The sequence below is a fragment of the Cupriavidus sp. C3SS-1 genome, from assembly GCF_057073755.1.
The window spans coordinates 3,216,928-3,273,233 of record NZ_CP172699.1 but is presented as its reverse complement, the minus strand read 5'-3'; the positions used below and the strand labels follow the sequence as shown (position 1 = coordinate 3,273,233).

The 56,306-nt window shown below is 66.9% G+C and carries 53 protein-coding genes, 1 tRNA gene and 2 riboswitches (2 of these 56 only partly in view); of the genes, 22 read left to right on the top strand and 32 right to left on the bottom strand.

Features of this window, described 5'->3' with window-relative positions; translation table 11 throughout:
• The 7 genes from ACIGJC_RS15335 to ACIGJC_RS15305 all read right to left on the bottom strand — a co-directional run.
• Positions 1–307, bottom strand: partial view of an MBL fold metallo-hydrolase gene (locus tag ACIGJC_RS15335; protein WP_483709816.1) — the 5' end (the start) only. 431 nt of this gene lie to the left of the window's left edge; 307 of the gene's 738 nt are visible here — the first part of the coding sequence; its start codon is at positions 305–307; the stop codon falls past the left edge of the window.
• A gap of 85 nt (positions 308–392) precedes the next feature.
• Positions 393–1,769, bottom strand: coding sequence for an L-serine ammonia-lyase (locus ACIGJC_RS15330; protein WP_483709815.1), 1,377 nt, complete (start codon positions 1,767–1,769; stop codon positions 393–395).
• Positions 1,770–1,850: 81 nt separating this feature from the next.
• Positions 1,851–2,387, bottom strand: a complete 537-nt coding sequence (locus ACIGJC_RS15325) for a DUF421 domain-containing protein (protein ID WP_483709814.1) — start codon at positions 2,385–2,387, stop codon at positions 1,851–1,853.
• A gap of 115 nt (positions 2,388–2,502) precedes the next feature.
• Positions 2,503–5,433: an aminomethyl-transferring glycine dehydrogenase gene (gene gcvP, locus ACIGJC_RS15320; RefSeq protein ID WP_483709813.1), complete on the bottom strand. Its 2,931-nt coding sequence runs from the start codon at positions 5,431–5,433 to the stop codon at positions 2,503–2,505.
• 95 nt (positions 5,434–5,528) lie between these two features.
• Positions 5,529–5,909 carry a glycine cleavage system protein GcvH gene (gcvH, locus tag ACIGJC_RS15315; protein WP_483709811.1) on the bottom strand — a complete coding sequence of 127 codons (381 nt, stop codon included), beginning with the start codon at positions 5,907–5,909 and terminating at the stop codon, positions 5,529–5,531.
• 104 nt (positions 5,910–6,013) lie between these two features.
• A complete protein-coding gene (gene gcvT, locus ACIGJC_RS15310; RefSeq protein ID WP_483709810.1) occupies positions 6,014–7,141 on the bottom strand; it encodes a glycine cleavage system aminomethyltransferase GcvT in 1,128 nt (375 codons plus the stop codon).
• A gap of 96 nt (positions 7,142–7,237) precedes the next feature.
• A riboswitch (glycine riboswitch) is annotated at positions 7,238–7,366 on the bottom strand.
• Between the two features lie 21 nt (positions 7,367–7,387).
• A riboswitch (glycine riboswitch) is annotated at positions 7,388–7,475 on the bottom strand.
• A gap of 80 nt (positions 7,476–7,555) precedes the next feature.
• Entirely contained in the window at positions 7,556–7,792 is a 237-nt protein-coding gene (locus tag ACIGJC_RS15305; RefSeq protein ID WP_276098907.1) for a glycine zipper 2TM domain-containing protein, read from the bottom strand.
• Positions 7,793–8,069: 277 nt separating this feature from the next.
• On the opposite strand from ACIGJC_RS15305, the gene ACIGJC_RS15300 reads away from it, so the two are divergent.
• Entirely contained in the window at positions 8,070–10,166 is a 2,097-nt protein-coding gene (locus ACIGJC_RS15300) for a UvrD-helicase domain-containing protein (protein WP_483709809.1), read from the top strand.
• 68 nt (positions 10,167–10,234) lie between these two features.
• Here ACIGJC_RS15300 and ACIGJC_RS15295 read toward each other — a convergent pair whose 3' ends face one another.
• Positions 10,235–11,377: an ABC transporter substrate-binding protein gene (locus ACIGJC_RS15295; protein ID WP_483709808.1), complete on the bottom strand. Its 1,143-nt coding sequence runs from the start codon at positions 11,375–11,377 to the stop codon at positions 10,235–10,237.
• Positions 11,378–11,586: 209 nt separating this feature from the next.
• Here ACIGJC_RS15295 and hemN point away from each other — a divergent pair, with 209 nt between their 5' ends.
• On the top strand, positions 11,587–13,056 hold the full coding sequence (gene hemN, locus ACIGJC_RS15290) for an oxygen-independent coproporphyrinogen III oxidase (RefSeq protein WP_483709807.1): 1,470 nt from the start codon (positions 11,587–11,589) through the stop codon (positions 13,054–13,056).
• Positions 13,057–13,144: 88 nt separating this feature from the next.
• Here the strand turns inward: hemN and ACIGJC_RS15285 are convergent, their stop codons facing one another.
• The gene (locus ACIGJC_RS15285; protein ID WP_483709805.1) at positions 13,145–14,035 is read right to left on the bottom strand and encodes a c-type cytochrome; all 891 of its coding nucleotides are present in this window, start codon (positions 14,033–14,035) and stop codon (positions 13,145–13,147) included.
• A 348-nt stretch (positions 14,036–14,383) separates the two neighbouring features.
• Between ACIGJC_RS15285 and ACIGJC_RS15280 the strand changes: the two genes are divergently transcribed.
• A tRNA-Arg gene (locus tag ACIGJC_RS15280) sits at positions 14,384–14,459 on the top strand.
• Positions 14,460–14,889: 430 nt separating this feature from the next.
• Positions 14,890–15,123: a hypothetical protein gene (locus tag ACIGJC_RS15275; RefSeq protein ID WP_483709804.1), complete on the top strand. Its 234-nt coding sequence runs from the start codon at positions 14,890–14,892 to the stop codon at positions 15,121–15,123.
• Between the two features lie 94 nt (positions 15,124–15,217).
• On the opposite strand, the gene ACIGJC_RS15270 is transcribed toward ACIGJC_RS15275, so the two are convergent.
• A complete protein-coding gene (locus ACIGJC_RS15270; protein WP_483709803.1) occupies positions 15,218–15,451 on the bottom strand; it encodes a YMGG-like glycine zipper-containing protein in 234 nt (77 codons plus the stop codon).
• Positions 15,452–15,460: 9 nt separating this feature from the next.
• Entirely contained in the window at positions 15,461–15,844 is a 384-nt protein-coding gene (locus ACIGJC_RS15265) for a hypothetical protein (RefSeq protein ID WP_483709802.1), read from the bottom strand.
• Positions 15,845–16,086: 242 nt separating this feature from the next.
• On the opposite strand from ACIGJC_RS15265, the gene ACIGJC_RS15260 reads away from it, so the two are divergent.
• The 3 genes from ACIGJC_RS15260 to arfB all read left to right on the top strand — a co-directional run bounded on the left by ACIGJC_RS15260 (position 16,087) and on the right by arfB (position 19,062).
• The gene (locus ACIGJC_RS15260) at positions 16,087–16,932 is read left to right on the top strand and encodes a MipA/OmpV family protein (RefSeq protein ID WP_483709801.1); all 846 of its coding nucleotides are present in this window, start codon (positions 16,087–16,089) and stop codon (positions 16,930–16,932) included.
• 298 nt (positions 16,933–17,230) lie between these two features.
• Entirely contained in the window at positions 17,231–18,619 is a 1,389-nt protein-coding gene (locus ACIGJC_RS15255) for an FAD-binding oxidoreductase (protein ID WP_483709799.1), read from the top strand.
• A gap of 38 nt (positions 18,620–18,657) precedes the next feature.
• Positions 18,658–19,062, top strand: coding sequence for an alternative ribosome rescue aminoacyl-tRNA hydrolase ArfB (gene arfB / locus ACIGJC_RS15250; protein ID WP_483709798.1), 405 nt, complete (start codon positions 18,658–18,660; stop codon positions 19,060–19,062).
• On the opposite strand, the gene ACIGJC_RS15245 is transcribed toward arfB, so the two are convergent.
• The 5 genes from ACIGJC_RS15245 to ACIGJC_RS15225 all read right to left on the bottom strand — a co-directional run bounded on the left by ACIGJC_RS15245 (position 19,052) and on the right by ACIGJC_RS15225 (position 24,833).
• Entirely contained in the window at positions 19,052–20,107 is a 1,056-nt protein-coding gene (locus ACIGJC_RS15245; RefSeq protein WP_483709796.1) for a GNAT family N-acetyltransferase, read from the bottom strand. The two genes, arfB and ACIGJC_RS15245, sit on opposite strands and share 11 nt — an antisense overlap.
• Before the next feature lie 101 nt (positions 20,108–20,208).
• Positions 20,209–21,087, bottom strand: a complete 879-nt coding sequence (gene htpX / locus ACIGJC_RS15240) for a protease HtpX (RefSeq protein WP_483709795.1) — start codon at positions 21,085–21,087, stop codon at positions 20,209–20,211.
• A gap of 112 nt (positions 21,088–21,199) precedes the next feature.
• A complete protein-coding gene (locus ACIGJC_RS15235) occupies positions 21,200–21,574 on the bottom strand; it encodes a hypothetical protein (RefSeq protein WP_483709794.1) in 375 nt (124 codons plus the stop codon).
• Positions 21,575–21,632: 58 nt separating this feature from the next.
• A complete protein-coding gene (locus ACIGJC_RS15230; RefSeq protein ID WP_483709793.1) occupies positions 21,633–23,300 on the bottom strand; it encodes an FAD-dependent oxidoreductase in 1,668 nt (555 codons plus the stop codon).
• Between the two features lie 21 nt (positions 23,301–23,321).
• On the bottom strand, positions 23,322–24,833 hold the full coding sequence (locus tag ACIGJC_RS15225) for a polyamine aminopropyltransferase (RefSeq protein WP_483709792.1): 1,512 nt from the start codon (positions 24,831–24,833) through the stop codon (positions 23,322–23,324).
• A gap of 177 nt (positions 24,834–25,010) precedes the next feature.
• Between ACIGJC_RS15225 and ACIGJC_RS15220 the strand changes: the two genes are divergently transcribed.
• The 8 genes from ACIGJC_RS15220 to ACIGJC_RS15185 all read left to right on the top strand — a co-directional run bounded on the left by ACIGJC_RS15220 (position 25,011) and on the right by ACIGJC_RS15185 (position 30,650).
• Entirely contained in the window at positions 25,011–25,397 is a 387-nt protein-coding gene (locus ACIGJC_RS15220; protein WP_483709791.1) for a DUF350 domain-containing protein, read from the top strand.
• A gap of 40 nt (positions 25,398–25,437) precedes the next feature.
• Complete coding sequence (locus ACIGJC_RS15215) at positions 25,438–26,469, top strand: SPFH domain-containing protein (RefSeq protein ID WP_483709789.1); 1,032 nt, start codon at positions 25,438–25,440, stop codon at positions 26,467–26,469.
• A gap of 9 nt (positions 26,470–26,478) precedes the next feature.
• Entirely contained in the window at positions 26,479–27,993 is a 1,515-nt protein-coding gene (locus tag ACIGJC_RS15210; protein WP_483709787.1) for a DUF4178 domain-containing protein, read from the top strand.
• Between the two features lie 4 nt (positions 27,994–27,997).
• Positions 27,998–28,165 carry a hypothetical protein gene (locus ACIGJC_RS15205; RefSeq protein ID WP_483709786.1) on the top strand — a complete coding sequence of 56 codons (168 nt, stop codon included), beginning with the start codon at positions 27,998–28,000 and terminating at the stop codon, positions 28,163–28,165.
• Between the two features lie 10 nt (positions 28,166–28,175).
• Positions 28,176–28,589: an adenosylmethionine decarboxylase gene (speD, locus tag ACIGJC_RS15200; RefSeq protein ID WP_483709785.1), complete on the top strand. Its 414-nt coding sequence runs from the start codon at positions 28,176–28,178 to the stop codon at positions 28,587–28,589.
• Between the two features lie 41 nt (positions 28,590–28,630).
• Positions 28,631–29,077: a Cd(II)/Pb(II)-responsive transcriptional regulator gene (locus ACIGJC_RS15195; RefSeq protein ID WP_483709784.1), complete on the top strand. Its 447-nt coding sequence runs from the start codon at positions 28,631–28,633 to the stop codon at positions 29,075–29,077.
• 543 nt (positions 29,078–29,620) lie between these two features.
• Positions 29,621–30,040, top strand: a complete 420-nt coding sequence (gene rnk, locus ACIGJC_RS15190) for a nucleoside diphosphate kinase regulator (RefSeq protein ID WP_483709783.1) — start codon at positions 29,621–29,623, stop codon at positions 30,038–30,040.
• 253 nt (positions 30,041–30,293) lie between these two features.
• A complete protein-coding gene (locus ACIGJC_RS15185; RefSeq protein WP_483709782.1) occupies positions 30,294–30,650 on the top strand; it encodes a hypothetical protein in 357 nt (118 codons plus the stop codon).
• Between the two features lie 254 nt (positions 30,651–30,904).
• Here the strand turns inward: ACIGJC_RS15185 and ypfJ are convergent, their stop codons facing one another.
• From ypfJ to gcl, 6 genes are all read right to left on the bottom strand, one after another.
• Positions 30,905–31,783 carry a KPN_02809 family neutral zinc metallopeptidase gene (ypfJ, locus tag ACIGJC_RS15180; protein ID WP_483709781.1) on the bottom strand — a complete coding sequence of 293 codons (879 nt, stop codon included), beginning with the start codon at positions 31,781–31,783 and terminating at the stop codon, positions 30,905–30,907.
• 235 nt (positions 31,784–32,018) lie between these two features.
• On the bottom strand, positions 32,019–33,482 hold the full coding sequence (gene pyk, locus ACIGJC_RS15175) for a pyruvate kinase (RefSeq protein ID WP_483709780.1): 1,464 nt from the start codon (positions 33,480–33,482) through the stop codon (positions 32,019–32,021).
• A 76-nt stretch (positions 33,483–33,558) separates the two neighbouring features.
• Positions 33,559–34,866: a glycerate kinase type-2 family protein gene (locus ACIGJC_RS15170; protein ID WP_483709779.1), complete on the bottom strand. Its 1,308-nt coding sequence runs from the start codon at positions 34,864–34,866 to the stop codon at positions 33,559–33,561.
• A gap of 99 nt (positions 34,867–34,965) precedes the next feature.
• Positions 34,966–35,886: a 2-hydroxy-3-oxopropionate reductase gene (glxR, locus tag ACIGJC_RS15165; RefSeq protein WP_483709778.1), complete on the bottom strand. Its 921-nt coding sequence runs from the start codon at positions 35,884–35,886 to the stop codon at positions 34,966–34,968.
• Between the two features lie 70 nt (positions 35,887–35,956).
• On the bottom strand, positions 35,957–36,739 hold the full coding sequence (hyi, locus tag ACIGJC_RS15160) for a hydroxypyruvate isomerase (RefSeq protein ID WP_483709776.1): 783 nt from the start codon (positions 36,737–36,739) through the stop codon (positions 35,957–35,959).
• Positions 36,740–36,866: 127 nt separating this feature from the next.
• A complete protein-coding gene (gene gcl / locus ACIGJC_RS15155; protein ID WP_483709774.1) occupies positions 36,867–38,651 on the bottom strand; it encodes a glyoxylate carboligase in 1,785 nt (594 codons plus the stop codon).
• A 230-nt stretch (positions 38,652–38,881) separates the two neighbouring features.
• Between gcl and ACIGJC_RS15150 the strand changes: the two genes are divergently transcribed.
• Positions 38,882–39,685: a hypothetical protein gene (locus tag ACIGJC_RS15150; RefSeq protein ID WP_483709772.1), complete on the top strand. Its 804-nt coding sequence runs from the start codon at positions 38,882–38,884 to the stop codon at positions 39,683–39,685.
• 69 nt (positions 39,686–39,754) lie between these two features.
• On the opposite strand, the gene ACIGJC_RS15145 is transcribed toward ACIGJC_RS15150, so the two are convergent.
• Positions 39,755–40,966 carry a M20 aminoacylase family protein gene (locus ACIGJC_RS15145; protein WP_483709771.1) on the bottom strand — a complete coding sequence of 404 codons (1,212 nt, stop codon included), beginning with the start codon at positions 40,964–40,966 and terminating at the stop codon, positions 39,755–39,757.
• 29 nt (positions 40,967–40,995) lie between these two features.
• Positions 40,996–42,291 (bottom strand): MFS transporter, encoded by a 1,296-nt coding sequence (locus ACIGJC_RS15140; protein ID WP_483709769.1) that lies wholly within the window; start codon positions 42,289–42,291, stop codon positions 40,996–40,998.
• 344 nt (positions 42,292–42,635) lie between these two features.
• Here ACIGJC_RS15140 and ACIGJC_RS15135 point away from each other — a divergent pair, with 344 nt between their 5' ends.
• The 3 genes from ACIGJC_RS15135 to ACIGJC_RS15125 all read left to right on the top strand — a co-directional run bounded on the left by ACIGJC_RS15135 (position 42,636) and on the right by ACIGJC_RS15125 (position 44,945).
• On the top strand, positions 42,636–43,586 hold the full coding sequence (locus ACIGJC_RS15135; protein WP_483709768.1) for a LysR family transcriptional regulator: 951 nt from the start codon (positions 42,636–42,638) through the stop codon (positions 43,584–43,586).
• Between the two features lie 64 nt (positions 43,587–43,650).
• Positions 43,651–44,565: a LysR family transcriptional regulator gene (locus ACIGJC_RS15130; RefSeq protein ID WP_483709766.1), complete on the top strand. Its 915-nt coding sequence runs from the start codon at positions 43,651–43,653 to the stop codon at positions 44,563–44,565.
• 20 nt (positions 44,566–44,585) lie between these two features.
• Positions 44,586–44,945, top strand: coding sequence for a DUF2784 domain-containing protein (locus tag ACIGJC_RS15125; protein ID WP_483709765.1), 360 nt, complete (start codon positions 44,586–44,588; stop codon positions 44,943–44,945).
• Here ACIGJC_RS15125 and ACIGJC_RS15120 read toward each other — a convergent pair.
• From ACIGJC_RS15120 to ACIGJC_RS15095, 6 genes are all read right to left on the bottom strand, one after another.
• Positions 44,942–45,775 carry a crotonase/enoyl-CoA hydratase family protein gene (locus ACIGJC_RS15120; protein ID WP_483709763.1) on the bottom strand — a complete coding sequence of 278 codons (834 nt, stop codon included), beginning with the start codon at positions 45,773–45,775 and terminating at the stop codon, positions 44,942–44,944. The genes ACIGJC_RS15125 and ACIGJC_RS15120 overlap by 4 nt on opposite strands.
• Positions 45,776–45,845: 70 nt before the next feature.
• Positions 45,846–47,507 (bottom strand): long-chain-fatty-acid--CoA ligase, encoded by a 1,662-nt coding sequence (locus tag ACIGJC_RS15115; RefSeq protein WP_483709762.1) that lies wholly within the window; start codon positions 47,505–47,507, stop codon positions 45,846–45,848.
• A gap of 79 nt (positions 47,508–47,586) precedes the next feature.
• On the bottom strand, positions 47,587–48,372 hold the full coding sequence (locus ACIGJC_RS15110; RefSeq protein WP_483709761.1) for an enoyl-CoA hydratase-related protein: 786 nt from the start codon (positions 48,370–48,372) through the stop codon (positions 47,587–47,589).
• 32 nt (positions 48,373–48,404) lie between these two features.
• Positions 48,405–49,205, bottom strand: a complete 801-nt coding sequence (locus ACIGJC_RS15105; RefSeq protein WP_483709760.1) for an SDR family oxidoreductase — start codon at positions 49,203–49,205, stop codon at positions 48,405–48,407.
• A gap of 506 nt (positions 49,206–49,711) precedes the next feature.
• The gene (locus ACIGJC_RS15100; protein WP_483711566.1) at positions 49,712–50,404 is read right to left on the bottom strand and encodes a GntR family transcriptional regulator; all 693 of its coding nucleotides are present in this window, start codon (positions 50,402–50,404) and stop codon (positions 49,712–49,714) included.
• A gap of 47 nt (positions 50,405–50,451) precedes the next feature.
• Positions 50,452–51,843: a C4-dicarboxylate transporter DctA gene (locus ACIGJC_RS15095; protein WP_483709759.1), complete on the bottom strand. Its 1,392-nt coding sequence runs from the start codon at positions 51,841–51,843 to the stop codon at positions 50,452–50,454.
• A gap of 398 nt (positions 51,844–52,241) precedes the next feature.
• On the opposite strand from ACIGJC_RS15095, the gene ACIGJC_RS15090 reads away from it, so the two are divergent.
• Together ACIGJC_RS15090 and ACIGJC_RS15085 are read left to right on the top strand one after the other, a co-directional pair.
• Positions 52,242–53,495, top strand: a complete 1,254-nt coding sequence (locus ACIGJC_RS15090; RefSeq protein ID WP_483709757.1) for an allantoate amidohydrolase — start codon at positions 52,242–52,244, stop codon at positions 53,493–53,495.
• Between the two features lie 49 nt (positions 53,496–53,544).
• Positions 53,545–54,813: a M20/M25/M40 family metallo-hydrolase gene (locus tag ACIGJC_RS15085; protein ID WP_483709756.1), complete on the top strand. Its 1,269-nt coding sequence runs from the start codon at positions 53,545–53,547 to the stop codon at positions 54,811–54,813.
• A 178-nt stretch (positions 54,814–54,991) separates the two neighbouring features.
• Here the strand turns inward: ACIGJC_RS15085 and ACIGJC_RS15080 are convergent, their stop codons facing one another.
• Positions 54,992–55,561 carry an N-acetyltransferase family protein gene (locus ACIGJC_RS15080; RefSeq protein WP_483709755.1) on the bottom strand — a complete coding sequence of 190 codons (570 nt, stop codon included), beginning with the start codon at positions 55,559–55,561 and terminating at the stop codon, positions 54,992–54,994.
• Between the two features lie 157 nt (positions 55,562–55,718).
• Here ACIGJC_RS15080 and arsC point away from each other — a divergent pair, with 157 nt between their 5' ends.
• Positions 55,719–56,078: an arsenate reductase (glutaredoxin) gene (arsC, locus tag ACIGJC_RS15075; RefSeq protein WP_483709754.1), complete on the top strand. Its 360-nt coding sequence runs from the start codon at positions 55,719–55,721 to the stop codon at positions 56,076–56,078.
• 95 nt (positions 56,079–56,173) lie between these two features.
• Here arsC and ACIGJC_RS15070 read toward each other — a convergent pair whose 3' ends face one another.
• Positions 56,174–56,306: the 3' portion of a hypothetical protein gene (locus ACIGJC_RS15070; protein WP_483709753.1), read on the bottom strand. The gene runs 95 nt beyond the window's last position; 133 of the gene's 228 nt are visible here — the last part of the coding sequence; its start codon lies off the right edge, out of view; it ends in the stop codon at positions 56,174–56,176.

Sequence of the window (56,306 nt, the reverse complement as noted above, 5' to 3'; positions counted from 1 at the left end):
TGCCGAAGGCGAGGGTATCGCCGTCGATCAGCTGCTTCTGCGCGGAACGGATGTCGCATCCGGATGGCGCGGCGGTATGCGCACCGGTCTGCATGGCGACGTGGCCGGCCGAGGTGATGTGGTCGGCATGGGCATGCGTTTCAACCACCCATGCCAGGCTGGCGCCGGCCTCGCGCAGCACTGCCATGTCGCGGTCGAGCTGGTGGTCGACCGGATCGATCAGCACGGCGTCGCGCGTGGCGGCGTCGATCAGCAGGTAGGTGAAGGTCGACGAGGTTTCGTCGAACAACTGGAAGAAGGTTTGCATGGCCGCCTCGCTTTTTGCTCTGGTTCTGGCAGGCGCCTGCGGTGGCGCCATGGGGAGACTGGCGCCATGATACGCCGCGGCGGCCTCAGCATTCCACGATATTCACCGCTAGTCCGCCGCGCGCCGTTTCCTTGTATTTGGTCTTCATGTCGGCGCCGGTTTCGCGCATGGTCTTGATCACCGAGTCGAGCGATACGTAGTGCGTGCCGTCCCCCCGCAAGGCCATGCGCGCGGCGTTCACCGCCTTGACGGAGGCCATGGCATTGCGCTCGATGCACGGGATCTGCACCAGCCCGCCGACCGGATCGCATGTGAGGCCCAGGTTGTGCTCCATGCCGATCTCGGCGGCGTTCTCGACCTGCTCGGGCGTGCCGCCCAGCACCGCCGCGAGCGCGCCGGCCGCCATCGAGCAGGCCACGCCGACTTCGCCCTGGCAGCCGACTTCGGCGCCCGAGATCGACGCGTTGAGCTTGTAGAGCAGGCCGATCGCGCCGGCGGTGAGCAGGAAATCCACCACGCCCTGCGCGTTGGCGCCGGGAACGAAGCGGTCGTAGTAATGCAGCACGGCCGGGATGATGCCGGCCGCGCCGTTGGTCGGCGCCGTCACCACGCGGCCGCCAGCGGCGTTTTCCTCGTTGACGGCCATGGCGTAGAGGTTGACCCAGTCCATCACGGAGAGCGGGTCGGACAGCGTGCGTTCGGCGCGCTCGGTCAGGCTGCGGAACAGCTCCGGCGCACGGCGGCGGACCTTGAACGGGCCGGGCAGCTCGCCGTCGGTGCGGCAGCCGCGTGCGACGCAGGCCTGCATCACGTCCCAGATATGAAGCAGCCCGGCGGTGACGTCTTCCTCGCTGCGCCAGGTAAGTTCGTTCTCCATCATCAGGCGCGCGATGCTCTTGCCGCTATTGCTCGCCATTTCGAGCATGTCCTTGCCGCTGCGGAACGGATGCGGCAGCTGCTGCGCAGCGTTGAGCACCTGTGTATTGGGCGCGCCTGCGGTAACGACGAAGCCGCCGCCCACCGACAGGTAACGTGCCTCGCGCAGCGACTCGCCCTGCGCGTCCAGGGCGTGGAATTTCATGCCGTTCGGGTGCTCGGCCATGGCCTCGCGGCGGTAGAACGCGATGTGTTCCTTCTCGACGAACGGGATTGGGTGGCGGCCCAGCAGCGACAGCGTGCGGCTCGCGCGCAGCGCTTTGAGCCGGCTGTCGATGGTGTCGGGATCGATGGTATCGGGCGCCTCGCCCATCAGGCCCAGCATCACGCCCTTGTCGGTGCCGTGGCCCTTGCCGGTCGCGCCGAGCGAGCCATACAGCTCCACGCGCACGCTGGCGACCTGCGGCAGCACGCCGTCACGCTCCAGGCCCTGCGCGAACATCAGGGCGGCGCGCATCGGGCCCACGGTGTGCGAACTCGACGGGCCGATACCCACCTTGAACAGATCGAAGACGCTGACTGCCACAGAGCACTCCTGAAGTCACTTGCCGCCTGCGCATGGCAAGCGGCCGTTATGGGATCAAACGACGGGGATCAAACGACGGGTTCAAACGTCGTCGTCCTTGCCGACCTGGCTCCAGACCGACGCCGCCGTCCTGGGCGGCGCGCCGTCGGCCGGCTGCTGGCGCAGCTTGACCGAAACCGTGCCGTCCGTTTCCAGGATGGCGAAATGCACGTCGGCCATGCTGGTGCTGCCGGCGTGGCGCAACACCTTGTTGAGGTCGTCCACGCTGATGCGCTGGTTGCGCATCACGTCTTGCAGCAGTTTGCCGTCATGGATCAGGAACTGCGGCCGGCCTTCCACGAGGTTCTCAAGCTTGCGGCTGCGCCAGGTCAGATAGGCGAGCCCGGCATTGGCGCCCACAAGCGTGACGGCCAGGATCAGCCCGGCGGTCACCGAGTTGTCCCCGGCGTTCATGGCGTTCTGCACGGCGTTGGACAGCACCAGCAGCAACACCAGGTCGAATGGCGTGAGCTGGCCGATCTGGCGCTTGCCGGACATCCGCAGCAAAGCCAGCACCGAGCCATACACGATCAACCCGCGCAGTACGAACTCCCACCAGGGCGCACTGAGATTCCACATGAAGCCTCCGCTGTGCTGATGGCGCCCCGACGCGCGGCGCCTCCAAGTTCAGCATAGCGCGCCTGCCGGCCGACCGGAACCGGGCGCCAGGCGCTGGACGGCCTCAATCCACGGCTCAGTCCTCGGCGTACTCGCTCATCGGCACGCAGCTGCAGAACAAGTTGCGGTCGCCGTAGACGTTGTCGGCGCGGCCGACGGGCGGCCAGTACTTCTGCGTGCGCAGCGATGCCACCGGATAGGCCGCCTCTTCGCGCGTGTACTGGTGCGTCCACTCGTTGGCCGTGACCACCGCCGCGGTGTGCGGGGCGTGCTTGAGCGGGTTGTCGTCGCGGTCGAAGGTGCCGTCGGCGACGCGGCCGATTTCCTGGCGGATGGCGATCATCGCGTCGATAAAGCGGTCCAGCTCGTGCAGGGCCTCGCTCTCGGTCGGCTCGATCATCAGCGTGCCCGGCACCGGGAAGCTCATGGTCGGGGCGTGGAAGCCGTAGTCCATCAGGCGCTTGGCCACGTCTTCGTTGCTGATGCCGGTGTCCTTCTGCAGCGGGCGCAGGTCCAGGATGCATTCGTGCGCCACCAGGTCGTGCTGGCCCGTGTACAGCACCGGGTAGTACGGCGACAGCCGCTTGGCGACGTAGTTGGCGGTCAGGATGGCGTTCTCGGTGGCGGCGGTGAGGCCGGCCGAGCCCATCATGGCGATGTACATCCACGAGATCGGCAGGATGCTGGCCGAGCCGAACGGCGCGGCCGATACGCCGCCGATGCCGTTGTCGTCGCGGCGATAGCCCACGCTGTCCTGGTTCGGCAGGAAGTCGGCCAGGTGCGCGCCGACCGCCACGGGGCCCACGCCGGGGCCGCCGCCGCCGTGCGGGATGCAGAAGGTCTTGTGCAGGTTCAGGTGCGAAACGTCGCCGCCGAACTGGCCCGGCGCGGCGGTGCCGACCATCGCGTTCATGTTGGCGCCGTCGACATAGACCTGGCCGCCGTGCTGGTGCACGATCTCGCAGATCTGCTGCACGCCCTGCTCGAACACGCCGTGCGTGGACGGGTAGGTGATCATGATGGCCGCCAGGTTCTTGCTGTGCTGCTCGGCCTTCTTCGCCAGGTCCTCCAGGTCGACGTTGCCGTTCTCGTCACAGGCCACTACCACCACCTTCATGCCGGCCATCTGCGCCGACGCCGGGTTGGTGCCATGCGCCGACGACGGGATCAGGCAGATGTCGCGATGGCTTTCGCCGCGGCTGGCGTGGTAGGCGTGGATGATCAGCAGGCCCGCGTATTCGCCTTGCGAGCCGGCGTTCGGCTGCAGGCTCACGGCGGCGTAGCCGGTGGCCGCGCACAGCATGGCCTCGAGCTGGTCGATCATCTCGCGGTAGCCGACCGTCTGGTCCAGCGGCGCGAACGGGTGGATCTGGCTGAATTCGGGCCAGGTCACCGGAATCATCTCGCTGGTGGCGTTCAGCTTCATCGTGCACGAGCCCAGCGGGATCATGGTGCGGTCCAGCGCCAGGTCCTTGTCGGCCAGCATGCGCAGGTAGCGCAGCATCTCATGCTCGGCGTGGTGCGTGTTGAACACCGGGTGTGTCAGGTATTCGCTGGTGCGCGCAAGGCCGGCCGGGAAAGCGTCGTCGGCCGCGGCTTCGATCGCGTCGAACGTCAGCGATGCCGGCAGCGGCTTGCCGAACGAGAAGATCTCCCACAGCGCCACGACGTCGTCGCGCGTGGCGGTCTCGTCGAGCGACACGCCGATGCGCGTCGCGCCGGCATGGCGCAGGTTGATGCCGCGCGCGGTCGCGGCGGCGTGGATCGCCTCAGTGTTGAAGCCGGTTTCGAACGTCAGCGTGTCGAAGAACGTCGCGTTGGTGCGCGTGAAGCCGAGCGTCTGCAGGCCGGCGGCCAGCGTGGCCGTCAGGCGATGCACGCGCTGCGCGATGCGCTTGAGGCCTTGCGGGCCGTGGTACACGGCGTACATCGACGCCATCACGGCCAGCAGCACCTGCGCGGTGCAGATATTGGAGGTCGCCTTCTCGCGGCGGATATGCTGCTCGCGCGTCTGCAGGGCCAGGCGGTAGGCCTTGTTGCCCTGCGCGTCGATGGTCACGCCGACCAGGCGGCCCGGCATCGAGCGCTTGAACGCGTCCTTCACCGCCATGTAGCCGGCGTGCGGGCCGCCGAAGCCGAGCGGCACGCCAAAGCGCTGCGAGTTGCCCACGGCCACGTCGGCGCCCCATTCGCCAGGCGCGGCAATCAGCGTCAGCGCCAGCAGGTCGGCGGCAGCCACCACCAGGCCGCCCGCGGCGTGCACGGCGTCAGCAATGGCGCGGTAGTCGGTCACGTCACCGTTGACGCCCGGGTACTGCAGCAGCACGCCGAACGCGTGGGCCGAAGCCGCGTCGGCAGCCGGGCCGACCTTTACTTCGATGCCCAGCGGCTTGGCGCGCGTGCGTACCACTTCCAGCGTCTGCGGCAGGACGTCGTCGGCCACGTAGAAGGTGTTCGACGCGTGCTTGTTCACGCGCTGCAGCAGCGTCATGGCTTCGGCCGCGGCGGTGCCTTCGTCCAGCATCGACGCGTTGGCGATGTCCAGGCCGGTCAGGTCCGTGACCATCTGCTGGAAGTTCAGCATGGCTTCCAGGCGGCCTTGCGAGATCTCGGGCTGGTAGGGCGTATACGCGGTGTACCAGGCCGGGTTCTCGAAGATATTGCGCAGGACCACGGCCGGGGTCAGCGTGTTGTAGTAGCCCTGGCCGATAAAGCTCTTCAGGACCTTGTTCTTGCCTGCCAGCTTGCGCAGCTTCGCCAGCGCGGCTTCCTCGGCCAGCGGCTCGGTGAATTCGCCCATCGGCATGCCGTCGCGGCGGCGGATGGCTTCGGGAATCACGGCGTCGATCAGCGCGGCGCGGCTGTCGTAGCCGAGCACCTTGAGCATGTGCTGCTGTTCGGGCGTATCGGGGCCGATATGGCGGGAGGCGAAGGCGTCGCGCGCCTCCAGTGCGGCCAGCGTGGGCCGGTTACCTTGGGCGGCGGTCATGGGAAGCGGGGCGTTCATGGCAAGAACCTCGTTGGGGGCGCGGTGGCAGGTGGTCAGCCATGCCGCCGCGCATCAATACAGTGGCCGGCCCGCGCGGGGCCGGCTGGCTGGCGTCAGGCGCCGACGCTGGCCTTGTAGGCGTCGGCCGACATCAGGCCGTTGACGTCGTCGCTGTTGGCCGGCTTGATCTTGAACAGCCACGCGTCGAAGGCGTTGGCGTTCACGCTTTCCGGCGCGGCCGTGGCGGCCTCGTTGACGGCGATGATTTCGCCGGCCACCGGGGCGTAGATGTCGGAAGCGGCCTTCACCGATTCCACCACGGCGAGCGCGTCGCCGGCGCCGACCGACTTGCCCACTTCGGGCAGTTCCAGGAAGACGATATCGCCCAGCGCGTCCTGCGCGTGGTCGGTGATGCCGATGGTCAGGGTACCGTCGGCTTCGACGCGCACCCACTCGTGCGACTCGGTGTATTTCAGGTCAGCGGGGAAATTCATGAGGGTTCTCCGGATTCAGATTTGTTCTTGGTTCAGGCGCCTGCCATCGGTCGATGGGCCAGGCGCGATGGGCGACCGTTGAGGTGGGCCGGGGCGTTACCGCCTCAGCTCACGAGTGCCTTGCCATTACGCACAAACGGCAGTTTAACCACAGTCGCCGCGAGTTTGCGGTCGCGGATCTCCACCTGCACGGTGTCGCCCACCGCCACGCCCATCGGCAGGCGCGCGAAAGCGATCGACTGCGACAGGGACGGGCTGAAGGTGCCGCTGGTGATTTCGCCATCACCGGCAGCGGTGAGGACCTTCTGGTGCGCGCGCAGCACGCCGCCTTTGTCGCGCAGGATCAGGCCGGCGAACTGCTGGCGCTGGCCGGCGGCGGCGAGCGCCGCCTTGCCGGTGAAATCGCGCTCGCTCAGCAGGTCCACGGTCCAGGCCAGGCCCGCGTCCAGCGGCGAGGTATTGATATCCATGTCCTGGCCGTACAGGTTCATGCCGGCTTCCAGGCGCAGCGTGTCGCGTGCGCCGAGACCGGCGGGGCGCACGCCTGCGGCGTCGAGCTTCTCCCACACCGCGGCAACGTTCTCGGCCGGCACCACGAGTTCGAAGCCGTCCTCACCGGTGTAGCCGGTGCGCGCGACCATGATCTCGCCGATGGCAGGATCCTGGACCACGATGGCGTTGAAGGGCTTGAGGGCGTCGGATGGCTGGGTGGACGGGAAGGCGCTCCATACCTTGGTGCGGGCGTTCGGGCCCTGCACGGCGACGATGGCGAGCGGCAGCGTGCCGGCTGGCGCTACGTCGTCACGGCGCGGGGTGATCGTCACGCCGCTGCCGGTGGCGTCATTGCGCGCGCGGATCCATTCGATATCGCCCAGCGCGGTACTGGCGTTGACCACCAGGCGGAAGCGGTCCTCGGCGAAGAAATAGACGATCAGGTCATCGATCACGCCACCTTTCTCGTCGAGCATGCAGGAGTACAGCGCCTTGCCGGGCGTCTGCAGCTTGTCGACGTTGTTGGCCAGCAGGCCGCGCAGGAAGGTGCGGGTGTTCGGACCGGCGAGGTCGACGACGCACATATGCGACACGTCGAACATGCCCGCGTCGGTGCGCACGGCGTGGTGTTCCTCGATCTGGGAGCCATAGTTGACCGGCATGTCCCAGCCGCCGAAATCGACCATGCGGGCGCCGAGGGCGCGGTGGATAGCGTTGAGGGGCGTGGCCTGGAGCGTCATGGGAATCCTCGGGGGCAATCTCGGTTTCGAAAACGAAAAAGGGTCATCCGCCGCAGCGCTTGCTTCGCTCGAATAGCGTCGCAATCCGCTGCCGCGGATGACCCCTCTGTCCTCGATACCTGAGAGATTACGAGGTCGCCCCGCCTAGCAGGTCCGATCCTCGCGCGCCCCTTCGGTGGGCACGCTCGCCATGGCTGGCGGGTGCCGCTCTCCAGAGTGCGGCATGCATCGTGTGCATGTTGCATGCCGATCCGAACGGTCCATGGTGCCTGAGAGTTTTCGGGTGATACCCCTTCGGCGGCGCAACGGGTGCGCGCTCTCCCGGTCGGATGCGCGCAATGTACGGGAGGGTCCTGCCTTTGTCAACGCGGCAGGCCCGCCCGTTATTGCCGTAAGCGATTGCCTCAGCGCCGATCAGCGGTGGTGGTGATTATCGTCCGTCACGACGTTACCGACCACGCCGCCAAGCGCGGCGCCGCCGAGCGTACCGACCGCACTACCGTTGGTGAGCACGGCACCGCCGACGCCACCGGCCGCGGCGCCGATTGCGGTATTGCGTTGCTTGGGCGTCATATCGGAACAGCCGCCCGCCAGGGCAGCGACCGCAACGCCTACCAGTGTCGCCTTGCCAAGGGCTCGTAGAGTTCTCATGATTGGCTCCGGAAGTGACTTCAATGGGCCCGGGGCAGATCGGAATCCACCCCGCCATACCGATTAGAAGCCGCGATATGCCGCAGGTTTTGGCTCTTACCAAGTGTTACTTCAGTAATATCCGCAGCAAGAAAATAGCGATTTCCGCTGACAGAACGGCCCTGCCGGGCGTGTTAACATGGCCGGCTTCGCGCCGGCCGCCGGCATGCTGCGGCATGTTGCGTACCAGGCGCCTCCGCCGCCCTCCGACGCACCTTCCACGCCAGACATCCCACGCATGACCCACGGCCTGAACGCTGCCCAATCCGAAGCCGTCCGCTACCTGGACGGGCCCTGCCTCGTCCTTGCCGGCGCGGGTTCGGGCAAGACCCGCGTGATCACGCAGAAGATCGCGCACCTGATCGAAGACAAGGGCTTCGAGCCGCGCCATATCGCCGCCGTCACGTTTACGAACAAGGCGGCCAAGGAGATGCAGGAGCGCATCGGCAAGCTGATGGAGGGCAAGACCTCGCGCGAGGGCAAGCGCCTGCCGCTCAAGCAGCTCACGGTGTGCACGTTCCACTCGCTAGGCGTGCAGATCCTGCGCCTGGAAGCCGAGCATGTGGGCCTGAAGCCGCAGTTCTCGATCATGGATTCGGACGATTGCTTCGGCCTGATCCAGGAGCAGCTCGGCACCACCGACAAGAAGCTGATCCGCAGCGTGCAGGGCACCATCTCGCTGTGGAAGAACGGCATGGTCGACCCGGAAGCCGCCATCGCGCAGGCCGCCAACGCCGACGAACACCAGGCGGCGCTGGTCTATCGCAACTACGTGGCCACCCTGCATGCTTACCAGGCCGTGGATTTCGACGACCTGATCCGCCTGCCCGCCGAACTCTTCGCGCGCAATGAAACGGTGCAGCTCAAGTGGCAGAACCGCCTGCGCTATTTCCTGGTCGACGAATACCAGGACACCAACGCGTGCCAGTACCAGCTGCTCAAGCTGCTCGCGGGTGGCTCGCACCTGCGCGCGCCGGCGTTCACGGCGGTGGGCGACGACGACCAGGCCATCTACGGGTGGCGCGGCGCCACGCTGGACAACCTGCGCCTGTTGCAGACCGATTTCCCTGACCTCAAGGTCGTCAAGCTGGAGCAGAACTACCGCTCCACGGTGCGCATCCTGGAGGCGGCCAACGCGGTCATCGCCAACAACCCGAAGCTGTTCGACAAGAAGCTGTGGAGCGAGCACGGCATGGGCGACCCGATCGCCATCCATCCGATGAACGACGAGGAGCACGAGGCCGAGTCCGTCGTGTTCCGCCTGTCCGCCCACAAGTTCGAGCGCCGCGCGCAGTTCCGCGACTACGCCATCCTGTACCGCGGCAACCACCAGGCGCGGCTCTTCGAGCAGATCCTGCGGCGCGAGCGCATTCCGTATGTGCTGTCCGGCGGCCAGAGCTTCTTCGACAAGGCCGAGATCAAGGACATCTGCGCGTACCTGCGGCTGATCGCCAACCCCGACGATGATCCCGCCTTCATCCGCGCCATCACCACGCCGCGCCGCGGCATCGGCAACACCACGCTGGAAGTGCTGGGCACGTTCGCGGGGCAGGCCAAGGTGTCGCTGTTCGAGGCCGCCATGATGGGGGGCATCGAAGCCAGGCTGCAGCCGCGCCAGCTCGAGCCGCTGCGCGTGTTCTGCGAATCGATGGTGCGCCTGGCCGATCGCGCGACCAAGGATCCGGCCAGCGTGGTGCTGGACGACATGATGGAAGGCATCCACTACGAGGCCTACCTGTATGACTCGTTCGATGAGCGGCAGGCCCAGTCGCGCTGGACCAATACGCTCGAGTTCCTCGAATGGCTCAAGCGCAAGGGCACGCGGCCCGAGCCGGAGGGCGAGGGCGAAGCCACCGGCTTCGACAATGCGGATGGCTTCGGCAGTGAAGGCAAGAACCTGCTTGAACTGACGCAGACCGTGGCGCTGATGAGCATGCTGGAGGGGCGCGAGGAAGACCCCGACGCAGTGCGGCTTTCGACGCTGCATGCCTCGAAAGGCCTGGAGTATCCGCACGTATTCCTGGTCGGCGTGGAAGAGGGCATCCTGCCCCACTGCCGCGAAGACGAGGACATGGCCGACGAGAAAATCGAAGAGGAGCGCCGCCTGATGTACGTGGGCATCACGCGCGCCCAGCGCAGCCTGCATATCAGCTGGTGCAAGAAGCGCAAGCGCGCGCGGGAGACCTATTCCTGCGAACCGTCGCGCTTTATCGGCGAGATGAAGCTGGAAGAAGCGCCCCCGCCGAAGGACGAGATGCCGGCGATGAGTCCCAAGGACCGGCTTGGCGCGCTGAAGGCCTTGCTTGGCAATGGCGGCAAGACGGCGCCCGGTTGAGTGCTGCGTGAGGCCGTGGACGATGCACGCCGCGGCGTGAAACCGGCGGCCTGCGCGCGCGCCTGGACCTACCGCGTGCCTGAAGCAGCAAGCTGCACGTAGCGTGAGCCGCGCTGCCCCTGCGTGAAATCGAGCGTGAAGTCGCCCACATCGACGCGAGCTTGCAGCGCGCGCCGCAATTCCCCAGCGCCATTGCCGCGCCACGCACCCAGTGCGCGCACCAGCCAGGCGGCGCCGATATAGCCGGCAATGGTCGCGGGCGAGGGCGGCTCGTCAAGGTATTGCTTCATGCGGGCCACGTGCTCCTTGACCACGCGCAGCGTGGCGGCCTGCGGTCCGGGCGCAACCTGCGTCAGCACCATGCCGCCCGGATAGCCCGCGCCGAGCACTTCGCGCGCCACAGTTGGGCTGACCGCGGACAAGCCGACCAGGAATCCGTACCAGCCTTGAGCGGCCAGGGCCCGGCCCAGGCTCGCATAGGCCAGCGTGTCACCCGCCACGATCACGGCACCGGGCCGTTGCGCCGCGATGGTGCGCGCGGCGGCGTCCGCGTTGCCGCCCAGCGGCACCGCGCGGGTGCCCATCGTGGATTCGAGCGCCCCCAGCCACGCGGCGCCGTTGCCGGTAGCGGAGGCGGCGAACTCCGCCGAGACCGCCAGCGCCACCCGTGTCAGCCCGTAGTCGCGCAGTTGCTTCACGGCGGTGTCGAGTTCGGCCTGGTAGTCGGCGCGCGTGAACCAGACGTTGTCCGCGTTCAGGGCCAGGCCCGAGAGCGGCGCCACGATCTGCACGCCGCGCCGGTGCAGTTCGGGCGAGGCCGCAAGGGCCGGCAACAGCCGGTCGCCGGGGCCGAACAGCAGTTCGGCATGCTCGCCATCGGCAAGCGATAGTGCCTGCGTGAGCGCCGCGCGCGGATCGGCATCGGCGTCGCGCACGACATGCGCAATCCGCACCGGACCACCGGCGGCGTTGGCCGCGTTGAACATGACCTTGGCGCCGGCCAGGTAGTCACGCGCCAGGTCGGCCTGGGCGCCGCTTCGGTCGAGCAGATGGCCGACCACGACGGTGCGCCGCGTCGGCGCCTGGGCCAGGGCCAGCGGCGCGGCGGCCAGTCCGCCAAGTGCGGTCATCAGCTGGCGGCGGCGCGGGGAGGGGGGCGGCGTTTCGCCGCGCAGCGATGGGTACGACAAACAAGGCAGGATCGAGGGCATGGAAAGGGGATGGCTGGCTGTCCGGGCGGTGGCTGCCGGAGATGCGGGGCGCAGCGTATCCGGCACGTGTGACAGAACTGTGACGAAATACCCCCGCCGACGAGGGGGGCGGGCCGTGCCATGCGACCGTCGAGCTTGACGCGCGTCAATTCCTTACCGGCGTCGGGGAACTAGCATGGGTCGTCAAACTCGCCGGTCAGTCCGCCCCCATGCACACGCTCACCACGCCATCCGCGGCCATCGATCGCCGCGCCCTCTCCGATTTCCGCGCGCTGGCCGGCCGCATCGACGGCAACGGCCCGCGCTACACGTCCTACCCGACGGCCGACCGCTTCCATGGCGGCCTCGATGAATCGGCCTACCACGCCGCGCTGGCGGACTGCCGCGCCGCCGCGCCGGCGCCATTGTCGCTGTATCTGCACATCCCGTTCTGCGAGAACATCTGCTACTACTGCGGCTGCAACAAGGTCATCACGCGCGATCACGGGCGAAGCGCCAAGTACGTGAGCTACCTTGGCCGGGAAATGGCGCTGACGGCTGCGCACCTGGGCGGCCGCAGGCAGGTGCTCCAATCGCACTGGGGTGGCGGCACGCCGACCTTCCTGAACCCGGCCGAGATGCGACGCGTGATGGCATCGCTGCACGAGCATTTCGACCTGCCGGCCGACGGCGAGCACTCGATCGAGATCGATCCGCGCCGTGTCGACTACGAACGCATGGCGTTGCTCGCCGAACTCGGCTTCAACCGCGTCAGCCTGGGGGTGCAGGATTTCGACCCGGAAGTCCAGCAGGCCATCCACCGCATCCAGCCGTTCGAGGAAACCCGCGCGGTGGTCGACGCCTCCCGCAAACTGGGGTTCCGGTCGGTCAGCCTGGACCTGATCTACGGGCTGCCGCACCAGACCACGGCGCGCTTCAACGCTACCGTGGAGCGGGTGTTGACACTGCGGCCAGACCGGCTCTCCGTCTATAGCTACGCGCACCTGCCGCATGTCTTCAAGCCACAGCGGCGCATCGACGAAAACGCATTGCCGAGCGCGGGCGAGAAGCTCGATATCCTGGTCTCCACGATCGAACGCCTGACTGCCGCCGGCTATGTCTACATCGGCATGGACCACTTCGCGCTGCCCGACGACGACCTCGCCGTGGCCCAGCGCGAGGGCCGGCTGCAGCGCAATTTCCAGGGCTATTCGACACATGCCGGCTATGACCAGCTCGGCTTCGGCATTTCCGCGATCGGTGCCGTGGCGGGGCGCTACGTGCAGAGCGCGCGCACGCTCGACGATTACTACGCCGCAATCGACGCCGGCCGGCTGCCGGTCATGCGGGGCTTCACGATGGAAGACGACGATCACCTGCGCCGCGAGATCATCGGGGCGCTGATGTGCAATGGCGTGCTCGACATCGCGCAGATCGAGGCACGCCATGGCATCGATTTCGCAGGCAGGTTTGCCGCCGAACTTGCCGATCTCGACCGGCTCGGCGCCGACGGCCTGGTTCGTCGCGAGCCGGGCCGCATCGAGGTCACCATGCTGGGCCGCCTGCTCGTGCGCCGCGTTGCCATGGTGTTCGACCGTTACCTGCGCGAAGACGCTGCCAGGCCGCCCGTTGCCCCGCCGGCAGCCAATGACGGCGCCCAGCCGGTGCGGTTCGTGCCGCGATATTCCCGCGTGGTCTGATCCGGAGGCGCCGGTCCCGGCGCGCAACCAACAGGCGAAAAAAAGCCCGCGATCCAGTCGCGGGCTTTTTATGTCTGTGCGGCCGGTGTTACTTGGCGGCGCTGGCCATGTAGTCGGCGGCGGCGAGCACATCGGCGTCGGGGCCGGCATAGCCGCCCTTCGGCGGCATCACGCCCTTGCCCTTCAGCGCGTAGTTGTGGACGGCGTCCATGCCTTCCTTCAGGCGCGGCGCCCAGGCGGCCTTGTCGCCAAACTTGGGAGCCCCGGCAACGCCGGCGGCGTGGCAAGCGGCGCAAACCTGATCATAGACCTTCTTGCCCACTTCGGCGGAAGCCGCGGCAGGTGCTGCGGCCGGAGCCGGCGCAGCGGCAGCGGGCGCGGGCGCCGCTGCAGGAGCCGGAGCGGCGGCGGCAGCCGGTGCGGCACCGGCATCCGATGCCGCGGCGGTGGCCGGAGCAGCGGCGGCAGGGGCCGGAGGCTCGGGGAACTTGGCGCCACCGGCGTCAGCCATGTAGACCACGGCGCGGCCCAGTTCGTAGTCGGAGTAGTCGTCCGGCGTGGTGCCGGCGCGCGGCTGCATGGCACCCTTGCCGTGCAGCACCGAGCTCAGCAGGCCATCGAAGCCCTGGCCGATGCGGCTGGCCCAGTCGCCCGCGTTGCTGTACTTCGGCGCGCCCGCGGCGCCCGTGGCGTGGCACGCTGCGCAGACTTCCTTGTAGACCTGCTCGCCGGTCTTGAAGACGCGCGGTGCGTTGGCGTCCTTGATCTCGAGCGAAGCGACCGGCTTGATGCGGTCATTGATGGCTTCCGCCGTGGTGACCGAACCGGCACCTTCCTTGGAGCCGTGGCCGACAAAATTGACCAGCAGGATGATCACGATGATCGGGACCAGGAACGCAGCGATCACCACTGCGATCAGCTGCTTCGGCGTCTTGATGGGAGACTCGTGTTCGTCGTGTTGGTGTTGGACGTCGCTCATACAGAACTCTCAGTTTTGCAGGAAACCTTCAGCCGCTCACGCTCGGCTTGATTTATCGGGCCCTTGAACGTCTGGGTCCTTCTGATTGCGTGGTTCAGTACTGTCCCCCGTTTGCCAACGCGGTGCCGCTGCGTCTTGACGGAAATAGCTCGCGATTATAGCCCCAAAGGCCTCATGGCTGGGCCGAAAGAGACGGTTCCGAGACGTTGGGCGATGTCCCCGGATTCGCGCGCATGGACGCCTCAGCGCAAACGCGGTATCCTATGCGACTTCCCAGCGGCGGCATTCGCCCGCCGCACCGGTTGCACCCGTGGCAGACCCTGCCGCCAGTGCCAGACCACTTTCCGCGCGCCCGTAGCTCAATGGATAGAGTACTGCCCTCCGAAGGCAGGGGTTGCTGGTTCGATCCCAGCCGGGCGCGCCAAATTTCCCGAAATGACTCGCTGCGTTCCGGCTGGCATTCCGCCTCCAGGCCGACAGCGCCTTGGCAAGCACCGAATCGAAGCGCTCCCGTTTATGACACTTTCCGCAAGGTGCTTAATTCCGTCCTAAGGATGTTTCAATTGTCTTCACAAGGGGGCGGACTTAGAGTGCCACTGAGGCCTCTCCCTGCAGAACGCTCCCCGTTTCTGACAGGACATTTGGAAAGCGCGGCATGTCCGCGCTTCTTTTTTGTCTCTTGCCTCTGCGGAGGGGTGTCGCCGCCGCTCCCTGTGCAGGAATATGCCGGTTGGCGTGCGGCGCGGCGATTCTCGTGGCTGGCTCGATGCGGGCTTGCGTGTAGGACGGCGCCGGATACCCAGGCGGCCGTCAATGCGCCAAGACTTCTAGTTGTCCCAGGGGCGGAGACCACCATGGCGAGCAAGATTTCCCCCGTCGTTGCCGCGCACGAGCGGATGCCGGCCGGTTCGGAAGCCGGTGACGATCAAGGGCTGGCCGAGCCGCAAGGCAGGACGGCGTGGATCGAGAACGACGATCTGCTGGAGCGGATGCAGTGGATGTGCGCCTCCAACCGCCGCGTGGTCGAGCGCAGCGAGCAGTTGGTGACCGAGAGCATCCGGCTGCTGGCACGGATCGGTTACCGCTGAGCAGCGACAAGGGGCCCGACGCGCCGCGCGCGGACAGGAAGAATCGCCGCAGCGACCGACTGTGCCGTGGCCGGACGGTGGCCCGCCCCGGCGGTCAGTACCGCTGCTGCTCGTTGCGCCCCTTGATATTGCCTGCCACACCGCCCGCCACCGCGCCGATGGCCGCGCCGGTCCAGCCGCTGCCGCCTGCGATGGCCGCAATGCCCGCGCCGGCGGCGGCACCGATGGCAGCCCCCGAAACCGTACCTTGCTGCTGCGGCGTCATGCCGGTGCATGCGGTCACGCTGGCCACCGCCAGCGCCGCGCCGATCCATTGAAGTCGTTTCATGGCCTCGCCTTATTTCTTGACCTGCAGTCCAGGCACCACCATCTCGAACCAGATGGTTTCGAGCACCGGCCGCTGCAGGCGGTCGGGGTGGGCGGCATACCAGCGGTCCAGGCCGTCACGGACCGAGTCCAGCGTTTGGCCTTTCAGGCCCCGCGCCAGGCGCGGCAAGATGGTCTGCGAGTCCGGCGGGACATTGCCGGCGTGGTAGGCGACATCGACCTGCACCACATTGGCGATGCCGACCAGATAGGCCTTCTTCATCTGCTCCGTCGACTCTGTCCACTGCTTGCCCGTTACGAGCGGAACCTCGTCCGCGCTGGCCACGCCGGATGCCATGGCCAGCGCCATGCACGCGGCGGCGGTCCATGCGTGCAGCTTCTGCCTGGTTGTCATTGCACACTCCCGTGCGGACCAGGTGCGCGGCGGTCCGCCTTACCGTCGCGCCTGGTTCCGGGCAGCGGGTGCCGGTTGGCGCGCTTTCATATTAGTCGCTATTCCAGTGACCGGTACGCCGCCGTGCAACGGTGCCCGGCAGCGCCGGCGGCCGAAAACTTTCATATCACCGACTGCGTCCACGTCGCCTATGTGCTGATAGATTCGCCTGATTCGGCGTATTCGATCGGGGAGGGCGAGACATGGCACGCACTGCGCGGACAGCACTGCCGGCACGGATCCGGCGTATCGCAGGCCCGGGCCTGGCGGCCCTCGCTTTGGCGCTGTCCGCAAGCGGCAGCGCCGCATCGCCGCTGGACCTGCCCGGCTCGCTGCCCAATATGGTTGGCATCGGCGTGGGCTCGACCACCGAGTTCGCCGGTGGCAAGGACCGCACCATCGGGGTCGTGCCCGGCGTGCGCTACGTGACCCCGGGCGGCCGGCTGCTCGAATGGTACGGCCCTTACGCGCAATTCAACTTCGGCGGGCTGACCGGCTGGCAGTGGGGGCCCGCGGTGTCGCTGCGCCTGGGGCGCAGCGGTGTCGACGACCCGGTGGTGTCGCGCATCCACGAGATCGACACGACCGTCGAGGCCGGCGGCTGGTTCGGCTACGAGTACCTGCACGAAGGCGCGATCCCGTTCCGGCTGCGCGGCGGCATCAACGTGATGACGAATGCGGGCATCGTTTACGGCGGCGCGCGCGTCAGCGCCAACGCCTCGGCGTGGGTGCCGATGCATCGACGCGTCTATGCCGGCGTCGGCCTCGGTGCGAGCTGGGTCAGCGACAGCTTCAACCGTACCTATTTCGGCGTGACCGACGGCGATGCGGCCGCCAGCGGGCTGCCGGCCTACAACCCCGGGGGCGGGCTGGAGCAGTACACCGGCTGGCTCGCGCTGCTCTACCAGATCGACAGGAACTGGTATGCCGGGGCCATGGTTTATGCGCAGCGGCTGGCCGGCGACGCGGCCGACAGTCCCATCGTTGCCCAGCGCGGCACGCGCAACCAGATCACCTATGGCGTGGGCCTGGGCTACACGTGGCGCTAGCGCCGGACACGTGTCGCGCCTGCAACAGGTTGTCCATCCTTGCCGAGACGAGGGGGCGTCACACCCGGCATCGTTTTGGCGCGCTGGCGCGGCTGCCGGAACCCGCGCCGTGCATCACCGTTGAAACACTTCTGCCTGATTGTGGGAAGGCCTTTGCGCGCACGCATCGCAATACGTCTCCAGTCGGTGCGTCGGCGCACATGGCGCGCAATTTGCGTCGCTGAACCCCTGGACGGGCCGCCATCGCCCGCTTTCCCCTGCGCATGGCGGCCCCGTGATGTCGATGCGGAGGTTCGCCATGCCTGCACTGTCGAAAGACCTGCTTGCGTCACTGCGCACGGCCGTGCGCGGCAAGGTACTGCTGTCCGGCGAGCCCGGCTACGACGAATCGCGCACGATCTGGAATGCCATGGTGGACAAGCGCCCCGCCGTGGTGGTGCAGTGCGCCGGGGTTGCCGACATCGCGGCAGCCGTGGCCTTTGCGCGTGACAACGGCCTGCTGCTCGCGGTGCGCGGCGGTGGCCACAATATTGCCGGCAAGGCGCTCTGCGATGACGGCGTCGTCATCGATCTGTCCGCCATGCGCGCCGTTCATATCGACACCGGCACACGGCGCGCCTGGGTGGAGCCTGGCGCGCTGCTGGCCGACTTCGACCACGAGGCCCAGGCTTGTGGGCTGGCGACGCCGCTGGGCATCAACTCGACCACGGGCGTGGCCGGGCTGACGCTTGGCGGCGGCTTCGGCTGGCTCACGCGCAAGTACGGCATGACTGTGGATAACCTGCTGTCGGCGCAAGTCGTGACCGCCGATGGCCAGCGCCTCCACGCGAGCGAGCAGGCCCACTCCGACCTGTTCTGGGCCCTGCGCGGCGGCGGCGGCAACTTCGGCGTGGTGACGCTGTTCGAATTCCGGCTGCACGCTGTCGGACCGCAGATCCTGGCCGGCCTGCTGGTGTTTCCCGCCGCGCAGGGGCGCGCTGTGCTCAGCCAGTACCGGGTGTTCACCGAAGCCATGCCGGAGGACCTCAATATCTGGGTCGTGCTGCGCAAGGCGCCGCCGCTGCCGTTCCTGCCGACCGCCGTCCACGGCACCGACGTGGTGGTGCTGGCGGTGTTCTACGCGGGCGATCCGGCGCAGGGCGAGCCACTGCTGGCGCCGTTGCGCAGCTTTGGCACCGTGCTCGGCGAGCACACGGGCGCCATGTCTTACGTGGCCTGGCAGCAGGCATTCGACCCGCTGCTGGCGCCGGGCGCGCGCAACTACTGGAAATCGCACAACTTCACGCAGCTGCCGGACGAAGCCATCGATGCCATGATCGATTACTCCGGCCGCCTGCCTTCGCCGCACTCCGAGATCTTCATCGGGCAGGTCGGCGGGCGGGCCAACAGCGTTGCCGCGGATGCCACGGCCTACCACCACCGGGATGCGCGCTATGTCATGAACGTCCATACGCGATGGGAAAGTCCCGCCGAGGACGCAGCCTGCGTGGCCTGGGCGCGCGACTTCTTCCGCGCCACCGAGCCCTATGCGACCGGCGGCGTGTACGTGAACTTCCTGACCGAGGATGAAGCCGGCCGCATCAGCGCGGCCTATGGGCCCAATTTCGAGCGCCTGGCGCGCATCAAGCAGAAGTACGACCCGGACAACCTGTTCCGCGTGAACCAGAACATCGCGCCGGCTGCATAGCCGCATTGCCCGGACATGCGCCTTGTTATGATGCGCGCATGTCCGGCGAATTCCTCATCCCCCACCACGAGTACGACATCACCGCGATCCGCGCGCAAGGCGCGGGGGGGCAGAACATCAACAAGGTGTCCAACGCGGTGCACCTGCGCTACGACGTGAACGCGTCCTCGCTCGCGCCGGACCACAAGGCGCGCCTGCTGCAGCTGCATGACCACCGCATCACGCGTGATGGCGTGGTGGTCATCAAGGCGCAGCAGCATCGCAGCCTTGAACTGAACCGCGACGATGCCATCCGGCGGCTGCACGAACTGGTGGCCAGCGTGGCGACACCGCCACGCACGCGCCGCCCGACCCGCCCGACGCTCGCTTCGCGCAAACGTCGCCTGGAAGGCAAGAGCCAGCGCAGCCAGGTGAAAGCGCTGCGCGGACGCGTCACGGAGTAAGCTCGGGCAGTTCGCTGCACGCGTGCGCCATGGCAGCGACGGGCCGCCGATAGGCCGGGAAATAGCCATGGAGATCGCCGGTCGAAGCGATGCGCCCCGCCGAGAGCGACTGGTAGGCCTGCCGGTTGACGACCACGCGCTGCGTGCGGAACACATGCGTGTCGGGCGAAAATCCGCGCTTGAATTCGTGCAGCGAGTCCGCCGCGGAGCCAAGGCCACCGCCAAGGTGCAGCCGCGAGAAGCCATGCATGCGGCCCCATTCGCGGGCGGTGTGGATGATGATCTTGGTCGGCTGGCGGTGGCGGTAGTCCCAGTCGGACCCGGACAGGTGGTATTGCATGATGCCCGAGCGCCGCGACAGCGTGAACAGGGCGCCGCCGATGACTTCGTCCGCTTCCTCCGCCACCATCAGCAGCAGGTCGTCGCCGAGCTCTTCCACCAGGGAACGGTAGTACTGCACGTCGAAAAAGTAGTACTCCGCCGCACCGCGGCGCGTCATGGTCTCGTTGTAGAGGTCGATGAAGCGTGACAGCGCGTCAAAGTCGCGGTCCAGCCGCACCGTCACGCCTGCGCGCCGGGCGCGGTTGATGCCGAGCTTGTGGCGTGACTGCGTTTCCTGCCAGTGCTTTTCGGGCGCCTTGGTCAGGTCGATCGACACGGTCTGGCCCTGCTCGAGCACAAGCCCCAGCGAACTTTTCCATTGCGCATTGAGCAGCGGGTGCAGCCGCAGGAACCAGGACACGCAGCCGGCTTCGCGCAGCATCGCTACCGCGGCGCAGAATGCCGCATCCGCGAAATTCGCCGGCGCCCCGGTGCTCACGAGCGGGCCACCATAGCCGTAGGCCGAGGTGGCGTCCCACAGATCCCCGATGATGGGGCGACGGATGTACGGAACCAGCAATTCATGGTCGCCATCCGTCGCATGCAGGGCGAACGCCTGGCCGCGCTCGCTGTTCTGCGCCGTCTTCATCCACGCCGGCGTGTGATAGCAGTCATGGCTACAGCGCTCCAGGGCGGCGCGCCACGCGGTACTGTTCGTGTCCAACAGCTTCGCTTGCATCTCTTGCCCCCTGACAGGATGCCTGCGATGTCCGCCCCGGGTGCCGTCGTGGCGCTCCCGGACGGATCGCAGCGATGGATCGGATTTCAGCGTGCCGACTGCAGCGCGGCGATGCGCTGCTCGATCGGCGGATGGCTGGAGAACAGCGCCATCCATGATTTCCCTCCGGCAATGCCCATGGCCTGCATGTTCTGCGGCAGGCCGTCCGGCTCCAGGCCGCCGAGGCGGCGCAGCGCGGCGACCATCGGCGCCGGCGAGCCCATCAGGCCCGCCGCGCCTGCGTCGGCGCGGAACTCGCGGCGACGCGAAAAGGTAGCGACGATGATGCTGGCCAGGATGCCGAAGACGATCTCGCAGACGATCACGGTGACCATGTAGCCGATGCCGGGCCCGCTCGACTCCTCATCGTTCTTGCGCAGCATCGAGTCGACGAAGTAGCCGACCACGCGCGCAAGGAAGATCACGAACGTGTTCACCACGCCCTGGATCAGCGTGAGCGTCACCATGTCGCCATTGGCCACGTGCGCCACTTCATGCGCGAGCACGGCTTCCACCTCGTCATGCGACATCGACTGCAGCAGGCCGGTGGAAACGGCCACCAGCGAGCTGTTCTTCGTCGCGCCGGTCGCGAACGCGTTGGGCTCGCCCTCGTAGATCGCCACTTCGGGCATGGGCAGGCCCGCCTTCTGCGACAGCTTCTGCACGGTCTGCACGAGCCACAGTTCGGTGCTTGTGCTCGGATGCGTGATGACCTGCGCGCCAGTGGACCACTTGGCGATGGTCTTGGACATCAGCAGCGAGATGAACGAGCCGCCGAAGCCCATCAGCGCGGCAAAGGCGAGCAGCATGCCGAAGTTGAGACCGTTGGCGGCCAGGAAGCGGTTCACGCCAAGGACGCTGGCGGTGATGCTGAGGACAAGCATGACGGCGAGGTTGGTCGCCAGGAAAAGCAGGACGCGTTTCATGAGAGTGGAACTGGACTACGGATAGGCGCGGACGAGCCGCAGGGGCGCGCGGCGCCTGGATGGCACGGCGCGCAAGAACAATCATGCGCGGCGAATGCCGCGCAGTTGGGTGTCAGCCGCGCGGAGGACGCGGCAGGAGCGGAAGGTCGGGGTCGGGGAGGGCAGTCCCCGCATAGCGCGGCGGCCGGGATTGGGCGGGGCCGGCGGCAAAACGGAGCTCTGGCGCGGGCAGAAGCTGCTCCGCAAGGTCGATGCCGGCCGGCGACGTGTCGGGCGCGTCGGCCGGATCCGCCGGAGCCGTGCTGCAAGGCGCGGCATTTTGCGCCGCCTTGCACAGTCCGGCCGGGTGGCTGTCCGTTTGCAGGGCGGGGTGGGCCACCTCCGTGACGGGCGCGACTGTACCGGCCCATGCCTGGAACGGCAGGAAGGCCAGCATCAGAACCAGCAGTAAGAGCCGGATATTGCGCACGCGACAGCGGAAAATCAAATGGAGGTGTCCGGAATTCTACAGGATGGTCATGGCGTGCGCGGTGACGTAATGAGCGCTAGCCCACGATGCGCGCGGCCGCGCGAGTGCCCCACCAGGCTGCCTCTTCGAACACCGACAGGCCCGACAGATCCGCGTGCGCGAACTGGACCGGACCCTCCACGTCACGCAGTGCGCTCGTGCCGGCGTTGGCCAGGAAGCCACGCAGCGGCGACGCCATGGCATGGCCGCGTGCCGTGATCTCCACCCGGTCGGCGTGGCGCCAGAAGCCACGCCCGTACACTTCGCGCAGGTCGGTCACGGCATGGTCCATCAGTTCGGCTGCGCTTGCGTCGGCCAGCCAGCGCCGCATCTCGGCCGGCTGCGTCGGGCGGCCCAGCGCGGCGGCATCGAGCGGGCAATAGGCGGTGAAGACCGTGCGCGCCGGCGGCGCCTGCCGGATCAGCTGGTGCGTCGCGACCACATAGCCCAGCGCACGCGAGCCGTGCACGACGTTGTCCCAGGCCAGCGGCACGCCCGGTGCCTCGCCGGGAAAGCCGCGCAGGTAAAAGCTCGATACCAGCCACGCCGCGTGCGGCGGCAGATGGCGCGCCGGATCGAAGCCGAAGCGCGCGAGCGGCGTCAGGTGCGCGGCGACGTGCAGCGGCATCGCGCAGATCACGCGGCGCGCGCGCAGGCGCACGGTGCGCGGGGTGCCGTCGCGATCCGTCATGCCGGTGCAGAGCACGTCCACGCCCTCGCGCGATTCGTCGAGCCTGAGTGCCATGCCTGCACGATGCCAGTCCGCGCGCCCCGTCAATGCGTCGATGCGTGCAGTCAGCTTCGACACCAATCCGTGCAAGCCGTCCGGCCAGGTCAGCACGGCGCCATCCGCAGCGTTCCGCGCATGGCCGCCGCGGCTGGCGAAGTAGTGCAGCCCCGCCCAGGCCGACACGGCACCATGGCCCGCGCCGTAGTCGTCGCGGCAGCAGTAGTCGGCATACGTGTGCAACGTGGGCGATGTGAAGCCTTCGTCCAGCAGCCACTGGCGGAAGGTGCGTGCATCGAGCGCCGTCCACTTCGGGTCGCGCGAAGCGAGTGCGAGCGGGATCGCAAAGACCTTGCGGCCGTCATCGCCGTGCGCGTCGCGAAGTTCGCCGATACGCGCGAAGAAGCGTGCATGCTGCTCGCTCTCGCCGGCACCGAGGGCATCGGTCGGCAGCAGGCCGTCATGCCACTGGCCATTGCGGAAGTGGCGCTCCTCGGGCGCATGCACGATCACGCGTTCATCGAAGCGCGGGCGCATGCTGAACGGATCGTGCTCGATCACGCCGACGTCGGCGAGCATCTCGCGCATATGGGTCGATTCGGCCGACGGCAGCGGCAGGTAGTGCGCGCCGCGTGGGAAGCCTAGGTCGCCAAACTGCCCGGCCGCCGTATTACCGCCGAACTCGGGTCCATCGATGACGATGAAATCGCGCAGGCCCGCGCGCGCGAGCTGCCACGCAGAGGAAAGGCCCGCGGCACCGCTGCCGAGAACCGCGACATCCGTGCGTAGCTCGCCATCAGGCTTGGGCCACTGCGCGGCGTCGCGCAAGGCGTGCCCTTGTGCCATGCCGGGCCGCAGCACGACCGGCGTGGGCTCGTACATGCCGACACCGGACAGGAAGCGGCGCGACGCATCGCCCAGCTTGTCGCAGCCGGCCAGCGCGGCCGACGCGCCGATCAGGAACGTGCGGCGATCCATCACCGTGCGCGCACCGACGTATCAGCGGATGACATTGCCCCAGTCCCGCTCGAAGTCATGCACCAGCGACTGCTCGTTAAGCCGGTTAGGGTGGCCGGCGCGCGGCGCCATGTCCGGCGGAAAGCGGAACATCAGCGCGGTGCTGTCCGCATCCAGGAAGCGCATCGGCATGTCGTAGTGCGTGGGCGGCGTGTAGTCGCCGCGCTTGCCGGCGAGGATGAAACCCCATTCGCCGAATGACGGCACATAGGCGTGGTAAGGCCAGGTATGCAGGCCGGCTTCGTGCAGCGTCGCGTCGATGCCCCAGAACGAGCGCGGCGCGTAGTACGGCGAGGTGGACTGCACCACGGCATAGCCTTTCTCGGCGAGGTGCCGCGACAGCAGCCGGTACATCGGCACCGAGTACAGCTTGCCGAGCCCGAAGTTGGACGGATCGGGCAGGTCGACGATGATCGCGTCGAACACGTCCGCGTTCTGCTCCATCCATTGCGCGGCATCGGCGTTGATGACCTTCACGCGCGCATCGCGCAATGAATCGCGGTTGAGCGCGCGCAGCGGTGCGCTTTGCGAGAACAACGTAGTCATGGCCGGGTCCAGGTCGACCAGCGTCACGTGTTCGATATGGCGATGACGCAGGATCTCGCGCAGTGCCAGGCCGTCGCCGCCCCCGATCACCAGCACCGTGCGCGCCCACGGCAGCGCCTGCAGCACGGGATGCACCAGCGCCTCGTGGTAGCGGTGCTCGTCGCGCGAGGAAAACTGCAGGTTGCCGTTGATGTAGAGACGCAGGTCGTCTTTCCAGCGCGTAATCACCAGGCGCTGGTACGGCGTCGATTCGCTGTGGATGATCTCGTCGCCGAACAGCCCGCGCTCGGCCCAGTGCGTCAGCCGGTCCGAGCCGGCAAAGCCCGCGCCGAGCAGCGCGATCACGACCAGCGCGCGCATCGTGCGCAGCGGCACCTGCGGCAGCTCGTCGCGGAACAGGCGCGTGGTGTAGAGCGCCACCGCCGCGTTGAGCATGCCGAACAGGAAGCCCGTGCGCGACAGGCCCAGCCGCGGCGCCAGCACCAGCGGGAACACCAGCGACACCGCCAGCGCGCCCAGGTAGTCGAACGTCAGCACGCGGCTTACCAGCTCGCTGAATTCGGCGCGGCGCGCGTTCAGGATGCGCATGACCAGCGGGATCTCCATGCCCACCAGCACGCCGGTCAGGAACACCAGCGCATACAGCGCCGTGCGGAACGGCGCCGACAGCCACGCGAACACCACGAACAGCAGCGCCGCCGAGATGCCGCCGAGCAGGCCGACCAGCACCTCGATGTCGATGAAGCGCGCGAGCACGTCCTCGTCCTTTACATAGCGCGACAGCCACGAGCCCACGCCCATGGCGAACAGGTAGCAGCCGATGATCGACGAGAACTGGAGGATGGAGTCGCCCAGCAGGTAGCTGGACAAGGCGCCGGCGATCAGTTCGTAGCCAAGCCCGCAAGAAGCTACGATCAACACCGAAATGACAAGGGTACGGTCGCGCATCAGGCGGCGGTCTGGGGAATTTGCGAGGATCGGGAGATCGAGCGGATGAGACTGCGGATATACTTGCGGCGCATTCGCGCACTGCCGGCGCAATCGTAGTCAAATGTCCATGACATGCCCGGCAAGGGTTCCATGTCACCGGACACCGGCGCTGTCGACAACCGCCACGGGAACAGCATGCAACCGATCTACGCCTACGCCCTGCACCTGCTGGCAAGCCTGGTACTGCTTGCCGTGTTCGTCGGAGTCTACACCAGGATCACGCCGTTCCACGAGTTCGCGCTGATCCGCCAGGGCAACATCGCGGCGGCGCTGTCGCTCGGTGGCGCGATCCTGGGTTTCTGCTTCACGCTGTCGTCGTCGATCCAGCATAACGACACCTTTCCGGCATTCCTGATGTGGGCGGTCGGCGCCATGGTGGTCCAGGCGCTGGTCTACGCGGGCCTGACGCGCGCGCTGCCCGACATGGACGCCGCCATCGAATCCGACAATATCGGCATGGGCGCCCTGATGGGCACCATCTCGGTCACCGTGGGCGCGATCAACGCGGCCTGCCTGTCCTGAAACGCGCTTCGCTCGCATCCCCGCCGCAAGGAGACCTGACATGAGCATCGGTTCTTTCATCAAGAAGCAGTTCATCGACATCCTCCAGTGGACGGAGGACACCGACGGCGTGCTGGCCTGGCGCTATCCGATGGAGGACATGGAGATCCAGTACGGCGGCAGCCTGACCGTGCGCGAGTCGCAGATGGCGGTGTTCGTCAACGAAGGCAAGATCGCCGACGTGTTCGGACCCGGCATGTACAAGCTCACCACGCAGACGCTGCCGGTGCTGACCTACCTGAAGAACTGGGACAAGCTGTTCGAGTCGCCCTTCAAGTCCGACGTCTACTTCTTCAGTACGCGCCTGCAGATCGGCCGCAAGTGGGGCACGCCGCAAGCCATCACCATCCGCGACGCGGACTTCGGCATGGTGCGGCTGCGCGCGTTCGGCCTGTATTCGTACAAGGTCGCGGACCCGGCGAAGTTCTACAGCGAGATCAGCGGCACACGCGCCGAATACACGCGCGATGAAGTGGAAGAGCAGCTGCGCAACCTGCTGATCGCCACCATGACCAACGCGCTCGGCGCGTCGTCGCTGCCGTTCCTCGATATGGCCGCCAACCAGGCGCTGATGTCGCAGACCATCCGCGAGCGGCTGGCGCCGGAGTTCGAGCGCTACGGCGTGGCGCTGGACAATTTCGCGGTCACCAACGTCTCGCTGCCGGAAGAACTGCAGAAAGCCATCGACACCCGCATCTCGATGGGCATGATGGGGGACATGGCGAAGTATACGCAGTACCAGGTCGCCAGTTCGATCCCGCTGGCTGCGCAAAATGAAGGCGGCGTCGCCGGCCTGGGCGCGAGCCTGGCCGCGGGGGCGGTGATGGGGCAAGCGATGGCCGGCGGATTGGCTGGGACAGCGGGCGCACCGGGCGTACCCGCCCCTGCGGTGCCGCCTGCCACGGCGGCTGCCCCTGCGGAAGATCCGGCCGCGCGCCTGCAGAAGCTCAAGGAACTGCTCGACAAGGCGCTGATCACCCAGGCCGAGTTCGACAGCGCCAAGGCGGAGATCCTGAAGAAGCTGGTCGGCTGACGGGGCTGCATGCAACAGGTCAACTGTCCCGGTTGCGGCGCGGAGGTCGCGTTCCGTTCCTCCGCCGCCGTCATGGCGGTCTGCGAGTACTGCCACAGCACGCTGGTCAAGGACGCCGAGTCCGTCAAGGACATCGGCAAGATGTCGGCCGTGCTCGAAGACTACACGCCGCTGCAGCTCCACGCGTCGGGCCAGTGGCAGGGGCAGGGCTTCACGCTGGTCGGGCGCATCCAGCTGCGTTACGAAGCCGGCTTGTGGAACGAGTGGTACCTGCTGTTCGACGATGGCAGCGACGGCTGGCTGGCCGATGCATCGGGCCAATACATGCTCACGCGCCGCGTATCGCCGGAACTGGCCGCGGCCGAACAATTCGACAAGCCACCGAAGTTCGAGTCGCTGCGCCCCGGCGACAGCCTGTTTTACGACAAGCGCCGCTGGCTCGCGGGCGATGTGCGCACTGCGCGCTGCACGGGCGGCGAAGGCGAGTTGCCATTCGTCGTCGGCACGGGCTGGACCGCGCAGGTGGCAGACTTCCGCGACGAAGGCCGCTTCCTGACGCTCGACTATGCCGACGGCTATCCGCCGGCCGTCTACACGGGCCAGCTGGTCACGCTGGACCAGCTCAAGGCCCAGCTTCTGCGTGGCGCCGATGAGGTCGGCCGCACGGCGGACCGCTATCGCGGCAAGGCGGTATCGCTGGCGTGCCCGAACTGCGGCAGCCCGATTGCCTATCGCGCCGGCATGGCGAGCTTCGTCGTCTGCGGCAGCTGCCACAGCGAGGTCGATTGCACCACCTCCACCGCTATCGTGCTCGAAAAGCACGAGGAACTGGAGGCGCTGAAAACCAGCCTGGCGCCGGGCGATATCGGCCAGATCGGCGGCAAGCCCTATGCCGTCCTCGGCCTGATGCAATGCACGGACAACGACGAGGACGAAGCGTCGACATGGGTCGAATACCTGCTCTTCAACGAGGAGCGCGGCCTGTTCTGGCTGGTCGAGCAGGACAGCGGCTGGGACAAGGTCGAAGTGCTCGACACCTGGCCGCGCATGGCCTCGGCGGAGGTGGCCACGTTGCAGGGCAAGAACTTCCGCAAGGGCTTCGACTACCGCAGCGAAGTCCTTTATGCCGCGGGCACGTTCAACTGGCGCGTGCGCGTGGGCGACAGCACGCAGCTCACGGAATTCGGCGAACAGGCACTGCGGCTCACGCGTGAAACGTCCGCGACAGAGATCGTCTGGACGCGCTCCGCCCCGGTCGCGCGTATGCAGGTGGCGCAGTGGTTCCCGCGGAACAAGGCGCTGATCGCGGCCGCGGCGCAGCCGGGCGCGGCCCTGCGCAAGAAGCCCGACAACGCCGACCTGGCCTTCTGCCGCAAGGCGGCGAAGTGGTACGCGATTGCGCTGGCCATTCTCAATGTACCGGTGGCGCTGGTGAAGGACAGTGGCTGGGTCACGCTGGTGTTCGGGCTGCTGCTGCTGTGGGTACCGCTATGGCTGGTGGGCCGCTGGTCAGCCAAGGACTGATGACGTGCGACTTCTCTATCTGATCTACGGCCTGATCGTGCTGTTCGGTGCGACGTTCTACAACCTCGGTTCGGGCAGCGACTACAAAGCCGGCGGCTCGGGCGGTTCCGGCCGCGTATGGGGCGGCAGCAGCGGCGGCGGCAGCTGGTCGTCGGGTGGCGGGCACAAGTGAGACGCGCATCGTGAACGCACCGCAACTGCCTTGCCCGGCCGTGCTCGGCCGCCACCTGCTGCTCGACCTGCAGGGCGTCGCGCCGGCATTGCTGACCGACGCGGCGCTGGTCGAGCGCGTGCTGTACGCGTCGGCACAGGCGGCCGGCGCAACGCCCGTGGATGCGCGCTTCCAGCATTTCGGGCCGGGGCTTGGCGTGACGGGCGTGCTGCTGCTCAAGGAGTCGCACATCAGCATCCATACATGGCCCGAATACGGCTTCGCGGCTGTGGATATCTTCATGTGCGGTACGGCCAGGCCCGAACTCGCCGCCGAACATATCCGCGCCGCGCTGGCGCCGCGCGCCACGACGCTGCGCGACGAGGCGCGGGGCATTGCCGGTGCTGCTGAGGACGCTTCGGCAAGCTCGCCGGGTCTGCGCTAGACTACGCAAAACCCCGTAGTCACTACAGAGATTCCGGCTCCATGCGAATCGGCGAACTTTCCCGGCATAGCGGTTGCGATATTGAAACCATCCGCTACTACGAGCGCGAAGGCGTGCTCGACGCCCCGCAGCGCGAGGCCAACGGCTATCGGCGCTACGGCGACACCCACCTGATGCAGCTCAATTTCGTGCGGCACTGCCGGTCGCTGGGCATGAGCCTGTCGGACGTGCGCCGCCTACGCGATTTCGAACGCAATCCGTCGCAGGACTGTGACGATGTCAACGCCTTGCTGGACCGCCAGATCGAACAGATCCACGCCCAGCGCGTGGCGCTGGAAGCGCTGGAAAGCCAGCTGCGCGCCTTGCGCGAGACCTGTCATCACCAGCACCAGGCCGCCAGCGAATGCGGCATCCTGCAGAATCTGCAGCAGGCTGCGGCCGGCGCGCCGTGCGAATGCCACGCGCCCGCCACTGGCCACGCCCACTGAACCGGGCGCGCCGCGCCGGCCATCTGCCTGTGCTACGATGGCCGTTCCTGCACCAGGCCGGTGCGCAGGCAAACGAAGCCCTGTCAGCCCTGTTGCCGGATGTTCGGATCTGCCGTTGCCGCGATCCACTCCGGGTTTCCTATCCTGATTCCTGTTATCCGCGTGACCGCCATGCCAGCCCGCCGTTCGCTGCCCACCGTACCTGCCCGCCCCGCGCGACAGGTGTGCGCGCGCGCCGGCGCTCCCGCACTGGCCACGCGCACGACGCCCCGCCGCCGGGTCAGCGCTCCGCCTGATCCCGCCCGGTTCCCAGCCTGACAGTCCCACCACCAGGGGCCCGGGCCGAACCGGGCCCGAGCCTCACGCCTGCCGCGTGACACCGATGCGCCTTGCCGGCGCCGCGTGACGCTGCAACGCCGGCACTGATTCACCGCTTCACCGTTCACTGTTCCCAGATGTTCCCGCATGGTCCGTCGGCAATGCCGTCCGGTCGCCGTGCCGGACTTCACCTGACCGCCACCGATACCTGACGGAGGATTAGCCATGACGGCCACCAACCCGACCGCAACGACCCTCTACCTGACCGAGCTCGACGTCACGCGCCTGGAGCGCATGGCCAGCCGCCCCGGCGCGGCCCACATGGCCGATATGCTCGATGAACTGCTCGCGCGCGCGGCCATCGTGACGCCGCAGGAGATCCCGACCGACGTGGTCACCATGAACTCGCGCCTGGTCTGCGCGCTGCAAGGCGATGCCGCGCCGCGCCAGTGGACGCTGGTCTACCCCGACGAAGCCGACTTCGATGCCGGCCGCCTCTCGGTGCTGTCGCCGGTCGGCCATGCCTTGCTGGGCGCACGCGCCGGGCAGACCGTCAGCTACCGCATGCCCGATGGCCGCGAACAGCAAGTGACGGTCACCGAGATCACGTTCCAGCCGGAGGCCAGCGGCCAGTACACGCTTTGATCCTGTGGAACGGGGGCCGCACGGCCCCCGGTTCCAATGGGCGCGCACCGTGCGGATAGCGGTCCACACACGCCGTTCGTCACCAAGTCCGTCGTTTCACGACTATCAACTCACCATTCGTCGCAGCGTCATTTCCGATGACGTAGCCAGTGACTAAGCTTCAGTCCGTGCTCGCACCGCAACAAAGATTGCGTGGCGGCAAGACGTTAGCTGGTCACACAAAGCAAGACGAAATCAGTTGAAGGAGTCCGAAATGATCGCCAAACGCATTCTTGGCGGCGCGTTCCTGGTGGCGGCGCTGGTCGCATCGGCCGCGTCGATCGCTGCCCCCGCCGCGACCAGCAAGGCCGGCAAATTCGATGTGTACGCCGATGCACTGCGCAGTGTCACCGGCAAGTTTGACCCGTATGTGGACGGAGCCAAGCAAGGCAAGTACGACGTCTACACCGACGGAGCGCGCAAGGACCGCTACGACCCGTACACCGACGGGGCGCGCACGGACCGCTTCAATCCTTATACGGACGGAGCGGTATTTAGCGGCGAGATCTCCGCGAGCTCGACCGACAACTCGCGCACCGGCGACGGTTCGCTCTACGGGTATCGCGTCTGACGCACTCGCCAGGGTTCTCTCAGGACCTGCAGCGGCCACCTTCGGTGGCCGCAAGTTTTCTCTCCCGCCTGCCCGGCAGACCTCCTCCTCCTTCTCTCTGCGCCGGGCAGGCGATTTTTCCCCTGACGATGACAAGCTGACTCCGGCATCCGATCCGGTGGCGGTCGTGCGCCCGTGCGTCCGTTTCGTCGCGCCGTGCCTCGGGAAGGGACAAGCATTACGTGGCGAACAAAGTTCGCATCACACTGGCCGGGTCAAGGCTGGCGCGCGGCGAAGGTGTCGCACTTGCGGATATCGCCCGTGGTCAGGCCCTGGCGCAACCAGCGCACGCGCTGCTCGCTGGTGCCATGGGTAAAGGCTTCCGGCACGACATAGCCTTGCGACTGCTTCTGCAGCCGGTCGTCGCCGATGGCGGCGGCGGCTTTCAGGCCTTCCTCGATATCACCGGGTTCGAGCAGTTGCTGGTTGGCCCGCTGCGCATTGGCGGCCCAGACGCCGGCCAGGCAATCGGCCTGCAACTCCATGCGCACCGACAGCTGGTTGGCCTGCGCCTCGCCCATGCGCCGGCGCGCGGCATCGACCTTGTCGGAGACGCCCAGCAGGTTCTGCACGTGGTGGCCGATTTCATGCGCGATCACATACGCCTGCGCAAAATCGCCGCCCGCGCCGAAGCGCTGGCGCAGCTCGTCATAGAAAGCCAGGTCGATATAGACCTTGTGATCGCCGGGGCAGTAGAACGGACCCATGGCCGATTGCCCCGTGCCGCACGCGGTCGGCGTCGCGCCCGAGAACAGCACGAGCTTGGGCGGATCGTAGCGCCGGTTCAGCTCGGTCTCGAAGATGTGCTCCCATGTCCGCTCGGTATTGCCCAGCACCTTGCGCGTGAACACCGTCATCTGGTCATTGGCCGGCGGGCGGTTGGCCTGCTGATGCTGCTGGGGGGCCTGCTGGCCTTGCAGCACCGACGCGCCCTGCATGATGACCGAGGGATCGATACCAAAGAAGTAAGAGGCGGCAAGGGCGATGATGACCGTGCCGATGCCAATGGTCTTCGGACCACCGAACCCGCCGCCGCCAAAGCCGCCGCGGCGGTCTTCCACGTTCTGGCTTTCGGATTCGTCATCGAGACGCATGGGGGGTGCTCCGGGGATTGGGGGAAGGGGTTTGGATTGAAGTATAGCAATGCGGGTTGACGGGCATTTTCGTGTGCGCGATGGCCGGCGGGCAGGACCACGCGTCCGGTTTCCGGCAACCCGTTCCCCAAAAAAAACGCCACCCGCGCAGCCTTGGAGAAGGCCTTCGCGGGTGGCGGGCGGCAACTGGCACCACGGGGCACGGCCAGTGCCCCGGCCACTACAAGAAAGCGGATCAGACCGTGGCGGCCTCCCGGGCGGCGTCCACCGCGGCCACTGCATTGCCACCGACTTCGGCCACACGCAGCAGGTTGGTCGTCCCGCCCTGTCCGAACGGCATGCCGGCGGCAATCGTGATCTGGTCGCCGGGCGCGGCATAGCCTTCGACCAGCGCAGCGCGCGTAGCCGCTTCCACCATCTCGTCGACGCTCTGCACGTCCGGGCTCACGGTCGAGTGGATACCCCAGGCAATAGCCAGCCGGCGTGCGATTTCCAGGTTCGGCGTGATGCTGACGATCGGCGCGCACGGCCGCTCGCGCGCCGCGCGCAGCGCCGTGGCTCCGGAGGACGTGTAGGTCACGGTCGCCGCCGCACCGATGATCTGGGTGACTTCGCGCAGCGCCGCGCAGATCGCGTCCTGGCGCGTGTTCAGCGGCGTCTCGTGCTGGGCGTCGAGCAGGTTGCGATACAGCGGGTCGCGCTCGACCTCGGTGACGATGCGGTTCATCATCGACACGGCCGGCACCGGGTAGCGGCCGTTGGCCGACTCGGCCGACAGCATCACCGCATCGGCGCCTTCGTAGATCGCGCTTGCCACATCGGAGGCTTCGGCACGCGTCGGCACCGGCGAATCGATCATCGACTCGAGCATCTGCGTGGCGATCACCACCGGCTTGCCGAGCTGGCGGCACACGCGCAGGATGCGCTTCTGCACGCCGGGCACGCGCTCGGGCGGCAGTTCCACGCCGAGGTCGCCGCGCGCGACCATCACCGAGTCCGACACGCGCACGATCTCTTCGAGCTGCTGCAGCGCGGCCGGCTTTTCGATCTTCGACAGGATGCCGGCCCGCGTGCCGACGATCTCGCGTGCTTCGACGATGTCGGACGGGCGCTGCACGAACGACAGGCCGATCCAGTCGGCGCCGAGCGACAGCGCGAAATCCAGGTCCTTGCGGTCCTTTTCGGTCAGCGCGGGAATGGGGATCACCGCGTCGGGCACGTTCACGCCCTTGCGGTCGGACAGCGTGCCGTTGTTCACCACGCGCGTGGTGATGCTGCCGCTGGCCACGGCCTCGATCGCCAGGCGCACCTTGCCGTCATCGATCAGCAGCGACTGCCCCGGCTGCGCCGCGCGGAACAGTTCGGGGTGCGGCAGATGCACGCGCGTGCCGTCGCCGGGCGTGGGATCGCTGTCGAGCACGAAGGGATCGCCGGCACGCACTGCCACCTTGCCTGCGGCGAACACGCCGATGCGCAGCTTGGGGCCCTGCAGGTCGGCGAGGATCGCGATGGGGCGGCCGGTCTCGGCTTCGATCTGGCGCACGGCGTCGTAACGCGCGCGGTGGTCTTCATGCGTGCCGTGGCTGAAGTTCAGGCGGAACACGTCGGCCCCGGCTTCGAACAGCTGTCGGATCACCGCGATATCGGTGCTCGCGGGTCCGAGCGTGGCAACGATCTTGGCTTTGCGCTGGCGTCTCATGATGTCTCCTCTTCCATTCTCGGAACGGCGCGCCATGGTTGGCGTGCCGGTAATGCGGTTCGGTCGGTCGCGATGCTCAGACGATGAGGATCGCGCGGAAGTCGTTCACGTTGGTGCGGGTCGGCTCGGTGACGATCAGGTCGTCCACGCCGGCGAAGAAGCCATAGCCGTCGTTGTTTTCAAGATGCGCGCGGGCCGACAGGCCGCGTGCCGCGGCACGCGTCAGCGTATCGGGCGCGAGCAGGGCGCCGGCGTTGTCCTCGGAGCCATCGATACCGTCGGTGTCGCACGCAATCGCATGCACGCCGGGCAGTCCGTCGAGCGCGACGGCGAGCGACAGCAGGAACTCGGCATTGCGTCCGCCGCGGCCCTTGCCGCGCACGGTCACCGTAGTTTCTCCGCCCGACAACAGCACGCATGGCTTGCTGAAGGGCTGGCCATGCTGCGCGATCTGGCGCGCGATGGCGGCATGCACGACGGCCACGTCGCGGGCCTCGCCTTCGATGCAATCGGACAGGATGTGCGCCTCGAAGCCGAGTTCGCGCGCACGTGCCGCCGCGGCTTCGAGCGATTGCTGCGCGGTCGCCAGCGTCACGCTGCGGTGGCCTTCAAAGCGGGCATCGCCGGGCTTGGGCGTTTCGCCCGCGCCGCTTTCCAGATGCGCGCGCACATTGGCCGGCACATCGATGCCGTACTTGGCGATGACGGCGAGCGCGTCGGCGCACGTGGTCGCATCGGGCAGCGTCGGGCCGCTGGCGATCAGCGTCGGGTCATCGCCGGGAATATCGGAAATCAGCAGCGTCTCGACGCGGGCCGGCGCGCAGTGCAGCGCCAGGCGCCCGCCCTTTAGCGCGGACAGGTGCTTGCGCACGCAGTTCATCTCGCCGATGCTCGCGCCGCTGCGCAGCAGCGCCTTGTTGATGGCCTGCTTGTCTGCCAGCGAAATGCCGGGCGCGGGCGCAGCCAGCAATGCGGAGCCGCCGCCGGAGATCAGGCACAGCACGAGGTCGTCGGCTGTCAGGCCCTGCACGAGTTCGACCATGCGCTGCGCGGCGCGGGCGCCGGCTTCATCGGGCACCGGATGCGCAGCCTCGACCACTTCGATGCGTTTGCAGTCGGCACCGTGGCCATAGCGCGTCACCACCAGTCCGCTCAGCTCGCCCTGCCAGTGGGCCTCGACGGCCTGCGCCATCGCGGCGGCGGCCTTGCCGGCGCCGATCACCACCGTGCGGCCCTTCGGCGGCTGCGGCAGGTGCGGGGGCAGGCAGTGGCCGGCGCTGACCGATGCCACGGCGGTATCGAACAGGTCGCGCAGCAGTGCACGCGGCTGGAGGCTGGAACGCTGTGGGGTCAGCAGGGCGGCGCTGGTTTCGGTGTCGAGCATGGGGAATCCTGGGAACTGAAACTGAGGCCGTCCCCGGCAAAGGGGACGGCATTTGCTGCAACTACAGGTACTGCGGATATTGCGAGTACAACGAAGCGCTTACTTGGCGCTGGCGATCTCGTGGTTCGACATGATCTCGATCGCGCGGCACAGGGCCGAGTGGTCGGCCTTGCCGAAGCCGTTCGCGGCGCAGGTGTTGAACAGTTCTTGCGCGGTCGCGGTGTTCGGCAGTGCCACGCCCAGCGCCTTGGCGCCCTGCAGCGCCAGGTTCAGGTCCTTCTGGTGCAGTTCGATGCGGAAGCCCGGATCGAAGGTGCGCTTGACCATGCGCTCGCCGTGCACTTCCAGGATGCGCGACGCGGCGAAACCGCCCATCAGCGCCTGGCGCACGCGTGCCGGATCGGCGCCGGCCTTCGATGCGAACAGCAGCGCTTCGGACACGGCCTGGATGTTCAGCGCGACGATGATCTGGTTGGCCACCTTGGTGGTCTGGCCGTCACCGTTGCCGCCCACCAGCGTGATGTTCTTGCCCATCAGCTCGAACAGCGGCTTGACCTGGTCGAACGCTTCCTGCGGACCACCGACCATGATCGTCAGCGACGCGGCCTTGGCACCCACTTCGCCGCCCGACACCGGCGCGTCCAGGTACGAAGCGCCCAGCTTGTTGATGCGCGCGGCGAAGTCCTTGGTCGCGATCGGGGAGATCGAGCTCATGTCGACCACGATCTTGCTGTAGCTGGCTTCCTTGCCGGCGGCCTTGAACGCGGCGGCGACACCCTTCTCGCTGAACAGCACCGCTTCGACGTGCGGCGTGTCCGGCACCATGATGACGATCACATCGGCGCGCTTGGCGACTTCCTCGGCGCTGGTGCAGACCGTTACGCCGGCATCGACCAGGAACTGCGGGGCCGGGTTGACGTCATGCACGAACAGCGTGTGGCCGGCGGCGCGCAGGTGCCCTGCCATCGGTGCGCCCATGATGCCCAGGCCGATAAAGCCGATATTGCGTTGGTTTGCCATGTTGTTAGTCTCCGATTGGATGTTAAGTCTGTGATGGATAGCGTGTGCGGTAACCCGTTACTGCACGTCGTTACTGCACGCCGTGGGCGGCGCGCCAGCCCAGGCCGGCTTCGGTGGTGGTCTTCGGCTTGTACTCGCAGCCGATCCAGCCGGTGTAGCCGATCTCGTCCAGGTACTTGAACAGGAATGCGTAGTTCAGCTCGCCGGTGCCCGGTTCGTTGCGGCCCGGGTTGTCGGCCAGCTGCACATGCTTGATTTTCGGCAGGTTCGCCTTGATGGTGTTGGCAATTTCGCCTTCCATCCGCTGCATGTGATAGATGTCGTACTGCACGTAGAGGTTGGGCGCGTTGACCTGGCTGATCAGGTCAACGGCCTGCTGCGTGCGCGACAGGAAGAAGCCCGGGATATCGAAGGTATTGATCGGCTCGATCAGCAGGTCGATATGCTCGGCGGCCAGCGCGTTGGCGGCGAAGCGCAGGTTTTCCACCAGCGTTTCCTGCGCCTGCTCGCGCTTCACGTTCTGCGGCTGGATGCCCACCAGGCAGTTGAGCTGGCGCACGCCCAGCACCTTGGCGTACTTGATGGCCTCGCCCACGCCGTCCTGAAATTCGCCGACGCGGTCCGGGTGGCACGCAATGCCGCGCTCGCCCGCATCCCACTTGCCGGCCGGCAGGTTGTGCAGCACCAGGTCGAGCTGGAAGCGGTTCAGGCGGTCCGCGATCTGGTCCGCGTGGAACGCATACGGAAACAGGAATTCCACGCCACGGAAGCCCGCGCGGGCGGCGGCTTCGAAGCGGTCGAGGAAACCGACTTCGTTGAACAGCATGGTGAGGTTTGCCGCAAGTTTGGTCATGAATCTCTCCGGTTTAATTGTGTTGTCGCTCCGCCGGTGCGGAGCCGGTTACTGCGTGTGCTGCAAATCAAGGGGGCGCTGACAGCGGCGCGGGTTGCTTTTTTCCGCGCCGCATGGGGAGGCTTGCTTACGCCGTTTCCACTTCTTCCTTCAGGATCGCTTCTTCGATGTCTTCGAGGTCCTCGATCGGCTCGAACTCGTTGATGTTGTCGATCTCGGTGCCCATCGCGATATTGGTCACGCGTTCCAGGATCACTTCAACGACCACCGGCACGGAGAACTCGGCCATGAGGTCGCGCGCTTCGGCAAAGGCCGGGGCGATGTCTTCCGGCTTGAACACGCGGATCGCCTTGCAGCCCAGGCCTTCCACAACCTTGACGTGGTCCACGCCGTAGCCGTTCAGCTCGGGCGAGTTGACGTTGTCGAACGCGAGCTGCACGCAGTAGTCCATCTCGAAACCGCGCTGCGCCTGGCGGATCAGGCCGAGGTAGGAGTTGTTCACCACCACGTGGATGTACGGCACCTTGAACTGCGCGGCTACGGCCAGTTCTTCGATCATGAACTGGAAGTCGTAGTCGCCCGAGATCGCCACCACATCCGAATCCGGCGAAGCGGTCTTCACGCCGATCGCGGCCGGGATGGTCCAGCCCAGCGGGCCGGCCTGGCCGCAGTTGATCCAGTGGCGCGGCTCGTTGACCGACAGGAACTGCGCCGCGGCGATCTGCGACAGGCCGATGGTGCTGACGTAGCGCACGTCGCGCGGGAAGTACTGGTTCATCTCGCGGTACACGCGCTGCGGCTTGACCGGCACGTTGTCGAAGTCGCTCTTGCGCTGCATGGTGCGGCGGCGCTTCTGCACGTCGGCCACCCACGACTTGCGGCACGGCAGGCGGCCGGCCATCTTCATTTCGCGGGCGACTTCAACGAACAGTTCCAGCGCGGCCTTGGCATCCGACACGATGCCCAGGTCCGGGCCGAACACGCGGCCGATCTGGGTCGGTTCGATATCGACGTGCACGAACTTGCGGCCCTTGGTGTAGACGTCGACGCTGCCGGTGTGGCGGTTGGCCCAGCGGTTGCCGATGCCCATCACGAAGTCCGAGGCCAGCAGCGTGGCGTTGCCGTAGCGGTGCGAGGTCTGCAGGCCGACCATGCCGGCTTGCAGCGGGTGGTCGTCGGCCAGCACGCCCCAGCCCATCAGCGTCGGCACCACCGGCACGTTGACCAGCTCGGCGAACTGGACCATCAGGTCGGCCGCGTCAGCGTTGATCACGCCGCCGCCGCACACCAGCAGCGGACGCTCGGCCGCGTTAAGCATGGCGATGGCCTTCTCGATCTGGGCGCGCGAGGCGGCCGGCTTGTACGGCTGCAGCGACTGGTAGGTCTCGATGTCGAATTCGATCTCGGCCACCTGCACGTCGAACGGCAGGTCGACCAGCACCGGACCCGGACGGCCCGAGCGCATGATGTGGAACGCTTGCTGGAACACTTGCGGCACCAGTGCCGGCTCGCGCACGGTCACGGCCCACTTGGTCACGGGCTTGGCGATCGACTCGATGTCGACGGCCTGGAAATCTTCCTTGTACAGGCGGGCGCGCGGGGCCTGGCCGGTAATGCAGAGGATGGGGATCGAATCGGCCCAGGCCGAGTACAGGCCGGTGATCATGTCGGTGCCGGCGGGACCCGAGGTGCCGACGCAGACGCCGATATTGCCCGGCTCGGCACGGGTGTAGCCTTCGGCCATGTGCGAGGCGCCTTCGACGTGGCGGGCCAGCACGTGGTTGATGTTGCCCGACTTGCGCATCGCCGAGTAGAACGGGTTGATCGCCGCGCCCGGCACGCCGAACGCCGTGGTCACGCCTTCCTTCTCCAGCACCGCGATGGCCGCGTCGATTGCTCTCATCTTTGCCATGATCTTTGTCTCCAGTTGGGGTGGGTTTTCCGTTGGAGTTGATCCTATTCCCGCAGCCGGTGTGGGATAAAGGGAAGCGAGATCAGTTGATTCGATACCTGGAGTTTGCAATGTAGCCTTGGAAGGCCTGACGGACGGTCGGCGCCCTGTCCGCCCGTGCCGGGATTCGAGATGCCGTGTGATGATCTGGATACGCGAAGTGCTATCCGCGCTACGCGGCTGCGGCGACAATGGCGCATTCGTCCCGCCGCGCCGACTCGAACCACCACCTTCCCAGCGCCATGTACTCCCGGCTACCGTCCACCTACGAACTGCTCGAGGCCCTGGCGACTGCGCCCGCGCCCGCACCCGTGCCGGCCTCCGTCAGCGCTGCCGGGTCGGGGCCGCAGGCGCCGCGGATTGCGCGGGGTCTGTGGCTGGGTTTCGTGGTCACGCTGGTGGCAACGCTGCTGGTGGCCGGCGGCCTGGCTGTATGGCGGCTGGTACTGAAGCATCCGCTGGCACCGTGGTCGGTCCGGCTGGCCGAGGCCCTGCTGGTGCTGTGTGCCGCGTGCTATGCCGGGGCAGGCCTGATGCGCCTGCCGGGCGTGCTGGCGATCGTTCGCAATCCGCTGCGCTGGCAGGCCGGCCAGATGGACCTGGACAGCGCCATCGAGAACGCGCTGCTGCGCCGGCTGGGGCGGATTCATCCGCTGCAGCTGCAGGCGCGGCAACGGCGCGTGGCCTTGCAGCTGCGGCTATGGGAAGGGATGGCGCGCACCGTGGGGCTGCTGCTTGCGCTGGCGCCCGCGGCGCTGGTGCTGGTGAGCGGGCTGCATCCGTTGCCGCATCAGGCCGAGATGAAGGGATCGCTGCTGGGGCTTTACGCCGTGATGGTGGTGGTTGGCGCGGCGTTTTATCTCTATGTGCATGTGCAATGCAGCCGGCCGCTGCGGCGGCTGTCGCATGTGCTGGGTGAGGCGGCCGAGATCAATGCGCGGGTGGGGGCGCGGAGCCGTTCCGCGGTCGTTCCTGAACAGGCCGCTCCCGTTTGAGCGCTGACGCATGTTGGCTCCCCTCTCCCACTGGCGTGGGAGAGGGGAGCCAACCGGCGCCTGCGTGTCTTATTCCACCAGGTACGTCTGCGCCAGCCTCACCCACGCCGCCGCTCCCAGCGGCAACACCGCATCATTGAAGTCATAGCCCGGGTTATGCACCATGCATCCCCCGAACTCGCCTTCGCCGTTGCCAAGGATCAGATAGCAGCCCGGCACCGCATTGAGCATCCACGCAAAATCCTCGCTGCCGTTCAGGCCCTTGGGCGCCTGCGTGACCACGTTGTCCGCGCCAACCAGTTCCGCGCAAACACGCTGCGCCAGCTGCGTTTCCGCTTCGGTATTGACCATCGGCGGCGTGAGCTGGCGGTAGTCGATCTGTGCTTCCACGCCATGCGCCTGCGCAGTGAGCGACACGATTTCGCGGATGCGCTGCTCCACCAGCGCGCGCGTTTCAGGACGCGCCGCGCGCACGTTCAGCCCGATCGTCACGGACTCGGGGATGACGTTGTGCGTAGCGCCGCCGCGGATAAAGCCGACCGACACGACGGCGGTGTCGTCGGGCGCGACATTGCGCGCGACCACGGTTTGCAATGCGGTGACGATCGCCGCCGACGCTGCGATCGGGTCGCGCGCACGGTGTGGCATCGCCCCGTGGCCGCCGACGCCCTTGATGGTGACGTCCGCCACATCGGACGACAGACTGACCGGACCCGGCAGCACGCGGAAGGTGCCGGCCGGCACGCCGGGCATGTTGTGCAGCGCGAATACGGCGTCGCACGGGAAGCGCTCGAACAACCCGTCCTCGATCATCGCGCGCGCGCCGCACAGGTTTTCCTCGTCGGGCTGGAAGATCAGGTTCAGCGTGCCGTCGAAATCGGGGTGGTCGGCCAGCGCCTTGGCCGCGGCCAGCAGGATCGCCGTGTGGCCGTCGTGGCCGCATGCATGCATCTTGCCGTGCAACTGGCTGGCGTAGGGCAGGCCGGTGGCCTCGACCACCGGCAGCGCATCCATGTCGGCGCGAATGCCAAGGCGGCGCTTGCCGCTGCCGCGCCTGAGCTGCCCCACCACTCCGCTCTTGCCGATGCCCGTGTGGACTTCATAGCCCCACGCGGCGAGCATCGTGGCGACCAGCTTGCTGGTCACGCCGACTTCGAAGCCGAGTTCGGGTTGCGCATGGATCTGGCGGCGGATGCCGACGAAGGTCTCGGCGTCGATATTGATGTTCGGCAGCAGGTGCGGCAGGTACTGGAAAGGCTTGAGCGTAGGTGCGCGGGTCATGGATCGGGTCTCCGGAAGAATGGTGGGATTCAGTGCGCGCGGCGCTCGCGGATGCTCAGCACGGCGATCAGGGTGATGACGCTGCAGACCAGCATGTACCAGGCCGGCGACAGCGGGTTGCCGGTGCGCGAAAGCAGCCACGTGACGATGAACTGCGAAGAGCCGCCGAATACGGTGACGCCCACGCTGTAGATCACCGACAGCCCGCTGGCACGCACACTGGCCGGCAGCATCTCCAGCATCATCAGGAACATCGGCGTGGTGCCCAGGTTGATGCCGGCGGTCAGCAGCGCCGACAGGCCCAGCACCAGCGGCACGCTCGGGTAGGCATTGATCAGCCAGAAGGCGGGATAGACCGCCAGCATGCTGAACACCAGCGACGCCACCACCAGCGGCTTGCGATGCGTCAGGCGGTCGGCCAGGCGCCCCGCAATCAGCGATACGACCGTCAATGTGATACCGGTCACGCAGCCAGACAGGAACGACAGCGACGGCGGCATCTTCAGCACGCGGATCATGTACGTCGGCATGAAGAACACCACCAGGTACATGGTCGCGGTGCCGGCCGTGGTAGCGAGAATGCCCTTCACCACCGTGGCCCAGTGGTGGCGGAACAGCTCGCCGAGCGGGCTCGGCGCGTGGGCGTCGGCCTGGTGCGTTTCATCGAGGTTGGCGCGGATGTAAAGGCCCACAGGGGCGATCAGCAGGCCCACCAGGAACGGCAGGCGCCAGCCCCAGCTTTCCAGCGATTCGGTCGGCAGCAGCGTGTAAAGAGCGGCACCGGTCAGCGCGCCCAGCAGCGCCGAGATGCCCTGGCTGCCGAGCTGCCAGCTCACGCGCCAGCCGCGGCCGCGCACGCCGCCGGATTCCATCAGCATGGCGGTCGAGGCACCAATTTCGCCGCCGAGCGAAAAGCCCTGCAACAGGCGGCCGGCCAGGATCATCAGCGAACCGAACACACCTGCCGACGCATACGGCGGTGCCAGGGCAATGCACAGCGTGCCCGCCACCATCAGGGCGATGGTTAGCGTCATGGCGTTCTTGCGGCCACGACGGTCGGCGTAGCTGCCGATCACGACGCCGCCAAGCGGACGCATCACGAAGCCGATGCCGAAGGTGGCCACGGCCAGCAGCAGGGAACCGTACGGATTGTCGGACGGGAAGAACAGCTTGCCGATCAGCAGCGAGAAAAAACTGTAGACGGTGAAATCGAACATCTCCAGCGCATTGCCCAGCGAGCAGGCGGCAATCAGCCGGAATTGGCTCTGCGTGCGTGCCGGCGTGGCAAGCGTGCCGGTATTCGCGGCGAGGGTGGTGTCGTTCATGCGGTCTCCACGAACTGGTGGGGGGGAGGCGCGCGCAGGGCCGGTCTTGTTCGTGCCGGTTGGTTGGGGTCCGCGCTGGCCGTGGGGTGGCTAAGGCTGCGATGAAGTATTCAGGCAAACGCGGTGGGACAAAAAATCATATATTTTCATCTTGATAACCAAATCGAATCACCGTCATAACCGGTTGCTGGCGGGTATCAGGACAACTACTGATCCCGGGGCGAAACCCAGCGCCGGCGCGGGATGGCGGGAAAGCGGCGTGCGCCGCGCATGGATCGCGCAAGCCCGCAAACGGGGCGTGCTGCACTGCATGCGGGCGCACGGCATCACGAAACAGGGGACCGATGAAGCTGCAACAACTGCGCATCCTGCTGGCCGTGGCCGAGCACGGCAGCATCCATGAGGCGGCGCGCGCGCTGCATATCTCGCAGCCGGCGCTGTCCAAGGCGATCGCGGAGCTGGAACGCGAACTGGGCGTCACGCTGATGTCGCGCTCGGTGCGTGGGGTGAGCCTGACGGCCTATGGCGTGGCGCTGGTCAAGCGTGCCAGCGTGGTGGAACAGGAGCTGCGGCACGCGCTGGAGGACATCGAGTCGATCCGCGGCCACGCCGAGGCCGAACTCAATATCGGCTTCACGGCGGTGGCGTCGAGCGGGCCGCTGCCGGATGCGATGGCGGCATTCCGCCAGCGCTTTCCGAACGTGGCGCTGCGCGGCTTCGAACTGCGTCCCCAGCAGATCCAGGAAGGCTTGCGCGAAGGCCGCCTGGATCTGGGGTTGATCTCTACCAACAGCGGACCGGGATCGGCATCATTCCAATGGGAGCCGCTGTTTTCGGTCGGCATGAAGCTGGCCGTGCGCACCGGCCACCCGCTGCGGCGCGCGCGGCGCCTGCGGCCGTTGCTCGATGCGGACTGGCTCGTGCTGGATCCGGTGGACGACGCCGGCAGCCCCCTGGCCAGCCTGATGCGCCTGCACCGGCTGGAAATGCCGCAGCGCGTGGTGCAGAGCGCATCCAACCTGCTCGGCCTGCAACTGGCGACCAAGACCGACCTGGTCAGCATGTGGTCGGACTTCGTCTTCTTCGGCACGGGCGGCCCGCTGCAACTGGTACGCGATGCGCTCACGCCGCTGCCGATCCAGGACGAGCTGCCCGATTTCCGCGTGTTCCTGGTCTACCGCTCGGTGGACCTGATGACCCACGTCTGCGCGGAATTCGTGCGTGAGGTGCGCCATTGTGCCCGCCAGATGGAAGCGCCGCATGCCACCATGCGCAAGTCCCGATCCGCTTCATAAGTGCCGGCGAGGTGCCAGTGCCGCGCCGATGCCGCACAATGGCGGGCAGGAGACGCAATACCCTATGGACAAACTGAAACAGATAGAAGCCTTCATCGCCGTGGTCGAACACGGGAGCATGGCAGCCGCCGCGCTGACCCAGGACGTCACGCCGGTGATGATCGGACGCCGCATCAACGCGCTGGAAGCGCGCATCGGCGTCAAGCTGCTGCACCGCTCGACACGGCGCATCGTGGTGACCGAGCAGGGCGCCGTATTCATGGAGCAGTGCAAGAAGGCGCTGGCCGACCTGGACCGCGCCGAGATGCTGATCGCCGAAGGCAAGCACAAGGCCACCGGCCACCTGATCGTGTCGGCCCCGGCCGCGTTCGGCCGCAAGCACGTGGCGCCGCATGCGCCGGCCTTCCTGGCGTCGAACCCGGAAGTGCAGATTTCCTTCAACCTGACCGACCGCGTGGTGGACCTGGTCCGCGAAGGGTACGACGTGGGCATCCGCATCGGCGGCGCCATCGACCCGAACTTTGTCGCGATCAAGCTCGCCACGAACAAGCGCGTGGTATGCGGTACGCCCGGCTATTTCGCGAAACATGGCGTCCCGCTCACGCTCGACGACCTGCAGCACCACAACTGCCTGGCCTTCAACCTGCAGGGCGGCCAGCAGCGCGGCTGGTACTTCCAGCAGAACGGCAAGACCGTGACGGTGCGCGTCAACGGCAACCTCGACTGCAACGACGGCGAGTTGCTGCACCGCTGGACCGGCGAGCACCTGGGCCTGGGCTGGCGCTCCACGTGGGAGATCCTGCCGCAACTGGAAAGCGGCGAGCTGGTCACGGTGCTCGACGAGTACGCCTTGCCGGACTACGACATCCTTGCCGTGTACCCGCAGCAGCGTCCGGTACCAGCCAAGATCCGCTTCTTCATCGAGCACCTGAAGGCGCAGTTCGCGCTGCCGGGTTACTGGACCGGGCGCAGCGGCTGACCGATCGACGGGAGCAAGCGATGGCGGCGTGGCTGGCGGACCTGGTGGTCGTGATCCACCTCCTGTTCATTGCGTTCGTGGTGGGCGGCGCGCTGCTGCTGTTTCGCTGGCCTCGCGTGGCTTGGGTGCATCTGCCGGCGGCAGCGTGGGGCGTCCTCGCGGAGTGGTCAGGGCGGATTTGTCCGCTGACGCCGCTGGAGAATGCGTTGCGCCGCGCGGCGGGGGAGGCGGGATATGGCGGCGGGTTTGTCGAGCGGTATTTGCTGCCGGTGATTTATCCGGCGGGACTGACCCCAGCCATACAGCTATGGCTGGGCGTGTTTGTGCTGGTGCTCAATCTGATCATCTACGCGGGATGGTGGCGGCGCCGGCGACCCTAGCTCTGCGCCGCCTCAAATCGCGGCGCGCGTTTCTCCAGGTTCGCCCGCACCGCTTCACGCTGGTTCGGCGAGCCGACCAGCTTGTCCTGCTCCATCGACTCGGCCATCAAAATGGCCGCGTTGTCGCCACCCTCGACCACGTCCATCAGCCGCTTGGCGGCCCGGATCGCGTGCGGATTCTTCTGCGCAACCTGGCGCGCCGCGTCCAGCGCGGCGCTGCGCGGATCCACCACGACGCGCGTGACCAGGCCTAACTCGCACGCTTCCACGCCGGTGAGCACGCGGCCCGTGTAGACCAGCTCGCGCAGCACGTCCGCGCGCACCAGCCCGCGCGTCAGCACCATGCCGGCCATGTCGGGCACCAGGCCCCACTTGATCTCCATGATCGAGAGCTTGGCGTCGGCCGTGACGAAGCGCACATCCGCGCCCAGCGCGACCTGCAAGCCCCCGCCGAACGCTACGCCATGCACGGCGGCAAACACCGGCACTGGCAACTCGCGCCACACCATGCACGCGTACTGCGGTCGATTGGAGATGCCATGCGCGCGCGCGGCAAGACGCCCCGGGCGCATGCCGGGATCACCGCCCGCGCCATTGCCGAGCATGCCGGCCATGCTTTCCATGTCCAGGCCCGCGCAGAACCCGCGGCCTTCGCCTGACAGCACCACCGCGCGCAGGTCCGGGGTCTCGCGCAGCTGTTCGCCAGTGGCGATGAGCGCGTCGAACATGGCGGGATCGAGCGCGTTCATCTTGTCGGCGCGGTTCAGGCGCACATCGGCGACGCCGTCCTCGATGGTCACAATGATGCGGTCGGTGCTGCTGGCGCTCATGCGCGGCTCCTTCGGTCTTAGTTCAGTGTTGGGATCGCTGCCCGCGCTGCGATAGCACGGGCAGCGGGACTTACGCCGTGCGCTCGTCGCGCGTGGTCGGCAGCACGTAATTGCGGTATTGCTCGCGCAGCTTCAGCTTGAGCAGCTTGCCGGTGGCCGTATGCGGCAGCGAATCGACGAACACCACGTCGTCAGGCACCCACCAGCGCACCACCTTGCCAGCCAGGAAGGCAAGCAGTTCTGCAGCAGTGACTTCGTGATCAGGCCGCTTCACCACGATCAGCAGCGGTCGTTCCTGCCACTTCGGATGCGGCACGCCGATCACCGCGGCCTCGCCCACGGCGGGGTGGCTCATGGTGGCGTTTTCCAGGTCGATCGAAGAAATCCACTCGCCGCCGGACTTGATCACGTCCTTGGCGCGGTCGACGAGCTGCACATAGCCTTCGGAGTCGATGTTGGCTACATCGCCGGTATCGAACCAGCCGTCGTTATCGAGTGCGTCGTGCTCGGCCTTGAAATAGCCCGACGCGATCCACGGCCCGCGCACCTTGAGCCGGCCGAAGGCCTTGCCGTCGTGCGGCAGCGCGCGGCCTTCGTCGTCCTCGATGCGCAGTTCGACGCCCCACAGCGCGCGGCCTTGCTTGAGCTTGATCTTGAGCTGCTCGGCCTCGCTGAGGCCGGCATGCTGCGGCAACAAGGTGTTGATCACACCGATCGGGCTGGTCTCGGTCATGCCCCAGCCCTGCACCAGCGACGCGCCGAACTGCTTCTCGAAGCGCTCGATCATCGCCGCGGGCGCGGCCGATCCACCCACGCCAGCCACGCGCAATGCCAGCTCGCGCGGATCGATCTCAGGGTGGGCGTCCAGGTACTGGAACAGCATCAGCCACACCGTAGGCACCGCGGTGGAATAGTCCACGCGCTCGTCGCGCAGCAAGCGGTACACGCTTTCGCCGTCGAGATGCTGGGCCGGCAGCACCATCTTCGCGCCATTCATCGCGCACGCGTAGGGCAGGCCCCAGGCATTGGCATGGAACAGCGGCACGATCATCAGGATGCTGCTGGCCGGGCTGACGCCGAAGGTGTCGGAGCCGCTCGCCTTGAGGCTGTGCAGCACGGTGGAGCGGTGCGAATACAGCACGCCCTTGGGATTGCCCGTGGTGCCGGACGTGTAGCACAGCGACGATGCGGTGCGCTCGTCGAACTGGGGCCACTCGTAATCCTCGCTGCTGCCGGCGAGCAGGTCTTCGTAGCAGAGCAGGTTGGGAATGCCCGCGTCGGCCAGCACCGCCATGTGTTCGGGATCGGTCATGGCCACGTAGTGCCTGACGGTCTTGAGCTGCGGTGCGAGCTTCGCGACCAGCGGCGCGAAGCAGCTGTCGAAGCACAGCACGCTGTCTTCGGCGTGGTTGACGATGTATCCGATCTGCTCGGGGAAGAGCCGCGGGTTGACCGTATGGAGCACGGCGCCGGAGCCTGACACGCCGAAATACATCTCCAGGTGCCGGTGCGTGTTCCACGCCAGCGTGCCGATGCGGTCCCCTTCGCTCAGGCCCAGCTTGGCCAGCGCGTTGGCCAGCCGCTTGGCGCGGCGATGCACCTGGTCGTAGTTGCTGCGCACCGTGCCGCCTTCCACGGTGCGCGAGATGATCTCCTGTTGCGGGTGGTACGCCGCCGCGTACTCGATCAGCGATGAAATCAACAACGGACGGTCTTGCATGAGGCCCAGCATGATGCGTCTCCTTGTGTTGTTCTCGTGATGCCCCGGGATAGTCATCCCGGGGGTACTGCATACGGCGACAACAGGTGGATCAGCGGCCCTTGAACTGCGGCGGGCGCTTGGCCGTGAACGCGGCCACGCCTTCGCGGAAGTCCTCGCTGCGGCAGGCCACCGACTGCTGCGACGCCTCCAGCTCGAGCTGCGCCGGCAGGTCATTCTCCAGGCTGGCGTTGAGCGACGCCTTGATCAGGCCGTAGGCGAGGGTCGGCATGTTGGCGAGGTGGTGAGCCATCTTGCTGGCTTCGGCCTGCAGCGCGTCGTCGGCGTGGACCTTCCACACCAGGCCAATGCGCTGGGCTTCCTCGGCGTCGATCTTCTCGGCCAGGATGGCCAGCGCACGGGCGCGCATTTCGCCCGCGTAGCGCGGCACGAAGTAGGTGCTGCCGGCATCGGGCACCAGGCCGATCTTCGAGAACGCCTGCAGGAACGAGGCCGATTTTCCGGCCAGCACCACATCCGCTGCCAGTGCGATGCTCATGCCAGCACCGGCGGCAACGCCGTTCACGGCGCTGATCACGGGCTTGGGCATTTCGCGCAGCTTGAGGATGAGCGGGTGATAACGCTCGCGCAGCAGCGCGCCGGAATCGGCCATCTCGCCGCCGGCATTCTGGCGCGCGGCCAGGTCAGCGCCCGACGAAAAGCCGCGGCCGGCGCCGGTCAGCACGACGGCGCGCACCGACGCGTCGTCGGCGGCGCGATCGACGGCAGCGCGCAGTTCCTGCAACAGTTCGGCGTTGAGCGCGTTCAGGACTTCAGGGCGGTTCAGGGTGATGGTGGCCACGCCTTCGCTGGCGTGGTAGAGGACGGGGGAAGTCATCGCGGTATTTTCCTTCGGGTGATCTTGGTGGTTCAGTTGGTCTTCAGGGCATCGGCCGAGGCGTCGCCGAGCTTGCTGCCGCCATCGCAGTCGAGGATGGTTCCGGTGACGTAGCGCGCGTTGTCGCAGCTCAGGTACAGCGCGGCATCGGCAATGTCCTGCTTGCTGCCGTAGTCCCGCAGCGGCAGGCGGCCCTTGTAGCGCGCTTCCATCTCCGGCGTGGGCGCCAGGCGCGCCATGCCTTCGGTATCCGCGATTGGACCGGGAGAGATGCCGTTCACGCGCACGCCGGCCGGGCCCCATTCCATCGCCAGGCATTTCACCAGCATGTTGATGCCGGCCTTGGCCGCGCACGCGTGGGCCTGGAACATCATCGCGTTCACACCCTGCGGCGCGGTGATGGCGATCAGCGAGGCACCCGGCTTGTTCAGGTAGTCGAACGACGCGCGGAACACATTGAACGTGCCGATCAGGTCGATATCCACCACGGTCTTGAAGCCGTTGGCCGACATGCCGACCACCGGCGCAAGGAAGTTGCCGGCCGCGCCCGAGATGACGATGTCGATGGGGCCGAGCGTGTCGCATGCCTGTTTCAGCGCCGCTTCCACGGCGGCGTAGTCGCGCACGTCGGCGGCCATGCCGATGGCGGTGCCGCCGGCCTCGGTAATGGTGGCTGCTGCAGCGGCAACGCGCTCCGGGTCGCGGCTGATCAGCGCGAGCCTTGCGCCAGCGCGGGCAAAGTTCTGTGCGATGCCAAGGTTGATGCCGGACGAGCCGCCGGCCACGAACACGGTCTTGCCGGCGAGCGCGTCAGGACGAAATGCACTGGACATGGGGATTCCCTCTGTTGAATGAGTGAGCGAAGCAAGGCGCCGGCGTGCGGACGGCATGCCAGCGGTTCACGTAAAGGGAGCAGGGGAAGCAGGGGATGCAGGGGAAAAGTGGCCAGTTTCAGCGCGATGCGCGCTGGGTCGGCCAGGCATTGCTGCAGGGATCGGCGTAGGCGCAAACGTGCATGGGTGTCTCCTGTCTGTAGTTTTGGCTGGCTCGGCCTGCGACATGCTAACCCGAAGACGGATTCGATTCATGCACGCCCTGCGCAATACCGCGCCGCAGCACCGGAAATTATGTGGCGCCACGCGGCGGCGCGGCAACCAGCAAAGACAGGCTTCCAAAAAGAAAAAGCCCGCACACCGTTGCGGTGTGCGGGCGGGCCTGCCGGATGAATCAGAGATGTATCAGGTAGGCGCAGTGCCCGTGAAGTGCGCCCCCGCGTCTTCACGAGCGGGGTCAATATTGCATCGCCGCACCCGGAAGCGCTTTGATTGGGGTCAACCACTCAGGCGAGCAGCGCCGCAACCAGGTCCTTGCCGCGCGCCGCGGGCGCGCTTTCCTCGAAGTGCAGGGCGGCTTCGACATGGCTCAGGTGGTCGACCATCAATGCCACGGCGCGCTCCACGTCGCCCGCGCGGGCCGCTTCGATGAATTCGCGGTGCTCGTCGGACGAGCAGGCCGCGTCGCGCCGCGACTGGTACAGCATGGTGATGACCGCGCTGCGCGCGGACAGCTCGCGCATCATCTCGGTCAGCACGCTGTTGCCGACCACTTCGGCCAGCACGATGTGGAAATCGCCAAGCAGGCGGGTGCGGGTCTGGGCGTCGATGCCTTCAATCGACTTGCGCTCGGACGCCAGGTGCTTGTCGATGCGCTTGTAGTCCGCCGGCCGCGCCTTGGCGACGAACTCGCGCGCGAGCGCGGCTTCCAGGATGCGGCGAACCGCAAAGACCTCGCGCGCCTCTTCGGCGCTCGGCTTGGCGACGAAGGCGCCCTTGTCCGGCACGATCTGGATGACCTTGTCCTTGGACAGCATCAGCAGCGCCGCGCGCACCTTGGTGCGGCTCACGCGGTAGACGCTGGCCAGGGCTTCCTCCCGCAGCTTGGTGCCCGGGGGCAGCCGGTGCGAGACGATCGCCGCGACGATGTCTTCGGCGATCGCTTCGGCGGTCATGTCGGGATCGATATGCTCGGGCATGGCTTGCATGGGCGCAGGGCCTGCGCGTTGGAGGAAATGCCGAGATTCTAGCGTCCCGCCGCGGGCGACGGCACAGGCGCCACCACTTCGGCCGCATCGGCCATCGGCAGGCCCTCGTCCAGTTCAGTGGCCGGCACCATGCCGTTGAGCACGTCATGCGCGCGGCCGCGGTCGATATCCTTTTCCCAGGCGGCCACCACCACGGTGGCCACGCAGTTGCCGATCAGGTTGCCCAGGGCACGGGCAATGCCGATAAACCAGTCAACGGAAAGCACCAGCACAAGGCCAATCGCCGGGATGGCCGGATGCGCGGACAGTGTTGCCGCCAGGATCACGATCGCGGAGCCCGGGATGCCATGCGCGCCCTTCGAGGTAATCAGCGCCACCGCCAGGATGCCGAGCAGATCGCCCATGGCCAGCGGCGTATTGGTGGCCTGCGCGATAAACACGGCAGCCAATGTCAGGTAGATCGAGAACGCGTCGAGGTTGAACGAATAGCCAGTCGGGATCACCAGGCCGACCACGGACTTCTTGATGCCCATGAATTCGAGCTTCTTCATCACCTGCGGCAGCACGCTGTCGGACGAAGCGGTGCCCAGCACCACCAGCAGCTCCGCGCGCAGGTAGCGGATCAGCTTGATCACGGAGAAGCCGCACAGCCGCATGATTGTGCCCAGCACCACGAGCACGAAGAGGGTCACCGCGCCGTAGAACAGCACCACCAGGAAGCCCAGCTGCTTGAGCGAGCCGATGCCGTACTTGCCCACCGTGAATGCCACCGCGCCCAGCACGCCCAGCGGCGCGAGCTTGATGATGAAGCCCATCATCTTGAACAGCGTGTGCGAGAAGGTATCGATCAGGCTGACCAGCGGCCTGGCCTTTTCACCGACCAGCGACAGCGCGCAGCCGAACAGCACCGAGACCAGCAGCACCTGCAGCACGTCGCCGCTGGAGAAGGCGCCCATGATCGTGTTCGGGATCAGCTTGAGCAGGAAGTCGGCCGTGCCCTCGCTCTTCACCTTGGTGGCGTTCTCGATGTAGCCGGCAATGGCGGAAGCGTCGAGCGAACGTGGATCTACGTTCATGCCGGTGCCCGGATGGAACACATAGGCCAGCAGGATGCCGAGCCCTAGCGCAATGGTGGTGACGATCTCGAAGTAGAGCACCGCCTTGATGCCCACGCGGCCGACCTTCTTGAGTTCGCCCGCGCCGCAGATGCCGGCCACGACCACGCAGAACACGATGGGGCCGATCAGCATCTTGACCAGCTTGATGAAGGCGTCGCCCAGCGGCTTTAGCTTGGCGGCGAATTCGGGGAATAGCATGCCGAGCACCGTGCCGATCACCAGGGCGATCAGCACCTGGCCGAACAACGAGCGGGTAAAGCGGGTGTGGAGGCGGCCACCAGGGGCGGGGCGCGACTGGACTGCGTGCTGCATGGTTGTGTCTCCGTACCGGGTCGTCGCCTGCGCCGTTCGCTGGCCCGCCCGTTATCTGATTCCAGGATTGCCTGGCTGCCGGGTACTGATTTATTGCCCGGGCTGCCGGCCTGCCGTTCAGGACGCACCGTCGAGTCTCGGAAGCATCACCCCGCGGAATGCCCCCCTTGTCGGGGCGGAATCCACGCAATCCATTGTTCGGACCGGATTGTCCGCAACGGATTGTCTGAACGTTGAAGCGAATATAGTGCATATCATTTTTGTATGCAATTTTTGAATTCACTGTGCTACCATGAATCGCACAGAATAGAGCTTCGGCCCGGGGTTTCGTACTCCGTCTGGCGCCCTCGCCAGACCGCGTGCCGCCGCTCCAAAGCCCTTCCAGCAGGAGACAACGCATGGCAGCAAACCTGTCGCCGTCCGCAGACATCGGCACGCGCATCATGGCCTGGCACGACGCCCTGGCCGTCCATACCGAGCAGCCCGGCATGCTCACCCGCACCTACCTGACCGAGGCCCACCACGGCGCCGCCGCGCAGCTGACCGAGTGGATGCAGGCCGCCGGCATGACCGTGCGCCGCGATGCCGCCGGCAACGTGATCGGCCGCTATGAAGGCACCGAGCCCGGCGCGCCCGCGCTGCTGACCGGTTCGCACTTCGACTCCGTGCGCGACGGCGGCCGCTATGACGGCAACCTCGGCGTGATCCTGCCGGTCGCCTGCGTGGCCGAATGGCATCGCCAGGGCAAGCGCTTCCCGTTCGCCATCGAGGTGGTCGGGTTCGCGGAGGAAGAGGGCGTGCGCTTCAAGGCCACGCTGCTGGGCAGCCGTGCGATTGCCGGCACTTTTGACGCCAACGTGCTCGACAACGTCGATGACAGCGGCAAGACGATGCGCGAAGTCATGGCCGCGGCCGGCTTCGACCCGGCTGGCCTGCCCGCCGCCGCGCACGATCCGAAACAGGTGCTGGCCTTCATCGAAGTCCACATTGAACAAGGACCGGTCCTGCTGAATGAAGGCCTGCCGGTCGGCGTGGTGACCGCCATCTCCGGCGCGAGCCGTTTCCTCGTCGAACTGGAAGGCCTGGCCGGCCACGCCGGCACGGTGCCGATGGACATGCGCCGCGATGCGGCCATGGCCGGTGCCGAGATCGGCCTGTACATCGAGAAGCGCTGCGGCGGCAAGCCGGGGCTGGTCGGCACGGTCGGCCAGTTCAACGTGCCCAATGGCGCGACGAACGTGGTGCCGGGCCGCGCGGTGTTCTCCATCGACATCCGCTGCGGCGAGGACGCCGAGCGCGAGGCCGCCGTCAATGACGTGCTGGCCGAGATCGAACGCGTGTGCGCACGCCGCAACGTGCGGGCGCAGGTGCGCAAGACGCACGAAGCCAGGAGTGTTCCATGCGCCCCGTGGCTGCAGGAACAATGGGCCGCCGCCATCGCCCGCCAGGGCGTGCCGGTGCGCCACCTTCCCTCCGGCGCCGGCCATGACGCCATGGCCATTGCCGCGATTGCCGACGTCGCGATGCTGTTCGTGCGCTGCGGCAACGGCGGCATCAGCCACCACCCCACCGAAATCATGACCGCCGAGGACGCCGAACTGTCCGCGCGCGTGTTCAGCGATTTCGTCGAGCAATTCCAACGGCAGCAATAAGCTGCGCCCCGGAACGCTTAAGCTACAGCACAACCCCTGAGAACAAGACATGACCGCACGAGACAATATGAACCCGACCGAAACCACGCTGACGACGTTCATCGACCAGCACCGCCCGCAGCAGGAAGCCTTCCTGGCCGAGCTGGTCAAGGTGCCCTCCGACAACCCGCCGGGCGACTGCGACGCCCATGGCAAGCGCGCCAAGGAACTGCTCGAAGGCCTGGGCTTCACCGTCGAAGCGCACAAGGTGCCTGACGAGCAAGTCAAGGCGGCCGGCATGATCAGCGCCACCAACCTGATCGTGCGCAAGCAGTTCGGCACGGGCGGCCCGGTCATCGCCATGAACGCCCACGGCGACGTGGTGCCTCCGGGCCTGGGCTGGACCAAGGACCCGTACGGCGGCGAGATTGCGGACAGCGAGCACGGCCCGGTCATGTACGGCCGCGGCGTGGCCGTGTCCAAGTCGGACTTCGCCACCTACACCTACGCCGTGCTGGCGCTGATGGAAGCCGAGAAGCAGGGCGCGAAGATCAACGGCGCGGTCGAGCTGCAGTTCACCTATGACGAGGAAACCGGCGGCGACATCGGCCCCAAGTTCCTGCTCGACAACAACCTGAGCAAGGCCGACTACGCGATCTCGGCGGGCTTCTCGTACGGCATCACGTCGTCGCACAACGGCTGCCTGCACGTCGAAGTGACGGTCAAGGGCAAGCAGGGCCATGCCGCCATGCCGCACACCGGCGTGGACGCGATCGAAGCCGCCACGCATATCCTGCAGGCCATCTACGGCCTGCGCGCCGAGCTGGCCACGCGCAAGTCGAAGGTGCCGGGCATCGACACCGCCACGCTGAACGTCGGGCTGATCAAGGGCGGCATCAACACCAACGTGGTGCCGGACCTGGTGACCTTCCGCGTCGACCGCCGCATGATCCCGGAGGAAATCGGCTTCGACGCCGAGGGCGAGCTGCGCGCCGTGGTGGAAAAGGCCGCCAAGGATCGCCCGGGCATCGAGGTGAAGGTCGAGCGCATCATCCTGGCCGAGCCGCTGTCGGAACTGCCCGGCGTGGAAAAGCTGATCGGCGCGCTGAAGGGCCGTGCCGAGTCCGTGTTCGGCGTGGACATCCCGGTGCAGGGCGTGCCGCTCTACACCGACGCGCGCCACTACACCAAGCGCGGCATCCCGACCGTGCTGTACGGTGCCGGCCCGCGTACGCTGATGGAAGCGCGCGGCCACAACTCGGACGAGAACCTGCGCCTGAATGACCTGAACCGCGCGACCAAGGTGGTGGCGCTGGCGCTGTCGGACCTGATGAAGTAAGTCAAAGCCGCATCACCCATGGCGACAGCCCGCAGCAATGCGGGCTGTTTTCATTTGTGTCGAGTGAGGCAACCGATATTGCCGCCGGATGAATAACGTTATCCAACTTAACGCCTTAATCATTCATTCAGTCGATGGAATCGACGCCCGCCATGCACCAAACTGGTGTCCGACGGTGCTAACGAGCTGATTCTGGCAAACTACCGCGCCCGATCCCGAGCTCGCGCTGCATCAACACCGTATCGATCCACTGCCCATGCTTGAAGCCGACCGCTTCAAGCCGGCCGACTGTTCGGAACCCGAGCCGTTCATGCACGGCGAGCGATCCGGCGCCTTCGCCGCTGGCCGTGCAGGCGACGACGGCCACCATCTGCCGCCAGGGACCGGTCTCGCAGCGCGCGATCAGCGCTTCCAGCAGCGTCCGTCCCAGGCCTTCACCCACACATCGATGATCGATGTAGATCGAATCCTCGATGGCAAAGCGGTAGGCGCTGCGCGCACGGTACGAAGACGCGTAGGCGTAGCCGAGCACCTCGCCATCTCGCTCCGCAACCAGGTAGGGCATGCCCTTGCGCAGGACTTCGGCCATGCGCAGCTGCATGTCATCGGTGTTCGGCGGCGTTTCCTCGAACGAAGCCCGGCCATGGAGCACATGATGGGCGTAGATGGCCTGGATAGCCGGCACGTCGGCCGGACTGGCGTCACGCAGGGTGAAGGGCTTGCTTAGCGGCCCCGTAGTGGCCGGCATGGGCGGATTCGTCATGATGGAAGGGCGCACACCGCGCTCCAAGGAAGGGTAGATGTGCATGCGACCAGCACAATGCATGCCGGAGCACACACGCGAGCTTGCACTACGCTGGTGCACGTATATAGTGCGTCATTATTCGACAAGAAGGACAGCTGCCATGATCACGATCTATCACAACCTCCGCTGCTCAAAATCGCGCGAAACGCTGGTCATGGTCGAAGCCGCCGCCGAACGCCTGGGCGAGCCGCTGGAGATCGTGGAGTACCTGAAGGTTCCGCCCTCCCTGACGACGCTGCGCCAACTCCAGACCATGCTGGGCGTGTCCGCGCGCGAGATGATGCGTGACAACGAGGCGCCTTATGCGGAACTGGACCTGGCGGACCCGGGCCTGACCGAGGCGGAGTTGCTGGCCGCGGTGGCTGACAATCCTGTCCTGCTGCAGCGGCCCGTGGTGGTACGGAATCGCCGTGCGGTGATCGGCAGACCGCCGGAGAACGTGGTGCCGTTGCTGGCCTGAAGGTTTGAGAGGTTGGTAGCCCTTAAATAAAACCGGCCTTCACGAACGTGAAGGCCGGCCCGGTCAGTCAAGCGGAATCGCTTCAGGCGAGTCGTCTAATAAACACCCAGCCAGTGCGCGGCTTCCTGACCGAAAGAGATGGCCGCCATCACAACGAGCAGCACGACCAGCACGACCGTGCTCACGTACAGGGTGGCCCTGGCGACTTCGGCGTCCTCGTCCAGGCTG

Coding starts and splice junctions, on each gene's coding strand:
- ACIGJC_RS15295 (WP_483709808.1), bottom strand. CDS start 11,377: ATGCCCTCGATCCTGCCTTGTTTGTCGTACCCATCGCTGCGCGGCGAA.
- ACIGJC_RS15210 (WP_483709787.1), top strand. CDS start 26,479: ATGCAACAGGTCAACTGTCCCGGTTGCGGCGCGGAGGTCGCGTTCCGT.
- ACIGJC_RS15215 (WP_483709789.1), top strand. CDS start 25,438: ATGAGCATCGGTTCTTTCATCAAGAAGCAGTTCATCGACATCCTCCAG.
- ACIGJC_RS15220 (WP_483709791.1), top strand. CDS start 25,011: ATGCAACCGATCTACGCCTACGCCCTGCACCTGCTGGCAAGCCTGGTA.
- ACIGJC_RS15105 (WP_483709760.1), bottom strand. CDS start 49,205: ATGTCCAGTGCATTTCGTCCTGACGCGCTCGCCGGCAAGACCGTGTTC.
- ACIGJC_RS15100 (WP_483711566.1), bottom strand. CDS start 50,404: ATGCCCGAGCATATCGATCCCGACATGACCGCCGAAGCGATCGCCGAA.
- ACIGJC_RS15255 (WP_483709799.1), top strand. CDS start 17,231: ATGCCTGCACTGTCGAAAGACCTGCTTGCGTCACTGCGCACGGCCGTG.
- arfB (WP_483709798.1), top strand. CDS start 18,658: ATGTCCGGCGAATTCCTCATCCCCCACCACGAGTACGACATCACCGCG.
- ACIGJC_RS15285 (WP_483709805.1), bottom strand. CDS start 14,035: ATGAGCGACGTCCAACACCAACACGACGAACACGAGTCTCCCATCAAG.
- ACIGJC_RS15095 (WP_483709759.1), bottom strand. CDS start 51,843: ATGCAGCACGCAGTCCAGTCGCGCCCCGCCCCTGGTGGCCGCCTCCAC.
- ACIGJC_RS15325 (WP_483709814.1), bottom strand. CDS start 2,387: ATGTGGAATCTCAGTGCGCCCTGGTGGGAGTTCGTACTGCGCGGGTTG.
- htpX (WP_483709795.1), bottom strand. CDS start 21,087: ATGAAACGCGTCCTGCTTTTCCTGGCGACCAACCTCGCCGTCATGCTT.
- ACIGJC_RS15150 (WP_483709772.1), top strand. CDS start 38,882: ATGGCGCATTCGTCCCGCCGCGCCGACTCGAACCACCACCTTCCCAGC.
- rnk (WP_483709783.1), top strand. CDS start 29,621: ATGACGGCCACCAACCCGACCGCAACGACCCTCTACCTGACCGAGCTC.
- ACIGJC_RS15090 (WP_483709757.1), top strand. CDS start 52,242: ATGGCAGCAAACCTGTCGCCGTCCGCAGACATCGGCACGCGCATCATG.
- gcvP (WP_483709813.1), bottom strand. CDS start 5,433: ATGAACGCCCCGCTTCCCATGACCGCCGCCCAAGGTAACCGGCCCACG.
- glxR (WP_483709778.1), bottom strand. CDS start 35,886: ATGGCAAACCAACGCAATATCGGCTTTATCGGCCTGGGCATCATGGGC.
- ACIGJC_RS15195 (WP_483709784.1), top strand. CDS start 28,631: ATGCGAATCGGCGAACTTTCCCGGCATAGCGGTTGCGATATTGAAACC.
- pyk (WP_483709780.1), bottom strand. CDS start 33,482: ATGAGACGCCAGCGCAAAGCCAAGATCGTTGCCACGCTCGGACCCGCG.
- gcl (WP_483709774.1), bottom strand. CDS start 38,651: ATGGCAAAGATGAGAGCAATCGACGCGGCCATCGCGGTGCTGGAGAAG.
- ACIGJC_RS15225 (WP_483709792.1), bottom strand. CDS start 24,833: ATGCGCGACCGTACCCTTGTCATTTCGGTGTTGATCGTAGCTTCTTGC.
- ACIGJC_RS15265 (WP_483709802.1), bottom strand. CDS start 15,844: ATGACAACCAGGCAGAAGCTGCACGCATGGACCGCCGCCGCGTGCATG.
- ACIGJC_RS15130 (WP_483709766.1), top strand. CDS start 43,651: ATGGACAAACTGAAACAGATAGAAGCCTTCATCGCCGTGGTCGAACAC.
- ACIGJC_RS15260 (WP_483709801.1), top strand. CDS start 16,087: ATGGCACGCACTGCGCGGACAGCACTGCCGGCACGGATCCGGCGTATC.
- hemN (WP_483709807.1), top strand. CDS start 11,587: ATGCACACGCTCACCACGCCATCCGCGGCCATCGATCGCCGCGCCCTC.
- ACIGJC_RS15230 (WP_483709793.1), bottom strand. CDS start 23,300: ATGGATCGCCGCACGTTCCTGATCGGCGCGTCGGCCGCGCTGGCCGGC.
- ACIGJC_RS15270 (WP_483709803.1), bottom strand. CDS start 15,451: ATGAAACGACTTCAATGGATCGGCGCGGCGCTGGCGGTGGCCAGCGTG.
- gcvT (WP_483709810.1), bottom strand. CDS start 7,141: ATGACGCTCCAGGCCACGCCCCTCAACGCTATCCACCGCGCCCTCGGC.
- ACIGJC_RS15140 (WP_483709769.1), bottom strand. CDS start 42,291: ATGAACGACACCACCCTCGCCGCGAATACCGGCACGCTTGCCACGCCG.
- arsC (WP_483709754.1), top strand. CDS start 55,719: ATGATCACGATCTATCACAACCTCCGCTGCTCAAAATCGCGCGAAACG.
- ACIGJC_RS15170 (WP_483709779.1), bottom strand. CDS start 34,866: ATGCTCGACACCGAAACCAGCGCCGCCCTGCTGACCCCACAGCGTTCC.
- ACIGJC_RS15300 (WP_483709809.1), top strand. CDS start 8,070: ATGACCCACGGCCTGAACGCTGCCCAATCCGAAGCCGTCCGCTACCTG.
- ACIGJC_RS15080 (WP_483709755.1), bottom strand. CDS start 55,561: ATGCCGGCCACTACGGGGCCGCTAAGCAAGCCCTTCACCCTGCGTGAC.
- ACIGJC_RS15145 (WP_483709771.1), bottom strand. CDS start 40,966: ATGACCCGCGCACCTACGCTCAAGCCTTTCCAGTACCTGCCGCACCTG.
- ACIGJC_RS15085 (WP_483709756.1), top strand. CDS start 53,545: ATGACCGCACGAGACAATATGAACCCGACCGAAACCACGCTGACGACG.
- ACIGJC_RS15115 (WP_483709762.1), bottom strand. CDS start 47,507: ATGCTGGGCCTCATGCAAGACCGTCCGTTGTTGATTTCATCGCTGATC.
- ACIGJC_RS15120 (WP_483709763.1), bottom strand. CDS start 45,775: ATGAGCGCCAGCAGCACCGACCGCATCATTGTGACCATCGAGGACGGC.
- ACIGJC_RS15125 (WP_483709765.1), top strand. CDS start 44,586: ATGGCGGCGTGGCTGGCGGACCTGGTGGTCGTGATCCACCTCCTGTTC.
- ypfJ (WP_483709781.1), bottom strand. CDS start 31,783: ATGCGTCTCGATGACGAATCCGAAAGCCAGAACGTGGAAGACCGCCGC.
- hyi (WP_483709776.1), bottom strand. CDS start 36,739: ATGACCAAACTTGCGGCAAACCTCACCATGCTGTTCAACGAAGTCGGT.
- gcvH (WP_483709811.1), bottom strand. CDS start 5,909: ATGAATTTCCCCGCTGACCTGAAATACACCGAGTCGCACGAGTGGGTG.
- ACIGJC_RS15135 (WP_483709768.1), top strand. CDS start 42,636: ATGAAGCTGCAACAACTGCGCATCCTGCTGGCCGTGGCCGAGCACGGC.
- ACIGJC_RS15275 (WP_483709804.1), top strand. CDS start 14,890: ATGGCGAGCAAGATTTCCCCCGTCGTTGCCGCGCACGAGCGGATGCCG.
- ACIGJC_RS15305 (WP_276098907.1), bottom strand. CDS start 7,792: ATGAGAACTCTACGAGCCCTTGGCAAGGCGACACTGGTAGGCGTTGCG.
- ACIGJC_RS15185 (WP_483709782.1), top strand. CDS start 30,294: ATGATCGCCAAACGCATTCTTGGCGGCGCGTTCCTGGTGGCGGCGCTG.
- ACIGJC_RS15110 (WP_483709761.1), bottom strand. CDS start 48,372: ATGACTTCCCCCGTCCTCTACCACGCCAGCGAAGGCGTGGCCACCATC.